Here is a 57,671-nt window from a genome sequence, read left to right on the forward strand (position 1 = left end):
CTGATTTTGTAGTGCGAACCACATACTCGGATATTCCCGACGATGTGATTGAACTAGGTAAAAAATCTTTGCTGGATGGTATCGGCCTGGCCCTGGCCGGGTCCCGCCTTCAAACCAACGAGATTCTGCAGACCTACATGAAATCGTTCGGATTTCCGGCTGGCGGCGCGACCGTAATCGGCACCGCCAGCAAACTCCCAACCCGGTTTGCTGCATTTGTGAATGGCGTTGCGATTCATGTGGAGGACTTCGACGACACCCAACTTGCGGTGGCGAAGGACCGGGTTTACGGTCTGCTTACGCATCCCACCGTGCCTGTATTGCCCGCCGCCTTTGCTATCACAGAGACGGTGGGCCGCAGCGGAAAAGATCTGATGCTTGCGTATCAGCTTGGTATAGAAGTCGAAACCAAAATCGCGGAGGCGATTTCTCCTCGCCATTATGAAGATGGCTTTCACTCCACCGGAACGTGCGGTGTCTTTGGTGGCACTGCCGCTTGCGCTAAGCTGCGCGGCTTTAAGACAGATCAAATCGAGCGCGCATTCGCCATTGCGGCGAGCCAGGCCAGTGGTTTGCGCGAGAATTTCGGCACTATGATGAAGCCGTTCCATGCCGGCCATGCGGCCGAGGTTGGCGTTTTTTCCACTGACCTGGCCGCACTCGGTTGGAGCGGAGCTGACGGAATACTGGAGGCTCCTCGCGGGTTCTTTCACGCCTACGGGGGTACCTATGCTCCTGCGGCCATCATGGACAAATTAGGGAAGCCGTGGACGTTTGCCTCCCCGGGAGTGTCTATTAAACCCTTCCCATCGGGATCGCTGACTCATCCCGGCATGAGTGAGATGTTGCGCTTGATCCGGACGGAGCACATCAGAGCTGCCGACATTGAGCAAGTGGAAGTCGGAACGAATCACAATCTTCCGAATGCCCTAATCCACCATCGCCCCAAAAATGCTCTCCAGGCAAAGTTCAGCATGGAATTCTGTATGGCAATCCTGCTGCTAGACGGCAAGGCCGGCCTTAGGGAATTCACCGACAGTGTGGTGAATCGCCGTGACGTGCAAGAAATGATCGGGCGAGTCCGCTTTTACGTGGATCCGGAGGCCGAGGCAGCCGGTTTCGACAAGATGACAACCATCATCAAAGTTCATTTGAAAAACGGGCGCACACTTTCAGGCCGTGCTGATTTTGCCAAAGGCAGTCCCACGAATCCAATGAGCTACGAAGAAGTGGCGGAGAAATTTTACGGCTGTGCAAATTTTGCCGATTGGCCGGACGCCAAGACGAAGGAAATTGGGGAATTGGTCCGGAAGATTGAATCCGAGCCGGACATGCACAGGCTCACCGCGCTCTGTACCCGTTAGGCGTAACACATTCCTTCCACCATACTGCGAGGCATTTTGAAGCGCTACAAGATTGCAGTCATCGAGGGCGACGGCATCGGCCGCGAAGTAGTTCCAGAAGGTATTCGTGTGCTGGAATCTGTTGGTCGCGGCAGCGACATTAATTTCTCCTGGCAGCACTTTGACTGGAGTTGCGAGCGGTTTCTCAAAACCGGGCGAATGATGCCGGAAGACGGTCTCGATCAGCTCCGCTCTTTCGATGCTATCTATCTGGGAGCGGTGGGTAGCCCACAAGTGCCGGATCATGTATCCCTTTGGGGACTTCTTATTCCCATTCGCCGGGCGTTCCAGCAGTACGTGAACCTGCGGCCGTGCCGTCTGCTCCAGGGGATCTCAACCCCTCTCAGAGATTTCCCTCCTGGCTGCATTGATCTCTGCATCGTTCGCGAAAACAACGAGGGTGAATATTCTGAGATTGGAGGCCGACTGTTCCGCAACACCGACGCGGAGTTTGCAACCCAGGAGACAGTCTTTACCCGCCATGGATGCGATCGTGTAATGCGGTTTGCGTTTCAGCTGGCTGCAAAACGGAAGCGGCATGTCACCTCGGCCACTAAGTCAAATGGCATCGTCTTCACCATGCCGTTCTGGGATGAGCGCTTCGCCGCGATTACCAAGGAATTTCCGGACATCAAAACCGATCAATATCACATCGACATTCTGACGGCGCACTTTGTGCGTCACCCTGACTGGTTTGATGTTGTGGTGGGATCGAACCTGTTCGGCGACATCTTGTCCGACCTGGGGGCAGCCGTCGTAGGCTCCATGGGACTCGCGCCTTCGGCAAATCTCAATCCTGAACGTAAATATCCTTCCATGTTTGAGCCCGTTCATGGGTCTGCGCCCGACATCGCCGGACGCGGAATTGCAAATCCCACCGCGCAAATCTGGTCAGGAGCAATGATGCTACGCCACCTGGAGGAAGACAAGGCGGCTGACAAAATTGAACGGGCCATCGCCGCAGTCCTCGCGACACCTGAGGTTCGAACTCCTGACATTGGCGGGAAGGCTACTACCAGCGATCTAGGAGACGCGATCGCACACGAAGTTGCCGCCTAGGCGGCCTGTTGGACAACCTTCACTGGGCTCACTAAACTCATCCCAAGCAGAAATTTATGCGCCTAGTGACCTTTGAAAATGAATTCCGCCAGAGCCGGATTGGCGCAGTAGGTTCGCAAGGCGAAATTGTTGATCTAAACGTCGCCCGCGCTCTGTACCTCCGAGACGTAGACGGCCAGACCGCATACGCTCGAACGGCCGATTCGATGGTCCCCCCCAACATGCGGCAGTTGTTCGAAGGCGGCGATGCGAGTCTGGAAGCTGCAGGGAAAGCATTTCAGCACGCGCTGGAAGTTAAGCAGACGAAGGAAAGGCCGCTCGGAACGAGTGATGAGCCGCTTTTTTACAAGTTTTCTGAAGTGAAGGTAAAGGCGCCGATCATCCCGAAAAAGTTCTTTCACACCGCCGGTAATTTCCGCGAACACCACGAAGAAGCGCAGCGCGCGAAATTTTCTCATCCCGTGCGGCCATGGATTGTATTTTTCCAGAATGTTGACGCCATTGTGGGCCCGGATGAGCCGGTGATCTATCCCGAGCACCTCACGCAAGAGTTGGACTACGAGCTGGAGCTGGCCGTCGTGCTAAAAAAATCCGGCAAACATTTCACGGCGGCAGAAGCCAGCGATTACATCGGCGGCTACGTGATCTTCAACGACATTACGGCGCGCGACATCCAGCGCGAGGAGATGAAGTCAGGCGTATTCAGTTTTTGCAAAGCTATAGACACCTTCTGTCCGCTCGGGCCGCACATTGTTACGGCCGACGAAATTCCCGACCCGCACAATCTGGCCATGGAGCTGCGAGTGAACGGCGAGCCGCGCCAGCGTTCGCATTCCGGCAAGATGGCTGTGAAGATTCCCGAGATTCTCGCCCACTATTCGCCCATGGGTTACAGCGCCGGCGATGTGCTTTCCACGGGAACGGTTTCGGGGGTGGCGGCGTTCAGCGGAGATCCGAAAGCCTGGTACCTCAAGCCCGGTGACGTGATGGAGTGCGAGATCGAGCGCATCGGCGTGCTGCGCAATCCAGTCATCTCCTGGAAAGAGGCTTACGGCGGCAAACCCGCGCCGGTGCTGGCGGCGCTGGAAACTGATCGCTAGACTGGAAACTGATGGGTAGAGACGTAGCCTGCTACGTCTCCTCAATATTTCATGACATCCGACGGCCTAAAAAACAAAGTTTGGGTGAGCGAAGTCAATGCCCGGCCGGAGATCCGGTCCGCCTTTCGCCGCACCCAGCCGGTTCGCTTTTATGACACTACACTGCGCGATGGCGAGCAAACCGTCGGCGTGGTGCTCTCGCCGGAACAGAAGCTCGAAATCGCGCACAAGCTGGATGAGCTGGGCGTCAGCCGCATTGAAGCGGGATTCCCTCGAGTTTCCGCGGAAGACAGTCATGCTTTCAAACTCGTGCTGGACGCTGGCCTGAAGGCCGAAGTATGGGGCTTTGCTCGCGCCACCCGCGCAGACGTTGAGGAGCTGGTGCGCCTCGGAGCTCGAGCATCTGTGATCGAGGTACCTACCAGCGACATCAAGCTCAAAGCTTATGACATTTCTCGTGAGCAAGCGGTAGCGCGAGTGACCGAAACTATCCGTTTTGCCAAGCAGAACAACATCACGGTTGCGTTCTTCGCAGTGGATGGCACTCGCACTGAGCTCACGTTTCTGAGAGAAATCTATCTGGCTGCCTGCGAAGCCGGCGCCGACGAAGTGGTACTAGTGGACACCATCGGCGCCTGCGGGCCCGAAGCCGTTGAATTCCTTACGCGGCAACTATGCGAATGGGTAGGCCCGACAATTCCGGTGCACTTTCATGGGCACAACGATTTTGGCCTGGCCACCGCGTCAGCCATCGCGGCGGTGCGCGGCGGCGCTACGTGGATCCAGGGCACGATCAATGGAATGGGCGAGCGCGCGGGCAATGCCGATATCGCCGAGATCGCGCTGGCGCTGCGCTGCCTGTACGACGTCCCCGTGGCGCTCGACTTAACGAAAGTGCGTGAGGTATCTGAAGTCGTCCGCAAGGCGGCCGGCTATGATGTGGACGCCTGGAAACCGCTGGTCGGAGAAAACCTGTTCATGCGTGAGAGCGGCGCCGTGGCCAGCCAGTTTCATATCCCCGAGGCAATCGAGCCTTACTCCGCCGATCTTGTCCGAGCCAACCGGCGAATTGTGTTGGGAAAAAAGAGCGGCTTAGACAGCATCGACTTGAAATGCCGCGAGCTGGGAGTGGAAATTCCGGCAGATGCACGAGCAACCATCCTGGCCGAAATAAAACGAAGAGCTATTGCGAAGCGTGGATTGATCAGCGATAAAGAATTCCGCGAGATCGCAGCTCAGCTCGCTCCAACGTCGCGACTCGCCTAGTCGCCTCTTCTTGCTCCCGCAGCTTTGAAATGCGGCAGCACCGCTTCGCCAAACAGCCGCGCTTGCTCTTCGCGATTTTCTCCCCAAATTTCCAGCAGGATGTGAGTGCATCCGGCGGCACGGTATTGTTCGATAGCTGCAATACATTCGTCGGGTGTGCCCGCGATGGGAGAGGTCTTACGCAGGATGTCGTCCGTGACCGCGCCTGCGGCCGCTTTGCGCCCGCCGCGCTCCATAGCGTCCGCAATCGGCTGGATTTCTTCAGAGGTCAGACCGGCATTCTGCAGGATCATGTCGGCGGAGCCGCGGATGTTCTGAACTTTGTTGGCTAAATACATGGCCGCCATCTCGCGAGCGCCCTCTTTTCCGCGCGCAGAATTGCGGTCGATGCTGCCGACCACCACCGAGCCGAGATCGAGGGCGGCAGGATCACGCCCCGCCTTGCGCGCACCTTCTTCCATGTTCGTGCGCGAGTAGCGCACAAATCCGGGCGTGGTGATGCTGGCGGTAAGCAGCCCGTCGGAGTGCGACCCGGAAAGCCGCTGCAGCACCGGACCGGTGGCGCCAACATAAATGGGGGGAACCGAACGCGGCGAATGCGCGTCGCTGCGCAAAGGCGGCAAGAATGCGGAAAAAGCCTTTCCCTGAAATTCCACGGCCTTTCCGGCGAGCGCAGCTTTGACAATCTCTATGCTCTCGCGCATCACCACCGCCGGACTTGCTTCCTTTCCCTTCTCACCCTCGCCAATTTCCTTCATGAAAATTTTCGAGGCGCCCAAGCCGAGCAGAAACCGTCCTTCGCCGGCGGCCTCCTGCATCACTCGAGCCTCCATCGCGATCTGCACCGGATGGCGCGTATAAGGCGAAATAATTCCCCAGCCGATGAGGATGCGTCGCGTCTCACGGCCAATGATGGCGGTAATGGCGGTTGAGGAACGCGCCTCCATGGAATGTTTGCGCCACCACGGGTAGGCCTCGGCCAGCCAGAACGCGTCGAAGCCGGCGCGGTCGCAGGCTTTCGCCATGCGCACCGTTTCTTCCAGCGGCTCCATGCTCAACTGCAATACACCAATGCGAAATGGAACGCTCATAAATTTCGGGTTCGTCCACGGTCGACGGTGTTTACGGCTCCGTCCACGAATGCTCCAGGCCCTTAATCAGCGCCCACATGGCGCGATTCAGCGGAGTGGGTACGCCGGTCTTTTCTCCCCAGTGCACGATAGCACCATTCATGAAGTCCACTTCTGTCTGGCGCTTCGCGATCACGTCCTGAAGCATGCTCGCCTTGTGCTTGCCGGGCGCGTTGGCGCCTTTCTTGACCAGCTCTCTCGGATCGCCGTGCAGCGCGATGCCCAACGCCTTTGCGACCGCTAATCCTTCGTCGATCAAGTCGTCGAAAAGTCGACCAGTGGATGGAAAGAATGTCGCAGCGCCATGGTGAAGTAGCGTGAGGGCGCCCACCGGATTTGTAGAAGCATTGAAGATCAACTTGGTCCATTGCGCGCCGCGGGCATCTTTGAGAGGAATAGTATTCATGCCGGATGCGGTGAGAATCGAAGCTAGCTCCTCTACTTTTTTCACGGGCGTTTTTGTGGGCTCGAACGGACCAATCCACGTGTCGCCTTTGATGTCATATCCGATGTGACCTGGAGCGATGGGATGCCCCGCGGGAAACGTTGTCCCGCGAATGACGTAGCGTACGTGTTCAGCAATAATTTCTTCGTTGCCGACGCCGTTTTGAACCGAGCAAACTGCGCTGCTCTCATCGAAGATGCGTGCCGCTTCGGATATGGCCGACCGCGTGTGCGTACTCTTGGTTGCCACAATGCCATAATCGCAGCGAGGAATTTCCGCCGCGTTGGTGGTGGCGGTGAGCCGTGCAGTGAAGTCGGCCGCGCCTGAAAGGCGCAGCCCACTTTGCTGGATGGCGCGAATGTGGTCCTGCCACACGTCGTAGGCAAAAATTTCATGCTGCCCGCCGCGAGCCAGATGGGCAGCAAACAAGCTGCCGACCGCGCCGCACCCGACAATGCAAATTTTCATGGTTATCGCGCCGCGCTGTATTCGGCTCGCGCTTCCTCGCCGCTGAAGAAGCGCCAGGGCACATCCGCCAGACACTCCCCTTCAGTCTTGCCCACCCGATAAGTGTCTTGCGTGTAGAGGCAGACCGTGCCTTCTTTGTCCACGACCTGCGGATGCAATGAAAAAATCATGTTCTCTTCCAGCGGCACCTGGCTTTTGGCGCCGATGGCGGGATGCTCGATCATCGTGGTGCCAATCGAGTGGCCCGAGAGATGGCCGAGCGCGAATCCATGCCGGGCAAAAATATCGGCCACGGCCCGATGAACGTTACTAGCCAGTTCCCCGGCTCGCATAAGCTTGCGCGCGGCTTCCAGGGCCTCGGGATAGGCGTCCGCCATTTTTTCTGTACGCGCGCTTGGCTTGCCGCCAATCAGCGCCCGTGAAAACTCCACCCAATAGCCGCCGGCGCCGGTGATCTCTAGCGAATAAAGCAGCAGATCGTCCCGCTGTACGGTGCGATGCCCCGGCACTTTGAACGATGCCTCTGCCTCACCGTGCTCACCGGAGAGCAGGATATTCATCATGCGCGGCCCAGCGCCGCGGGCAAAAAACAGTTCGACCGCCGGCGCCATGATTTCTGCCTCGGTCTTACCAGGCTTGTAAGCTTCCACCAGCGCCCAAAAACCATCGAGAATGATGTCCATTCCGTCGCGGACTTCAGCCAGTTCCTCGGCGCTCTTTACCGCGCGCGCCATGTCGAATTGAAAGTCAAATGGCACCAGTTCGAACGACGCTTGCTCAAGCTCGCGGTAGTCGCGCACAGCCATGATGAAATCGCGGCCATAAACGCCAATGCGTTTCCAATTGCTGTCCTGGGCACGCTCCCGAATCCATTGACCAGGCACATCCGGCCACACCTGCTCTTTGACCCACGGCTTGCGCTTGTCGCCGATCCAACGGGCCTCTCGCGGAAACACGAGGGTGGGATCGCCCTTGAGCGGCAGCAACACATACACGTAGCGATGGACGATTTCGAATCCGGAAACGTAGAACACCGCGCCCTCAAAACCGGCGTATTGGTTGCCGCATACAATAAGGGCGTCGAGGCCCTCAGACTTCATTCGCGACCTGATGGCAGCGTAGCGGCGCTCGATCTCTTGGCGACTTGGCAAATCTGTTTTCCTTCTGGGACTAGAGCCCGGTTTTCCCGCTAATCCGAAGACAAATTAATGTGCGCCACAGAGTTCCGCGGCAGTGAGCGCGTAAATTTTGGTGATGTCCACTAGCGTTTTGATCGCAACTTTTTCGCCTTCGGCATCTCGCGGCCCACTAGAGGGACCATAGTTTACAGTCTCAATCCCGAAGCGAGTGAGCACCGAAGCATCCGAGCACCAGAGAACAGTGTCGCGCTTCGGCGCTTTATCCATGACCCGGCGATGGTTGGCCTCGATCGCTTTCACCATGGGGTGATCGGCGGAAATGGAGGCGCCAGGAACAGAGACAAAAGTCTCGAATTCGAGGCCGTACTCAGGAAAACGCTTCTTCAGCTCGGAGAAAAGCGCTTTGGCCTCGCGCCGCGCCTCTTGCAAAGACATGTTCGGCGGTACACGCATATCAAGAAACAAGTCGGCGCGGTCGGGGGTGCGGCTCACGCGCCAGGGGTGTCCTGCCTGAATGCAACCCAGGTTCGCTACTCCCCTATGACCGCCATAGGAAGTTTTCTTCTCCCATTCGGCGCTCCACTTCACAACTGCCTGCAGCACGTCATTCATGCGACGAACCGAAGTTTGCTCCTGGCGTCCTTCGCTGAAAGCGGAGTGCACGTAAATACCTTTGGTGGAGAAGCGCACCCAGAGCGACCCGTAGTGTTCGAGCACAAGCTGCATGTCGGTGGGTTCGCCAAGAATGCACATGTCGGGCAGCACGCCGTGGTTCACCAGGTAATGCGTTCCCACCCCGTAGCCTCGGTACTGCTTGCCTGTATATTCGCCCCATTGGGCTTTCTCAATCTCGCCGACAACTGCGGCCAGCACCACGTCACCTTCGAGCCTCACGCCGGCACGCTGTAGCGCGGCCACGGCCTGGGTGTAGCAGACCAGCGCGCCCTTCATGTTGTAAATGCCGAGACCATAGATCATGCCGTTCTTCACTACCGCATTCGGCTTGTAGCCAATTCCTGTGAGGAACTGTTCCGATCCTGTATTAGACGTATCCATGTGACCGTTGAACATTAGCGATTTGGCGCGGCCGTCTCCGTCGCCTTCCCAGCGTCCAATTACATTAGCGCGGCCCTCTTCCACTTCCTGCCAAGTCACAGTGAGTCCGACTGATTCGAAGGTCCGGCGCATGTACTCGCCCATCTTGCTTTCGTCGCCGGTGGGGCTCGGGATGTTGACCACATCGCAGGCCATGGAGACGATCTGCTGCTCGTCCACCGCCGCGACGATCCGATCGGCGAGTTCGAGTGCTTGCTTTTTTTGCGGGGCAGCCATTCTTTTCAGTCGTCTCTCTCGGACTTCTTTTCGAAGCTTAAACCGCCGCAGTTGACGGCGCTCGCGTCGTAGCCGCCAGGCGAAAATCGTCTGGATACGTGCAGAGTTTTTCGTTGCCATCACCGGTGACAAAAAAATTATCTTCCAGACGCAGACCGCCGCCCTGTGGCCAATAAATGCCCGGTTCGATCGCCAGCACCATACCTTTGCGAATGGTTCCGCCGCCCGCCTGATGCGCATAAGGCGGCTCGTGCGCCCGTGTACCCACGCCGTGACAAATTGGGTGCGAAGGCTGACCGGGGTATCCGCCTTCCGCGATGCGCGCACGGACCAACCGGTCGAGTTCGGGAAAACTGGCGCCGTCACGTGAAAAACGTACCGCCTCGCTGAAAACTTTCAGCAGCAGGTCGAGCAGTTTCTGATATTCGCGGGTGAGCTCGCCCGGACAAGCATTCTTAGTAAGATCGGTCCAATAGCCGTCGGCACATACCCAAATCTCAAACAGTGTAGGTTCATTTTTCTGAATGGGACGGTCGCCGGTCGCGGTAAATGTGCGGATCCCCGGACCCGACCACACCAGCGTAAACGCGCGCGCCATCTCGACCTCGCCTTTGTAGCCGACGCCAATGCGGTGCACGAAGCTCTCATACATGCCGCCAACTTCGCTTTCTTTCATCCCCGGACGCATGTGCTCACGGGTGTAGTCCATGGCGAGCGCGGCCAGCTCATTGGCCAGGCGCATGCGCTCGATCTCCTGAGCGGTCTTAATGGCGCGGGCTTGGCTGAGCAACGGCGTGGAATCGATCACCTGACCTGAAATCTTGCGGAACGCGTCGAAATACATTTGTGTGGGAGTTGTCGGCTCGCCCACCATGCGGTCGGCACTCTGAGTCCCCATGTTCAGCTCGATCGCCACTTTGTCGGTCAGGCCGCGGTCGCGCAGGAGCTGGAGCGCAACATCGAGGGCGCGGTATTGGGGCGGGCGCGGGTCGCGCTCATCGTAGCCTTTGAATAGTCGGATGTCCTTGGTCCAGGCGTTGCGCTGCGCATCCGCAAGCTGCGGCTCAAGCGCAATCAGCGTTGGATCGCCTTCGCGTGGGAAGACCGCGGCGTCGTAGCCCTTCATGCACCAGTAGTTCGTAAGGTAAAGAACATTGTCAGGGGCGCGCACCACCAGCGCGCTCACCTCCTGCTCTTTCATGAGAGCGCGCACGCGGTCGAGCTTCAGAGTGTCAATGGGATACGGCATTTTTTATCTCAAGATAGCGCTGCTCGGCTCGAGGTTGGCCGGTTCTCTTCATTGAACGTCCAGGATGCCTCTTTCGCTTTTATCAGCCGGTACATCGCCGAGTGTAACGGTGCAGGGACTCCGGCGCGCTCGGCCTCGCGCGCAATCGCACCACTGAGAAAATCGACCTCCGTAGGCAGATGGCGGCGAATGTCGTAAAGCATCGAAGGTGGATGATTGGTCTGCGCGCCAATCTTGTTCATCTCCCAAGGATCCTCGTGCAGTTCGATTCCACGCGCCGCCGCAACTGTCTTTCCCTCTTCGATCAGCGCATGCAGCAAATGGCCGAGATCGGAAAATTGGCGCTCGGCGGCAAAGTGCGGCGAGTGCGGCAATTCGGACAGTGCCGACACCGAGTTCACCGACGCGTTGAAGATGAGCTTCGACCATTGTGCTGGGCGCGCGTCTTCCAGCGGCTCCGCTTTCAGTCCTCCGGCAACGATCAACTCAGCCGCCTCCTTCACCACGTCAAATGGCGTGCCACTCGGCTCGAATGGCCCTAGCCAGGTGGCGGTATCAAGCTCGTATTGCACATGGTTGTCGCTGTGACGCGTGCCGCTCATAAAAGTGGTGCCGCGAATTACGTATCCGCGAGTATGCTGCGCGATTATCTCTTCGCTGCCCAGGCCATTTTGCGCCGAGATGATTGCGCCTTTGTTGAATCGCTCACCCACCGGCGCGATCGCCTCAGCCGTCTGGGTCGCCTTTGTGGCGACGATTCCCAGGTCGCACTCGGGCAATTGCCTGGAATCGGTAGTCGCCTGCAGCTTCACTGAGAACTGGTGCGTCCCCGAAACTCGCAATCCGTGCTGGTTGAGAGCGCGTGCTTGTTCCTCACGCCTGACCAGCACGTGTACCTCGGCAACCTGCGCCAGATGCGCGGCGTACAGGCTGCCAATCGCGCCGCAACCGACAATGCCGACGCGCTTCATGCGATTCTCGGATACGCACCAAAATTCGTTGCCACAAAGCTACACGGATTTCACAGATCAAATAAGATACTTCATGCCCGCACTCCCCGATTCTCAACCCGAACGCCCTTCCGCGTCTTTCCCGTCGGCTGTGCCTGCATCAGCTGAAATATCCGGTCACCATTGTTGAAGGAGTCGTCGATGATGATGCCGCGCTCGAAGAGCGCGTCCTGTAGTGCCGCCGAGATGGTGTGAATCGGAGCGGCGCCACCTTCCCCCATGCCCTTCGCGCCGCTGTAGCTGTGCGGCGACGGCGTTTGAATGTCGCCAAACTTCACAGTGGGCATGTTCACCGCAGTAATGGGCGTGTAATCGCTGAAGGTGCTGGTGAGCATGTTGCCGACGTCATCGTACGCGCAAGTTTCCATGAGCGCTGCGCCGATTCCGTGTGCCGTCGCGCCGTAAACTTGGCCTTCGACAATCGGCGGATTGATCACCGTGCCGCAATCGTCCACTGCAGCGTAGTCGAGGATCCTCGGAACATAAGTGTCGGGATCGACCTCGATGACCGCTATGTGCAGTTGCGACGCGTACGTCAGCGTGAGATTGCCGTACTTCCGAACTTTATCCGGAACTTTGAACGGCGCGCGCCAGATGTAACGGCAGTTCAAGGTTACATCGTTCAATTCCTCCGGGAGGACCGCACTGTTGACGTTGACGATGTTAGACAATCCCCAATAATTGATTGCGCGCTCGGTGCCGCGTACGCGAACTTCCGGCCCTTGCGCACCAGTGCCAAACTCGAGCTCGTCTTCTTTGGCATTCAGTGCGAACGCGGCCAGGCGCTGCATTTCTTTCTTTAATTTCTGAGCCGCACCGTGCACAGCTGACAAGCCTGAAACTGCGAACTGACTGGCATATGTACCGGAAAATCCGGTGTGAACGTTGCGATCGGTGTCGAAACCGGTGCGGACTGTCACCGTCTCCGGCTGCACGCCGAGCACGTCCGCCACTACCTGTGCCGCCGTGGTTTCGTGGCCTTGTCCCTGAGGACAGGAGCCGACCGCGACAACGATTTCGCCATAAATATCAAGCTTGACGTTGGCTCCTTGCGAATTCCCTGAAAACGGCGCATGCGGATTCACGATCTGCGACTGACCAAAATTGTTGGTACCAGAATCCAGAGTGGTACCAATTCCAATCCCCATCAGGCGACCTTCCCGGCGTGCCTGCACTTGCTTTTTCTTCCAATCGTCCCAGCCGATCAACTTTTTTGCCAGCGCCAGCATCTTGGGATAGTTGCCGGAGTCGTAGATGCAGCCGTTCGGCGTGGTGTAGGGAAATTCTTCCGGACGGATGTAGTTGCGCAGGCGCATTTCATCGGGAGGAATTCCCAGCTCATGCGCACAAATGTCCACCACACGCTCCAAGAACCAGAGGTGCTGCATGCGGGAATAGCCCCGGTTGGGCCCTACAGGACATTTGTTGGTAACCGCCTGGCTGAAATCAATACGCGCGTTCTTAAATCGGTAAACTCCCGGAAACACCTGCGACCAGATCACGCAGCCCAACGGCTCGTAGCGCGGATAGGCGCCGCAGTCGTCAATGTGGCGCGAGCTGATAGCAGTGATAACGCCGTCTTTATCGAGCGCCACCCGGGTATCGCGGAAAGTCCTCTCGTTGCCGTGCGCGCTCGAAGTCATGTGCTCGGAGCGCGTCTCTACCCATTTGACCGGCCGGCCACCACATTTGCGTGAGGCCAGCGCGCACACTGCCATTTGAGTGTAGTTCGTGATCTTTATTCCAAAGCTGCCGCCGATGTCTTCTGTCTGCACTCGGATCTTGTCAATCGGAATGCCAAGGTGCGGCGAGAGAAACTGAATGGCAAAAGACGGAAACGAATTGTTGCACCAGAAATACAGGCGGTCATCTTTCGCGTCCCAGTGTGCGATCACCACGTTGTTCTCGAGCGGCGTGCTGGAGAATCGGTGGAAGTGAAGGCGGTCGATCTCAACCACGTGCGCCGCGTCGCGAAAGGCGTTCTCAACGTCTCCATATTCGAATACTCCGCGCCACACCAGGTTTGTGCCCGCAAGTTCGTGCAGAATGCTTTTATTGGTGAGCGCCTGCTCGGCATCAACCACGGCGGGGAGCGGCTCGTATTCCACTTGCACCAGTTCGGCAGCGTCTTCGGCGATCTGCGGTGATTCGGCAACAACGGCGGCCACCGGCTCACCCTGATAACGCGCTTTGCCACAAGCCATGGGGTAGTCGGCAATTTTCTGGCAGTGATCGGGCCCGATCTCGATGAATGGCTTGGTCAGCGGCTCGATGTCACTTCCGGTCAGGACGGTAACTACGCCGGGCACGGCTTCGGCAGCTGCGGTATCTATGCTCACGATGCGGGCGTGGGCATACGGCGAGCGGACAAATCGCAGCCAGCACATCTCCCGCAGCTTGATATCGTCGATGAACTTGCCTTTGCCGCGCAGCAGCCTGCCTTCCTCCTTGCGGGGGAGAGGCTGACCTACCCATTTTTTCTGGTGTCCGTTTTTGCCGTCGCTACTCATGTCCAAAGTTTCGGCCGCGATATCTCGGTCGTTATGTAAGCGCCGCCTGAAGCGAATCAATCAACCTCTGCACATTTTTGCGAGCGAGCGGCTCGAGCAGTCCGCCTGCGATTGAGGTCAGCCGGCCGAAAATCTGCGCCTCACCGCTCCACTTTACTTTGGTGCCCGTCGGTGTCGGCGAGAGATCAAATCCTGCGGTAACGCTGGCGCTGCCGCCAGCTACACTACCCTGGCCCACATATTTGGCTCGCTTTGGACGTTCCGCCTCAGCGAGATGCATCTTCACCTCGGCCGTTCCCTTGATGTAGGAGATACCGACGTTGACCTTCACGGTGAAGTGCGTCGGGTCCTGCACGGTCAAGCCCTGAAAATCGGGTAGCAGTGGCGCAAACTTATTCGGATCGGTGAGGAAGTCATACACCTCTTCCGGCTTGCGATTGACTTCGAACTCACCGCCGAACTTAATTGCCATCCTATGCTTTCCTCATCTGACGTGCCGCCGCCTTGATTGCCTTGAAAATATTCTGGTAGCCGGTGCAGCGGCAGGTATTCCCGGCAATGGCCTTGCGAATATCTTTTTCGCTGGGATCGGCATTGCCGTCGAGTAACTGATACGTAGACAGCAGCAACCCCGGCGTGCAATAGCCGCACTGCAGTCCGTAGTTTTCGCCAAAGGCCGCCTGGATGGGATGGAGGTCCCCATTCTTAGCCAGGCCCTCCACCGTGAGTACTTCGCCCTGATCCGCATGAACCGCAAACACCGTGCACGACTTAACCGCTTTACCATTCAGCAGCACAGTGCAAGCGCCGCAATAGCTGGTATCGCAGCCTACATGCGTGCCGGTCAGGTCTAACGTCTCGCGCAACAGTTCCACCAACAGCGTTCGCGGCTCGACCTCGAGCGCGTGCGGCTTCCCATTTACCTTCACGTCAATGGGAACGCGCTCAATCTTTTCAGCAGTAGGCATGAGTAATCTCGACCCGTTCGCCTCGCGCCCGGCGCGCGGCAACTTCAATGGCGCGCTTAACTAGTCCCGCCACTAACACACGCTTGTACTCGGCTGAGCCGCGCATATCTGGTTGCGGATCAGCGGCGGCCCGCGCCGCTTCTGCCGCCTGCGCGGTAGTCTGCGGCGTAATCTTCTGCCCCCGCAGCGCGCCCTCGGCCTCCTGGACGCGAATGGGCATCAGTCCGACAGCCCCGAGGACAATCGCCGCTTCGCGGCAAACGTCACCCTCCAACGTAAGTTGCACCGCCGCACTAGCGCTGGCATACACCGGGGCAGATCGTTTAAAAGCCACGTAAGCGCCGCTGCTTCCCTTAGGCGGCGATTTTACGAGCACCTCGCTGACCAACTCGTTGGGCGCGAGCGCGCTGGTGTAAGCGTCAACAAAGAATTTTGAAATCGGCAGCACACGCTCACCCTTCGGCCCGATGCAACGCACTTCTGCCGCCAACGTGAGCAATACCGGTCCCCAGTCGCCGCTGGGATCAGCCTCTGCCAGCGAGCCGCCGACGGTGCCTCGATTACGCACCTGTACATCGGCAATGCCGGCGGCGCAGTCATGCAGGATGGGAATGCGAGCGGCAATCTCGGAGTCTTCTATTTCGGCGTGGCGGGTGAGGGCGCCGATGCGCAACTGACTATCGCCATTGGTTACATACGAGAGCCCGGGGACGAAATTGAGGTCAACCAGATGCTCCGGATTGGCAAAGCGCAGCTTCATCAGCGGGATCAGGCTCTGGCCGCCGGCCAACACTTTGGCGTCCGCTCCCAATTGCGAGAGCATCGTGGCCGCCTCTTTTAGCGAACCAGCCCGGTGATAGCGGAACGCACGGGGATACATCGTTGTGCTTCGATCAGGGCCCTACCCGAGTACGAAACGGTTCTCAGGTGGGCCGATAAGCTTACCAGAGACAGGATTTGCGCGGAAACAGACCCAGGTTGTCATGCCGCGCTGGTGGGCCTTCTGGCAAAGCCGAGCGCAACCGCAGCCAGCCCAAGAGTCACGAGTGCGGTTCCGGCCACCGCCATTCCGGAGGCCACCCGACCTATGCGCGCGGTCTGCAGGATTACACCCAAGGGAAAAATAGCGGAGCCGATCGCCAAAGACGCTGCGATCCACACTCGAACCCGAGCCGGGAAAGCCACACGATCGAAAACAACACCCAGGGCAATCAGCACCATCGCGAGACCGATCCAGTGGGAGTGAACATCCACTTCGCGGACGTAATTGAATTTCGTGGCTGCGTAGGACGCAATGGCACTATGCGCGTCGCTCATGCGGCGCTCAGCCGCGCTCGTGAAAGCGGTTTGCAGCGAGCCGCCCATCGCCTCCAGCGCCTGGTGCTCAGATAAAACGGCGTATAGGAGGCCGTAGCACATGCCCCAGAGCGCCAATACCAATCCGGAGACGATCAGCAGCCTGCGGGCTCGGCTCACGACTCAGCTCCCGCGCTGGCGTCACTTCGCCCGCTATGGCGGACGACGCCGAAGAGCATTCCGATGAGCGCGCTCACCACCAGCAAGCCGCCGAAATCAGCGATACCGCCGGCCAGCAATCCAATGTGAAGTTCCAGCAAAACAAAAACCGGCAATATCACAGAACCAATCAGCAGTACGACCGCCCAGCGCCGCCGCCAGCGCTCGCTGAGAAAAATGTAAGGCTGGATAAACGAGAGCAGCATTGCCATTAATCCAAATTCGATGATGTGAGAATGCGCCGCAATATGGACCGCCTTCTGGGCTTGCAGGTGTCCGTAATCGCTCACGTCTTGGGTAGCCGCGGCCGGATTGAACTTGGCGGCATTATCCAACATGGAACTGAGAAGTGTCGCTTCCACCGCCTCGTGGCGATATAACTCAAATCCGGCATAAAAAGCTCCATCCAGAAATCCGAGCAGGATGAGCAAAGTGCCGCCGGTGAGAAGCACGCGCCCCGACCAGCTTTGATCGTTCAGCCATTCAGGTTTGGCAATCGAAGCCGCGGAGCCGCGAGACCCTAGCAGTCCAGTGAAATACCAAACTCCGGCGATGATAAGAAGCAGCCCGCCAAAATCGGCTACAACGCTCGCCCATCCGATCGCCGCAAACGGGCTGTAGCTCAGTCCAACGTAGTGGATCAGAAAAACACCGATCGGCAGCAGCACCGCGCCCGCCAGGAATATGCCCGCCAATTGTCGCTTGCGCCGTTCGCTGATCGCCAAATAGGGCTGCACCAATGCCAGCAGCAGGGCGAGATAGCCGAAGCCCGTCAGGTGGACGTGAGTGTCCACCTTCGTTCCTCGGTCTTCCAGTTCGCCGCCAAGACCCTGCAATTGCGCGCGCACTCCGGCGGAATCTTGCGCGGCCACAGCCAGTGTTGCCGCCAGTAATTTCTGGCCGGTACGGCCGGCATTCTGATGCAGAACAAAAACCGCAAAGATTTCGCCGAAGATCATGCCGGCAACGATCAGGGCGATGCCGCCGATCATCAGCAGTCGACTGGCACTCATGGCTGCGAAACCGCGCTCACCGCCGGCGAGAGGGATTGTTACTTTGAGCGTTTGCCGGTTAGCTGCCATGGCAGGTTGGGTACGCGACTTTCTATGAGCCAGCGAGCGACTCGCCCGCCCATCGGCAATTTCCACACTTCGCAGGTCAGACTATCCCGCTCAGAACGTCAACCGTACCGCGAACTGGATCTGCCGGGGATTGAAAACTGCGCGCGGCGTTCCGTAGCCCGGATTCGGCGAGCCACTGAGGAACGTGCCCGGTGTTCCCGCCGGAATAAAATCTGGCGCGCCGTACACGGTATTGAAGAAGCGAATATTGGTGTTGTTCAAAGCATTGAAGGCTTCGGCCATAGCCTGCAGGCTGGTCCGCTCCGTTACCTTAAAGGTGCGCGAGAGACGCAGGTCAACGGTCTGATAGCTGTCACCTCTGAAGGTATTCCTGGGCTCGACGCCCACACGATCGTTCAGCGGAAATCCATCGCCGTTGACGTCAAAGCCAGTGAACTTGGTGAAATAATGCGGAGACTCCAGCGTCACGATAGTCGACAGTTCAAATCCGTTCACGACCGGATTAATGTTCGTCGGTCCGGCGAGAGTCATGTTCCCTACAAAGCGATGGGCGACGTGGTCGGAGGAGAGGGCCTTTTCCTGGCCAAAGTTGCCGCTGTCTTGAGGAATAAGCACGAAGCTCGGATTCGGGCCATTGTCCAAACTCTTAGCCCATGTGTAGCTGAGGCCATAACTGACGTGGTGTCCCATACGTTTGTTGAGATTGACGAGTAAGCCATCGAACTCTGACCACCAGCGTGAATCAGCCTCGAAAAAAGTAAAGTAAGCTGGATTCGCTGCGCCAGGAATGAGAGGCACCCCGGTGGGGCACGCCGATGGCGATACTCCAGGTATCGCACAAGCAAAGAACGTATTCTTCGCACCCAGATTGCCATGCGAATCGTGTGCAAACACTTGCCCGCTAGGCGGCGGCTGATTGATGTTGAAGAAACTTCCCAAGTGCACGCCATGGGTACGCAGATAACTCACGCCGAGGATAGTGTCCTTGAAGGGTTGAAACTCGATTCCCAAGCTGCTCTGAATCCCGTAGGGCTCCTTATGATTCTGCGTGAAACGCACAATGGTGGCCGGCAGCAGAACACCCGGCGTGGCGGCGCTGTTTGGGTCGGGATAGGTGCCGCTGGCAATTAATTGGTTGAAAGCGTTCTTGAACGCACCAGGAAAGAATCCGGCATAGCCAAAAAGTTGAGAGGTAGAGTTCAGATTGTCCTCTCCGGGCCGGAATTTACCGAATGCCGCAGTGCCGCCGCAGCTCGGCTCCTGGCACATGAGCAGCGGCGAAGGAATAATTCCGTGAAAGAGTCCAAAGCCGCCGCGCACCACGACATTGCGGCTGGTTCCCAAGCTGTACGCAAACCCGACTCGGGGATCGAAATTGTTCATCGGATTGTCCAGAACCCTACTTGGCCAAGTCTCAAAGTCCCAACGCAGACCGAGGCTCAAGTTCAGGTTTTGGGTGGCCCGCCATTTGTCCTGAACAAACAGGCCGTTGTAGGTGTGGTTGAGCGTGCCTTTGGCCTGATTGCGGATATTGGAGGGATAGCCAGCCGATCGGAAAACTGCCGGATCAAAAGAAGGTTCTGTGAAATTCGGCGCCTGAAAGCGCTCCATCCAGAGAACCACTGGCGTATGGTCTTGCAGGTTAGAGCCATTGCACGGTGAGTTGGGGTTAGTGGGATCGGGAGCGATGCACACAAAAGTCGCCTCGAAGGGATAGAACAGCGGGAACGATTCAGTTGTGCGGACAAAATTAAAGTCGCCGCCGAAGCTCAGCGTGTGGCGACCGGCGATTTTGGTCGCATTGTCCACCACCTCAAACCGCGATTCATTGTAGAAGTCGGGATTGCCGCGGTTCACCCCGATAGCAAACTGGTTCGCCACCTCCATGTGCGGCTGCGCCGTCACGGTGGGGAAATCAAATGAGCGCCGCGCATACTGCATGCGCAGCTCGTTGGTCATCGTGTTAGAAAAAGTGGAGGTCAAGCTTCCCACCAACGACTGATCGCGTGAGTAGTTGTTCTTGAACCCGGAGGGCAGGTCCGACCCATCATTCAGCGGAGAGTAGTTTTGTAAGCGGCTGTCATCCAGAAAATATCTTAAATAGACGTACTGCTTCTGATTTATGGAATGGTCCAGCTTCAACAGGGCATTGTCATAGTTGGTGGTGCGGGTGACGTTAAGGTTCTCCGCGGGAAAACCAATGCTCGATTTGAAGGCGTTGATGGCGTCGAGCCGATTAAGGATGATTGAGTTGTAATAAGGGGACTCGCTGCGCCGCTGGCCCTCATAGTTCGCGAAGAAGAAAGTTTTATCCTTGATAATCGGGCCGCCAAAGGTGGCGCCGAACTGGTTTTGCCGCAGCTTATTCAGAAAACGACAACCACCCGAACTGAGAACGCCAGGGGTGCGACAGCTGGACGGGTCCTGTGAGGCGAGGAGGCTTTTCGCATCCAGAGCATCGTTGCGAAAGTACTCATACACCGACCCGTGAAACTGGTTGGTCCCGCTCTTGGTGATTATGTTAACGATGCCGCCTACTGCGCGGCCGAATTCCGTGCTGTAATCGCTGTTGATCACACGGAATTCGCGAACTGCTTCTTGCGAAGGCGTGTATTTCTGCACTCCTGACGCCGTGGAGATATTGTCCGCCCCATCAATGGCGACAAAGTTGTAGTGAATGTTCTGACCCGCGAAGGAAAGCTTGGTGACCGGCTCAATGATGACGTCAGTGCTGCCCGAGGTCGTGTCCCCTATAGTGACGCCCGGTGCGAGCAAAGCAAAATCGATGAATTGACGGCCGTTGACGGGAAGGTTCTCGATCTTCTGCTCATCAATGACCGAACTGATCATGGTTCGCGTGGGCTCAGCAGCAACCCCCACGTCCTCTACCTTGACTTCTTCCGTCACCTTGCCAATAGCCAGGTTGAAGTCCAGGGCTGCAGTCTGCCCGATATCAAGGCTCACTTTCTTTCCCAGAGATTGAAAGCCAGACTTGCCTGCAGTTACCACGTAATCGCCCACTGGCAGCAACCCTATCTGATAGTCGCCGGTTGGGCTGGTAGTTGCACTGCGCGAGATCCTGGTTGCGGTGTTGACGGCGGTGACGTTGGCATCGGGAACGACCGCGCCGGTGCTGTCAAATACTCGACCTTGCACCGTCACCGTGACTTGGGATTGAAGCGGAGGAGCAAACAGGGCTGCGAAGGCCAGGAAGAGAGCAAAGCCGGCCGCAAGGCTACGTTTCATTTTTCACCTCAGCACAACTTACGATCGCGACAGCGTGGAGGAGAGCGATAGATTCGCTGCTTGGTGGTACTGGAAAAGACGTAGTGCTGTCAAGCACATTCGCATAGTCGGTCTAAGTTGCAGTGACGATTTGTTCTGGCGCTGAAAAGCTGCGGTCCTCTGCGCCAAACAATTGTTATTTTCGCCTTGCTGCTGGTTGTGCGCTCCCGCTGCCTTCTTCAATGGTGATGTAACGATCAATCGGCAGAGCCGTGAATCGCTCGACCAGTCCGCTGGGCTGCGGCCACTTGACCTCCACCCAATCGAGTTTCGGACGCTGGCCGATACCCAGCACCATACGCGGATCATGAGAAGCCAGGTAGCTCCCACCACCAGCCTTGAATTGATGGCGCTTTAGATCTCCTGCCTGCCAGGTCACGAGCGCTCCTACAGCGTCGCGGTTTGCCTTTTTTCCTACCAGACGAATTCCCAGCCAGTGGCTCCCTTTGGCGGCGACATTACGTAGAAGCAAGGGGGCGCCGTCGTTAACAGCAACCAACACGTCCACCGCGCCGTCGTTGTCGAAGTCTCCAATGGCCATACCACGTGCCGCGAAGCGCTCGTTGAAAATCGGGCCTGCCTGCGCACTTACATTCTTGAACGTTCGCCTGGACCCGGCACCGCTGTTCCAGTAGAGCAGCATCGGCTCAGAATACTTGACGGTATTGTCGCGAGTTTCAACTTTGTCGTCAGGGTGGCCATTCGCCAGAAAAAGGTCCGGGTTCCCGTCGTTGTCGAAGTCGAAAAACTTCAACCCCCACCCGCTCATCAGCAATGTCGTTTTGCCAATATCATTCCCGATGGATTCGTCGTCGAAAGTCTGGTCATGGTTGTTGTGGTAGAGGGAGTACATCTCCCGATCAACGTTGGAGACGAAAAGATCCGGCCAACCATCGCCATCGTAGTCAGCCGCGTCAACCCCCATTCCGGAACGCGGATTGCCCTCGGCGCTGTAAGCGACGCCGGCTTCAACTCCGATTTCCGTGAATTTTCCATTTCCCTGGTTTGCGAAAAGAAAATTCTGTACCGTATCGTTGGCGACGAAAAGGTCAAGAAATCCGTCGTTGTTAATGTCCGAAGCGACTACTCCCCACGCTTTTCCCAAGGACTGGGCTATCCCAGATTCGCGGCTCACGTCGGTAAACGTCCCGTCTCCATTGTTGTGAAACAGCCAGCTGGGCATAGGATCGTAAACTCGGGGAACGCAGTAGTAGCGTTCTTTGGTTGCCGTGTTGCCGCAGAACTTGTTCTTCGATTTATCGAAATCCACGAATCGGCAGACGAAGAGATCAAGTTTTCCATCATTGTCATAATCGAACCAAACGGCGCTGGACGCCCACCCGGGCGCGCTTACCCCGGCTTTCTCAGTCACATCTGTGAAGGTTCCGTTCCCGTTATTGTGGTAAAGAATGCTGCGGCCGTACTGGGTTACATACAGATCCGGAAATCCATCGCCATCGTAATCGCCAACTGCAACGCCCATCCCATAGCCGCCGCCGGCAACACCCGCCTTCTCCGTAACCTCCGTAAACGAGCCGTCGCGATTATTTCGATAGAGGGCATTACGAAGTGGCGGCTGGGGATCGTAAAAATCACATTTCCCACTATTCACCAGATAGATGTCCATCCAGCCGTCATTGTCGTAATCAATAAAGGCGCAGCCTGCCCCCGTGGTTTCTGGAAGATAGTATTGAGGAGACCTGCCATTCACGTGTCGCCACGTGATTCCACTGGCCGCCGGCGGGACTACGACAAAATAAGGTCCCGGCCCCGGTTGCGTCCCGGGCGCAACCGCGAACCGGTTTGCGCCAAAGCCGCCGGAAAATAGGTCCCTGCCAGCCAAACATGCCAGCCCGAATGTTTTAAGAAAATGACGTCTGGGGAAGAAAAGGGAGTCGGCCTGATCTCTGCGCAAACCCAGTACCTCAAGACTTGGGAGTTTGCTTGATTTTCGCACATTTGGCGACCGCGCATGGCGGGCAACGTCCCGGGGACGGGATGCCGAATACTGCTGAACCGCTAGCGCGTGGCTGCCAATAGAATGGGCGATGCCATCATGAGCGCGGCTGATCCCACGGGAATCAGCACTCCACGTGAAACGCCGCGACGGTCAGCGACGAATCCCACAGCGGGCGGAATCACAATCGCTCCCAGCCAGCCCCCAGTCGTGACCAGGCTAATAGCCGTTCCAACCATCGAAGGGAAGTACCTTCCCGCCAGCCCCAAGGCTGTGGGAAAGATAGGCGCCATAAACCAGCCCGCCGCCAACGCAGAGGCCACAATCAACACTCGCTTGCGAGCGCGGAACATTGCTGCCAGGAAGACAACCGAGCCGGCCGCGCTTATCAGTAATAACCGCTCCGGCCCGAAGACCCCAAGTGTCCACTGCGTCGCCCATCGTCCAGCGATCATGGCCAGGGCGAAAGCGGAAATTATTCTTGACGCTGATTTTTGGTCGTAGCCGCGGTCCGTCGTTAGCAAAGTAACCGTCCAACTCCAGACTGAAAATTCAGTACCCACATACATGAAAATTAAGAAAACAAGCAACAGCAATCGTGGCTCGGTGACCAGGCCGCCGGCACGAGCCAGAGGGAAGCTTTGTGCCGCGATCGCAGGGAACGAAAGACCCAAATGCAGCAACAGGACCGCGCCGGCCAAAACACCTGAAGCTTTAAGCACTCCCGAGAATCCGTAGCGCTTGAGGACGGGTATCACAATAAAGGGAGCTACGAAAGCGCCAACTCCGAAGAAGAGGTTCAATAGGTTGGCAGCAACCTCGCGCTGGCTGGTGTTGACCAGCGACATGGTGGTGTTCTCGCCCGCGACCACCATCGCTCCTCCCAGCCCCAAAACGAATGCCAAGGCATACAGCAGCCTGGAGGAATTAATCATCCCCAGTCCCCAAAATGCGATCGCGACCAACAGGAGGCCGAGGCATACCACTAATTTTGTGCCCAGGAAATCCATGGTTAAGCCAGACGGTACTGAGGCAACGATCAGGCCAATGGAAACTGCCATGAAGAAACTGCCTGCCTGGGTTTTGTCCAGCTTGAGCTTCTCCATCAGGTTCGGCAGCACAATCCCCAGCATGGCGTTGAGGTAGCCGTATATAAAAATTCCCAACCACGCTGCCACGATTAGTGAGTGAGAGCCGCTCATCTACCTTCCTCCACGGCACAGAAACGCTGCGTTAAATTTCTCGTCAATGCTAAGTCGCGATTAAGAGCGCTTGCCGCTACGCCAAGCGCCACCGCTCCACTGCTTCTTGATGTATTCGGAGGCCCAAAACGCCAGCGCCTGAATGGTCAGCGAAGGATTAAATCCGGCGTCGGTCACGAGGACGCTGCCATCAGTTACAAAGAGGTTGTCCACGTCATGGCTCTGGCAGTAGCGGCTGACGACCGAAGTCTTAGCGTCGTTGCCCATACGGCAAGTGCCGTTCTGGTGGTCGCCCACGCCACCTTTCCCGTTTCTGCCACGCCAGGTCTTTATTGCGCCTGCTTCTTTCAGCAGCAGTTCCTCTTTGTCCATGACGAAGTCAGCAATGTCATAGTCAACCTTCATCAATGAATGCGTGATACGAGCGACCGGCATTCCCCATGCGTCGCGCACCTTCGGGTCGAGGTCCACGTAGTTTTTTTCCTGCGGCATCGCCTGGCAGTTGCTGCCCAGGTGAATGTAACGACGAAAATACTTTCGCTGAAATTCTTTGTGAGCTTTGCCCCACATAGGTTCGCCAGGCGGCCGATTATCGGCGAATTCAATAGGGAGGGTGCAGTAGTAGTTGTAGATGTAGCCGCCACCGGGAATCCCGGGTGCGTGCGAGTGGTTCCAATCATTGAACGCAATGGACGGGCCGGGGCCGCGGCCATGAGGAATTTCTCGTTCAAAAAGACCAAAGGCGTCAGCGCCGGTGTGATCGTTGAGATTGCGCCCCACTTGTCCCGAAGAATTTCCCAACCCGCTAGAATGAAACTTGCTACCGGAGTTAAGAAGCAGCCTCGCGGACTCAGTCGCCGAGCAAGCTACTATAACTAGGTCGGCATTCTGTTGATGCCCTTTTTTCTGGGCGTCAAAATACTCAACCCCATTCGGCCGCCCCTTGGCGTCGGTTGTGATTCGAGTTACGAAACTGTTGGCGCGTAGTTCACATTTCCCCGTCTTAATCGCCCGCGGCAGCATGGTGATCTGGGTTCCTGATTTCGCGCCCACTTCGCACGCATGAGCCAGACACCACGGGCATTGCACGCACGCGCTTCGACCGTGGTATGCCTCGGTCAGAATGGCAAACGGCGGCGGGAATGGATGCCATCCGATCCGTTTTCCGGCATCGCGGAGGATTTCGCCTTGCGGGTTAATAGGCAGCGGACCAACGGGATAAGGCTTTTTTCGCGGCTCGGCGAAGGGGTCGGCGCCAGCTAGTCCGGAAACTCCGAGCTCGTACTCTGCTTTTTCATAGTACGGCTCAAGGTCGTCGTAGCTGATCGGCCAATCCTCTAACGTGGTGCCTGGAATCGCTCCGTAGGTTGACTTCATGCGGAAGTCTTCACGTTTGAAGCGCCATGCCGCCGCCCCATACGCGAGCGTCCCCCCGCCCACAGCCGCTGCGGTCTTGCCGTAATGCTCATCAACTCCCGGATAGACGATCTGGGCAGGCTCCCGGTCTGTAAATCGAAAAGTCCTGGGATTGGGGTGCACGCTTGGCCCGTATGCCGGCGGAACTGAATACTGCGAGTTCAGCTCATCGTGATTGAAATCAGCCAGGCTATATTTTTTACCGCGCTCGAACACCACCACCGACAATCCTGCCTCGGCAAGTTCCTTGGCGACGATGCCGCCGCCGGCTCCCGATCCCACAACCACAACGTCAACCTTGGAGTTCGGCATGTTCTAGCCTTCGAATCCAATCATCTTCCAGCTGGCTCCGTCACGATTGCCGCCGTGTTCAGGATCGCCGTAGTAGCCTTCCATGGTGTGTTCCAAAATCAGCGCAAAGAACTGCCGCCCGGCATTGCCCGCCGCCTGGCCTGATTCCAGATCTTTGAGAAACGTAGTCTGCTGCGCCGATGTAAGAGAAGCAAATTTGGCGCCGAGCTGTTTTTGGCTGACCTCGTCTATCGTGCGCAAGCCTCTCTCGTAATGGTCTCTGTAAAATTTCCCGAATGGACCGGCGAGGACTCCATCGATGTAAAAGACAACGCCAGCGCCTTTGCCGCCTGGAAAGTCGTCGCTGGGTACGATCTGCTCTGCGATGGCCTCAACCAACGCTGCCTGTGGAGGAGTGAAGACTTTGCAGCCGCGGGCGAGGGTACCCTCTGTGGTGAGCGCTTCCGAGACCGTCCATGAGGTCAATGCAACCGTTCCACCGGCTGCGATGGACTTCAGAAAATGTCGGCGATCAATTTCGTGCGACACTCATTCCTCCAAAGACTGCACAGCCGGCGCGTACCCGGTTGTGCGGCCCAGCGTACATTCGTCAATTGCGGAGTAACAGCGTCCGCATGTATACCACAAATTCTCCAAAACGGTTAGGTAAGATCCGCAATTCTGTATAGCGCTCCCATTGTTCACACTTCCCGCGCTTACGCGTGCATTTAAGGCGCGAAACGAGCCTCATCATCGGATGGAACCAGACACTCTAACCGATTAGCTGTCAGGACTTCTTTGGGATTTCAGTGAATCACCTGCTCCAATCTCCTTGTAGGTAGTGGGCGTGAGTCCGTAAAACCAAAAAATGCTTGACAACTCCGCACAAGCCAGTATAAAAGCGCCGATAGTTTGTCGTGTGGGCAGCGCTGCAAAATCCGAGATAAGCGGTTAGTTCCTCCGGCCTGTTTGGAAGATAGGGGTTTTTCGCGGCAGCTGCGATGTTGGCCACCATTCAGGTGAAGAAAGAGGGGCGCGCAATGCGGATTTTCGATTACATACGTCTTCGTAAGTTCCTGGCTGTCGCATTGTCAGTGTTGGTCCTCACCGGTATTTTGATCGCGCAAATTGACACTGCCAGCATCGTGGGTACAGTTAAGGACCCTAGCGGCGCCGTGATTCCCAGTGCCAAAGTTGCCGTCACCAACCAAGCTACCGGAGAGACGCAGACCGTTACCGCGAGTTCCGACGGTAACTATGTATTTCCGTATCTCAGAGTCGGCAGCTATACCATGTCCGTGGATGCTTCCGGGTTCAAGAAATCCAACATCAGCAACATCGTGCTGAATGTGCAGGACCGCAAACAGCTGGATGTGCAAATGCAGCTGGGCGCGGCGGAAGAGAAAATCGAAGTCACTACCGCGGCGCCGCTACTCGATACACAGACGGCGGACGTAGGACACGTGGTGGACGCGCAACAAGTTCGCGATTTGCCGCTGAACGGACGTCGCTACGACCAGCTTTCATTGCTCACCGCCGGAGTGAATATCCCCAGCGCTTCCTTCCAGCAGCGTGCGGAAGGCGTTTTCAGCGTCAACGGGAACAGTTCAACGCAAAATAATTACGTTATTGATGGCGCCGACAATAATTCTTTCACCACGAATCTGCAGGACCAGAGCGCCCAGACCGTCCAGCCGGCAGTTGATTCGCTGGCCGAATTCAAATTGCAAACCCGCGACTACGACGTGGAATACGGGCGCAGCGCCGGTGGTGTTATTAATGCGTCGCTGAAGTCGGGCACAAACAAGATTCATGGCGATGTTTATGAGTTTCTCCGCAACGACAAACTCGATGCCAACGACTACTTTTTGAACCGCGCCAACCAGCCCAGAGCTTCCTTCCAGCAGAATCAGTTTGGCGTCACAATTGGCGGTCCCATTCGAAAGGACAAGACTTTCTTTTTTGGCAACTGGGAGGGAACCCGAATCCGGCAGGGAACCACTCTGGTCGGCACGGTTCCCACTCCTCTGATGCGCCAGGGAAACTTCAACGAACTCGGGCCAGCTCCCACCTCGCCTTCAATCGCGCCATTGGCAGCGTTTTCCGGGTGTATCAATGCGGGCATTGTCCAGCCGAGCTGCATTGACCCCGTCGCACTCAAGCTCTTCAATCTCTACCCCCTGCCCAATACGAATCGCGCGCAAGAAGGGGTGGTGGGAGGATTCTCTGGGAACAATTATGTCGCCAGCCCGAAGGTATCGCGCAACTCTGATGAGGTCGGTGGGCGTATAGACCATCGCATCAGCAATTCGGACAATGTTTACGGGCATTTCATCCTCTACGACTTGCGCTTGTTCCGGCCCGGCATCTTTACCGAGGTGAACCCCATCGCGGATGGCACCTCGGATTCGACTCAGGGACGAAATCTCGACCGCGGAACCAGCGTAACCGCGGCTTGGGTGCACATACTTAATTCATCGCTCGTCAATGACGCCCACTTTACGTTCAATCGCGCGGCTTCGCACTCGCAGCAAGCTCCTCTTGGCAAAAACGTTTACAGTCAATTCGGGCTGACGGGTATTCCGGATTTCGGCTCATCCATAACTGGCGGCTTGCCGGAATTTGATATCGCTGGGTTCTCGCAGCTGGGAAGCCCTCGCTGGCTGCCGCAGAATCAGTTCGCCCAGATTTGGCAGCTTAGAGACGCGGTTACCTACATCAAGGGCAGTCACACCCTCAAGATGGGAGTTGAGTGGCGGCGGGATTCGGTTAACTTTCTCGATCTGTGCTGCAACCGTGGCGCCTTCAATTTCAGCAGTCAGTACACGGGGCAAGGCATTACCGATTTTCTGCTCGGATTGCCGCAGTATGACGCTCTCGAAAACCTGAATATTGCTCACATCTACAGAAACGGTCTTAACTGGTTTGTGGGAGACAATTGGCGCACCAGTCACCACCTGACTATCAATTACGGCGTCCGCTACGAATATGCAAGCCCGCTGTTCGAACGTGACAACCACGCCACCAACTTCGACCCGAAACTGCGGGGCGGACAGGGAGGACTCTTCACCATCCCATCCAATGCCTCTGGCACATTCGAAAGGACCACAGTTCACCCTCAGCGGCATAATTTCGCACCGCGGGTCGGCCTCTCTTACGCAATTACACCCAAGCTGGTATGGCGCGCAGGAGCCGGGGTTTATTTTGAGAACTATTACCGCTACGGAAGTGAGAGCCAGCTGGCGTTAAACCCGCCATTTCTGGCTGACGTTGAACAGAGCCGCTCGCAAAGCGAAGCTCCGGCCATGTTTCTTAAGAACGGCTTCCCGGCAAATTTCCTGACACCGGTTGATATCAATAACCTCGACCAGGCCAGTCAGCTTTTCATCCGTGCCATTGACCCCAACCTTGTGCCCTCAACCATCTATCAAGGTAGTTTTGGTTTTCAGTATTCTCTAACGAGCAATATGGTCGTTGAGGCGAATTACGTTTTCAATCAGGGACGCCATATTTGGAGCTTGACTAATGAAAATCAGAGCAACCTGATCACTCCGGGATCGCCGCCAGTCATCCCGTTCCCGGATTTTCGCCAGGATCGAAGTGTTCCGCCCTCTGCCACCGGCCCGACCTATATTGAGTGGCTGGAAAGCGCCTCCAATTCGAACTACAACGCCCTTCAGCTTAGCGCTGACAAAAAGATGTCGCGGGGCCTCGCCCTCCACATGGCATACACCTGGAGCAAAGCTCGGACCCAGGTCAGTGATTTTGAAGCTGGTACCCGTGGAATCCAGGACCGCTATCGCCGCAACTTGGAGTGGGGGCTGTGGGACAACGATACGCCGCATCGCTTCGTGACCAGCTTTACCTACGAACTCCCAGTTGGGGCCGGGCACAGCTTCAACCCCTCCGGTGTTGCTGGCAAAATTCTTGGGCAATGGCAGCTGAATGGCATCGTCACTTACGCCAGCGGTCAGCCGGTTACGATCGGCATTCCGTTTGACACCAGCGGAACTGGATCAGGAAACCGTCCCAATTGCGTGGCCAGCCCCCACGTCCATCAGACAATCGATTCCTGGCTCGATCCCAACGCTTACGCCATGCCGGCGCAATACTTTTTTGGAAACTGCAGTCCTACACCCGGCCCGCGCACGCCTGGAGTCTCGCTGTGGGATATGTCGCTCTTCCGGCAGTTCCCCATAACGGAGAGCAAATCCTTCCAATTCCGGGTAGAGGCTTTCAATCTTTGGAACAAGCCGCAATTTGGACCTCCAAGCTCAACCATAACCAGTCCAAGCTTCGGCCACATTTCCAGCCTTGCCAGCCCACCGCGGCAAATCCAGTTCGCTCTGAAGTTTTACTTCTGAGCGCATGGGACGCGCCTTGGAGCGGCGGGAATTTCTCAGGGTAGGTGCCCTAGGAGCACTGGCCCTCGGGGTTCCGTCTTCAATTGCCTTCGCAGCCCCCAAGCCGCAGAAGTTTAAAATCGGCATGGCGGCCACAACCTGGCTTACGGAGACTGCGTCAACCGATTCTTATTGGAACGCCGCGCAAGCGATAGCCGCTCTAAATATCGGCGCAACCGAGGCCGATAATGGTGAAGCGCGCCTCGATTCCGCTTACCACAACAATGTATCCGCCTTCCGCAAGCGTTCGCATGCGGTTGGCGTGCGTCTACCGGGCGTCTTTCAGGCGTTGCCTTTGCACGACTCCCAGAAACTGCCGGAAATGCAATCGAAGGTGCGCTCGGTCGCGGGCTTTCTGCAGACGGCGGGTGCCGAATACATCGCTTTGGGGTGGGATGTACCCTCCTCTGCGCCCGGAAAACTCTACCAGCGGACCCCGGAAGACGTTCGCAACGCCATCAGCGTGATGGACAACATAGGTCGGCTCGCGCTGGAGGACTTCGGCATCGTGATCGCCTTCCACGCCGAAAGGGACATTCCTAAGCAAATCGTGTTGCAGGTGCTGGACCAGACAAACCCGAAGTACATACGGTTCTGCGCGGATGTCGGCCACCTCACGGGAATGGGGCTTAATGCGGTCGAGACTGTCAAGACCTATGCTTCCAAGCTGGCTGTGAGCCACTGGAAAGATTTCGATCCCAAGCTGCCAGGTCCCAGCTACTTAGGGGAATCGGGGACTGGGGACTTTGTTGAACTGGGCAAGGGCGTCGTGAACTTCCCTGCATTGGCTGATCTGTATCGCGATATCGGCTTCAATGGATGGGTAATGTTGGAACTGGACCGCACTCGTGAGCCTAGCATTGAAGCCAGCGCGCAAGAGATGAAGGCCTACGTGACTGACCGCCTCAAGCTTCGCATGTACCCACGCAAGGCTAAGTAATTGTCTGGTAGAGTCGAGGCGGAACCTCTTTATCCGCCCTCATGGCCCATCCCCGTCCAATCCTCCAGCGTTTTTCGAACCTCTGGATCGGGCTGGCGTTCTTGTTGCTGGGCTTGGTGAGTATTTGCAGTGCGCAACAGCCGAATATATTGCGTTCCGCGCAGCAGGCACTCGAGTCAGGTGACATTCCCGGAGCGATTCGTATGCTCGAGGACTACCGGGGCACCCATTCTCGCAATCCGGACGTTTACAACCTTCTTGGCATAGCTTATGGCCGCGGCGGGAATGGCGAAAAGTCGCTTGCCATGTTTCAGAAATATGCGCGTCTGCGGCCCGGCCGGCCCGAGGCATACAACAATTTAGGCGCGGCTTACCTTCATCAAGGCGATGCCAAGCATGCCGAGGCTGCGTTTCGTCAAGCGCTTGCTCTTAACACGGCTGACGTGAATGCCCTCTACAATTTGGGAGCACTACTCAATAGCGCCCACCGATATGCGGATTCTCGGGCTCTGCTTGGGCGGGCATACCGGCGTGACCATTCCGCGGCCATCACCTACGAGCTTGCTGTGGCAACCGCCGGAATCGGTGATCGCAAAGGCGCTCTGCGCCTTCTCAGCTCGGCCGCACTTCCAGCCGGAGAAGATGGAGTGCCGTGGTTAAGGCTGATGGGAACGCTCAGCTTCGATGAGGGTGATATTCCTGCCGCGTCCACAGTGCTGGAAAAGGCCGTCGCTCTCGTGCCCGATGACCGTCAGTCCCTGTACGCATTGGCGTTGGTACGCCTGAAACAAGGCCGAACTGATGATGCCGTCACATTGATGGACAAGAGCATGCAAGATCTAAGCCCAGATGTCCGCCATGTGCGGGAGGGAACAGTGCTGGCGTCTTACCGTGCGTACACGCAGGCACTAGATGTTTTCCAGAAAGCCACGCTTGAAGACCCCGGCTCTTACGACGCTTTTTACAATCTGGCTGTTTTGCGGCTGGAGCAAACCAAAGACCTCGCTGCAAGCCTTCAAGCGGCGCAACGCGCCCTCGCTATCAAGGACACAGGTGAAGTCCATGATCTTTTGGGTGACATTTACGAGGCCAGGCGCGAATACAAAGACGCTCTTGCCCACTATCAGGAAGCTGTCCGCCTTACTCCCGCAAGCGACAAGTTTGCATTTGACCTCGGAGCTGAGCTTCTTCTCCATGAGAATTTCGCTCCCGCAGAAAGCGTCTTTCATGCTGCAGAGGCGCGGTTCCCCAAGTCAGCGAAAGTTTTGGTAGGGCTGGGAACATCTCAGTTCCTTGGTGGCAAGACGGCAGAGGCGGTCAATTCATTTCTTAAAGCAGTGGACCTGGATCCTACGTTCGAACCGGCATACATTTTTCTCGGCGAGGCGTTCAGTTTTTCAGGTGCTCGAGCCGGTGATGTCGCTGCGAAATTGGCCTATTTTGCTGGCAAGAGGCCTGACAGCTTCAGCGTCCAGTATTATTACGGCTCCGCATTAGTGAAGCAGATGGATGACGATAAGAATACAACTCATGCGCAACGAGCAAAGACGGCGCTGGATCGTGCCGCGGTTTTGCACCCAGGTGACGCGCGAGTCTATTACCAGATGGGAGAATTGTCCCGATTGGAAAAACGATTGCCTGATGCCGTGGCTCGCTATGAAAAGGCTATAGCGATGGACCCCAACTTTCCGGAGCCGCTATACAGAGCTGGGCAGGCATATGTCCGTCTTGGTCGCCAAAAAGAAGCCAAAGAAATGTTTGCCCGACACCGCGAAGTTCTCGCCAAGGCGCAAGCGAACCTGGAACATCGCACCTCAGAGATCCAAAGTTTCGTCCTCAAGATGAAAGGCGCGGAGTAGATTCCATGACGCTTGAAGGTGCAACTCAACCACTAGAACCCGGCCAGCGCCCAGTTAGTGCTGATTCGGGAATCATTATCAAAACGCTTTCGCATTTCAGGCAGAAGTGGTTTGTCTGCTCCTTTCTGGCGGTGCTGTTGTGGGGAGCATGGGCGTTGTGCTCAAAACTCGGCTCCAATTATTTATCAGCCAGTGCCATGCAGTTTTTCTTCGCGGTGGGCGCTGCTCCGGTCGCCATCGCACTCCTGATCAAGCGTCGCGGTCAAATGGAAAAAGATTCGCTTGGAATTTTCTATGGCGTGGCGAACGGTCTGCTTTCCAGTGTGGGAAATCTGGCATTGGTCGCTGCCTATCGCAGTGGCGGGAACACGGCGGTGATTACCACCGCGACGTCGCTGTATCCGATGATTACAGTGCTGTTGGCGATCACCGTCCTGCGCGAGCGGCTAACCCGTAAACAGATATTGGGACTGGGCTTTGCGGTCGCGGCAATGGTGATCTTCTCTCTTTAGATGGAGTGCGTATGCACGTAGCTCCGTGGTTCTGGTTCTCGGTGGCGGTGCTGCTTTCATGGGGCGTCGTAGGCCTGCTGCAAAAGCTGTCCACCAACCGTCTGTCTGGCGAATCGGCTACCATCTGGTTGATCGTCGGCTTCCTCCTGTTTCAACCCTTGATTTTTCCGGGAAAGGCGGCGCTCGAAGTTTCCTTTTATGCTGCCGTTCTCGGCGTGCTGGGTGGGCTACTGAATTCCCTGGGCGCGTGGGCGCTGCTGGAGGCGATGCATAGTGGCGGGAAAGCTTCGGTAGTAGCGCCTTTCACGGCAATGTATCCCATCGTAGTTGTCCTGGTCGCCCCCTTGCTGCTGCACGAAACAGTGACCTTACTGCAAGGCCTCGGTGTCCTCTGCGGGTTAGCGGCAGTGGCTCTCCTTTCATCATAAAAACCGCCACAGGGCCAAAGAGTAATCAACACTAGAAACGGTATCTCACAGATAGCTGCACTGTTCTCCCCGGCAGTGCCGTAGATGGAAGTCCGAAAAAGGGAGAACTCTGTACCCCGATGAAGTTGCTGAAATTGGCATGATTAATTGCATTGAAAAAGTCCGCGTTTAATTCACAATTGTCCGCATGTCCCTCGCGGCTCAGCGCTCGAGGAACGCGAAATAATTTTGTGAAGCGCAGATCAAGCTGCACAGTTCCGGTCCCTTGCCCTTGATTACGCGTAATTCCCCACGGGCGGTCATTTGCCACCGTGTCGCCGTTCGTATCGAAGCCGGTGGTGATGTCAAATGGAGCGCCACTAGAAAGAGCAAGCACCGTTCCTACTCTTGTAGAGCCCGGCAAATTCACCACGCCGGTCAAGCTGAAACGATGCCGGCGATCAAAATCGGCACGGCCTCGTTCCGCCCGCAAATCGTAATTGTTTGCCGGCAGGCTGAAGATCCCGCTGGTGTCGTTAGTCGTGTGGGATAGATTGTATTGTGCCATCAGGTAAGCACGTCTTCCTACCCGCCCCCGAAAACTCACGCTCAGGCCTGCGCTTCGCATCATCGCGGTTGATTCGATCTGGTCCAGGTTAAGAAAATTCGCCATCGGGCGCACGCCGGTTTGGGGCAGCGGTGCGTTAATGTCGAGTGTTCTGAAGAGATGGACTCCGCGAAGAAAGTGGCCTTCTACGGTCAGCACCATTTGTTTTCCCAGTTGGCGCTCAATCCCGAGGCTGCTCTGTAAGACGTAAGGCGCCGTCAAATCGGGCGCCAGTCGGAAGATACTGGGCGGAGCGGTACCAGAGACCGGCAAACCATGGAAAGAGGGATTCGGGATCACCAACTGGCTTTGTCGAAGACCTTCGAAAAGCGCTGTGCGCCAGACAGCTATTTGCGGTAGGTACTCGTAAAAAATTCCTGCTCCGGCGCGGAAAACTGTCTTCTGATCGCCCGGAGCGTATGCGACGGAAATACGTGGCGCAAACTCACTTCGGCGATCGAGGTTCGATTGCCAGTCATAACGCAGGCCGAGAGCCACGTTGAGGTTGGGCCGCAGCTTAATCTCATCCTGCAAAAATCCGCTGACTATCTGTACGCGGAAGGAAAGCTGCGGCTCGCCCTGATTAATGATGAAAACATAAGGTAGTCCCTGAGCAAAATGGTTCAGGTCTGCAAACTGAAAGGTCCCCCCAAAATTTGACCAGTCGCTGCCATGCACCATCCGCGTCCAGTCGGTTGCACCGAAGCGAAATGTGTGACGGCCGTGACTGTAAGCCGCAACATCCTCGACTTGCAGGATATTTTCATGGGCAAGAGTCGCCGTCTGCGCAGACCCTCCGATAAATGCGCCGTTCACAACAATTTTTGCCGCATCCGGTGGAGACCCGCTTTGATCCATTTCCTTGCGTGCCATGAATCGAACCGTGTTCAAGAAATTCGGTGACAACGCCTGCTGATACGTGGCTTGAATACGATTTGAGCGCAATCGTGTAGCGATGCCTTGCGACGGAAGACTGAGCCCGCCGATCCCGTGATTCATTTCATGTTTGTCGTTGAAGCCATACAAGAACGACAAAGTGCGGCCTGGATTAGAGTAAAAATCAACTCGTCCCAATAGAGTTGTCCATTTTTGGCTTGTCGGTACGTTTGCCACAATTGGACCGGCGAGCGTGCGGGCATTTACCACCGCGGTCTCCTGATCTCCGAAATGCTGGCCGGAAACGAAAAACGAAGAGTGCCTCACAGCGAAAGGCCCGCTGAAGCTGGCTTCCCACAGACGCCGGTTCAGATCAGGCTTGATTCGGGCCAATGCGTTTCGGGAGTCAAATATTGAATTTCGCCCAAACAGGGCAAGATTCCCGTGAAACAGCTTCTGTGAGCCCGTCTTGGTTGTGATCTCAACCCGGGCCGTGCCCGGACGGCGGTATTCGGCCGAATAGGGATTCCTGTCAATGATCATGCGCTTGATTGCGTATGCCGGAACGTCGTCCAGTTGATCTGCCTCCAGACCGTCTACAACGATCGAGGGTCCAGCCGTGGCTGTTGCGGCCGGTACGATGAAGTTGTTCAGCAGCGGCAGCAGGTTCTGACTGTCGGTCGGAAGCGCGCGCAGAAAATTATCGTTTACCGTCACCGCACTTGCGTTGCCTTCGGGTGAGACACGATCAATTGCACTGCTGGATACTGTGATTTGCTCTCCCGTCGTAATTCGCGCGGTGATTTTCAGTTCGACGGAAGTGTTACGGACGATCACAGCCAGATCTGGACTCTGAAGGCCTTCGCCTGTGGCTTTGATTGAATAGGGCCCCGCTTCCACATTTCTAAATAAAAAACGCCCTTCCTCGTCTGTAAGGGTATGAAGCGATCGTTGTGTCATCCTGCTTGTCAGGGTCACCTTCGAGGAGGGAATCACAGCCCCGCTTTGGTCCTCTACAGTTCCCGCGACCTCAGCAATATTTTGTGCTGGACACACGCAAGCCGTGGTCGAGATAAGGACCAGAGCGATGTAACGGCCAATCTGGTTCATTGTTTTCCTTTCTCATCCGCTCCTGGGTAGAGTTAACCGCGAGCGGCGAAGGAACTTCCGAACAAACAACGCGAAAGAAAATCGAGTGCCGCCCGTTCAGCCCGACTCGGCCAAGGGGACGGCACTCGACTTGTCCTAAGTTACGGGACGTGAGAGTGGATGACGCGAAGGTCTAACCTTCGACGTTGCCGTCGCCATCGGGCCCCTGCTCCACGGTGTCAGGATCAACACCGGGCGTGTCGGAGCTGCCACCCTCATCGTCGGCTACCTGGACAATGGATGAAGTAGTTCCAGCGTGTGAGGACAGTTGATGCAGCGGCTTCTTCCATGCTCCGGAAAAGAGCGTTACCGCGAACAACAAGCCCAAAGTAAGTAGTGGTAGTCTCAACATTGTTAAACCTCCTGTGTTTGAAATAGCTGCTGTATGGTTGAAGTCTTAATTGATTAAGACGAAGTGTCAAGAAGAAACCAGAGTACCCAGTAATTTTGTGGCCCTGCATTTGCTCTTAATTGGCTAAGACTAAGAATCGACACAACTTGGTTTGTTGCACGTAAGCAGAATGCCGTAGGGAGGCTGCGCCCGAAAGGTTCGGCGAGTCCAGTTGTTCAACTTAGATTGGCGAATTTCGAGAAAAAGTCTGGGAGATAGGCGGTTGCGTTATTTTCCGTCTTTGGTTTCCGGTCCTTCGCCGGAGCCTGGACCGGCGCCACTCTGGGCCAACCCAATTCCGGTTATGACGGCCCGGATTGCGACGCTTTCCCAACTCGGCGCAGTTGCAGCACGGGGCAGCGAACTCGGAGACTCGTCCCATCCACCATGCCGGTTGGTGCCTTCCGAAGTTGTATCCGCCGCGGCGTGTGTAGCGCTTTCTTCGCTATCCTCAACCCGCCGCTCCCCACTCGCTGAGAGAGAATCCTCGGGAGGGGCAGGCAAATAATGTGTGGAGGGCCACTTTAAATCGCTTGTGTTAAGTGATGGTGACCCTTTTATGGCCATTCCTATTGACGGAGCTGTCGCTGACGAATGTGCGATGTGCCGGATCTTGCCGCGATGTGCAACACTCGACGCTCGCAGTCGTGTCGTGGAATTCTTTGGCCTGCTTTCCCCTCCCATGGGCCAGCCGAGACTGATACCGATACTGGGCAGCATCCATAGACCACAGGCGAACACCGACAGCGTACACATCGCGGTTATAGCCGATCGCATCCTTGAATACCTTACCGGTTCGTGTAACAGCGCCCGCACTCGAGTTGCAATCAAGGAAGCTGAAGAAGCGAAATCAATCGCCTTGGCGTCCTGGCTACCCAGAAACCACCAGCGAGCCAACTTGGCCAGGCAATCGGCGTAATCAAGACGGCGCTCTTTCCGCGCCTCCACTACCCCCTGGTCACACAGGAGCTCTCGTTCCCAGCAAAGACGGCGGTACGCAATCCAAACCGCGGGGTTAAAGAACATGATCTGACAGCTCAGAGAAGCAAGTCTGTCCCACAAATAGTCCCGCCTGCGAACGTGAATGAGTTCGTGCCGCAAAATGTCCGACAGCTCGTCAACTGCAATTTGGGGAAGGAGTTCTTCCGGAAGCAGCACTCGCGGCCTCCACCAGCCCGCCGTTGCGGGAGACCGCAGGCCAGGAAGGATTCCTAAAGCGCAAGATTTGACGCCGGCCTCGGCGCTCATCCGCTGAAACACGGCCTCCACATCGGGCGATGCCGGGCGGGCGCGGGCAATAAGGCGCTTCAGTCGAACCGATCGCGCACCGGTTTGCAACAACAACCCTGCGACTACCAGGAAGTAAACCCGAGTCAACCAGAAAGCAATGGAGTTAAGAAGAGGCGCAGAAAAGGGCGGAATCTCCCACGACTGCTGCATGGGGGTGTCGGCTGGGAGCATGGCAGAGCTTGCGTGGAGAGGGAACACGCTGTCAGTTAGAGCCGTAATAGTGGCTAAAACACGCAGGTGGAAAAGAGGCTCGAGCCATAAGAGAACCGTCACTCCGAGGAATGCCGCCCACAGCCGGAACCGGAGATGCGCGCTTGAAGAGAACCAGCACAACGTGCGTACCAGCACATATAAGCCAAGCACCTGCAGGAGATACGTCAGGCTGGCGCTGCCTGACCACACGGTGAAGTGGGTATGCATAAGACCTCGCTTCCGCTTTCAGCTCTGCTCTGAGGTATCGCCCAGCCACTCACTGGGCACTCCACCTCTACGTCCTACCTCTGCGTCGCCTCCGGATCAATTGTTCCAGCTCCTCCAATTCCGCGGGCCTGATGTGCTCTTCCTCCAGAAGGTTCACCACCAGTTCGGCCCCCGAGCCGCCAAAGAAACGACCCAGTAAATTCCTCACCGAGACCCGAGTGATTTGTTCCCGGCTCACTCGCGCGCGGAATAAAAATGCCCTGCCCTGGGGCCTGTGGTTCACCAGTTTCTTTTGCTCCATGATGCGCAAAAGAGTCTGGGTCGTCTTGTAATTGGGCGGGGGTTTTTCCCCAGAGGCATCAAGCACGTCCTCAATTGTGCCTTCCCCAATACGCCAAAGAATTTCTAAGAGCTTAAGCTCGCCTGCTGTAGGGAGCGCTACTCGGGCTACCGACGATCTGGCCACTCTTAGGATACTAAGATCGATTGGCCTGCTGGTCAAGGAGGCCAAGCCGGGCCACACGGTTCATAATAGGGCGGGCACCTACTTACACCCCGCGAATCAGGTCCACCGGATCGGGTATGGCAGGTTCTTTGTTGTCGGCGCTGGCGTCCTCTTTCTCCGCCAGAAAATCGCCTTCGCCCGGGGCCAGAAACAGATTGGTCTCCAACCCGTGCTGCCGAGTGTATAAATCGTAGTAGCGGCCGCGGGCGGCATATAGTTCCTGGTGCGTTCCGCGTTCAACAATTTCACCGGCCTCGACGACCAGGATCTGGTCCGCACGACGGATAGTACTCAGGCGGTGCGCGATTACAAAAGTCGTGCGCCCAGCCATCAGATAAGACAGTCCCTGCTGAATCAGTGCTTCCGATTCCGAATCCAGGCTTGACGTGGCTTCATCGAGAATCAAAATTCTCGGATCGGCAAGAATCGCACGAGCTATCGAGATGCGTTGCCGCTGTCCGCCTGAGAGCTTCACACCTCTCTCGCCAACGATCGTGTCGTAGCCGGTGGCGAACTTCTCCGCAAACTCATCCACGCGAGCGATGCGGCAGACGCGTCGGATTTCTTCTTCGCGGGCATTCGGACGAGAAAATGCCACGTTCTCCCGGATCGTGCCGTCGAACAGAAACGATTCCTGCAGCACGACCCCTAGAGCCTCTCGGTAAGAATCCAGTCGTACGTGATTGAGGTCAATTCCATCAATCAGTATGCGACCCGCTACTGGCTTGTAGAACGCGGCGATGAGGCCAATGATGGTGGACTTGCCGGAACCCGATGACCCGACTAGCGCCGTCACCGTGCCAGGTTTGGCGTCAAAGCTGACGTCTTTCAACACCGGCTTGTCGGGATCGTAGGCAAAATCCACATTCTCGAAACGGATTGCTCCGTTATTTTCATGAAGCTGAATTTTGCGTTCTGGGTCTTGGTCTTCCGGAGGTTCGGACAGGACTTCGTGAGTGCGCTCCAGGCCGGCAATTGCCTCAGTGATCTGCGTCCCGATATTTACCACCTGAAAAATCGGCGCCACCAGGTATCCCAGAAACATGGTGTACGTGAAAAAGCCGCCAAGGGTCAGCTTGCCGGCGATGATTTGCCGTGCGCCCATATACATGACCACGGCGCCGACGATGCCTATCAGCATTGCTGAAGATAGGCTCATCAATGAAGTGGCGGTGAGTGTCCGCAGAACGTTATTCAACAACCGGTGCACGCCCGCGCTGAACACGCCCTCCTCGCGGGCCTCAGCGTGATACCCCTTCACTACGCGCACGCCACCGAGCGATTCCGTCAGCCTTCCTGTAACCTCCGCATTGATCTTGCTGCGCTCGCGGAAAATGGGCCGAATCGTCGTAAATGCCTTTTTCAGGCCAAAGGAAAACAGTACGAGGCAGGTAAACGCAAAAAGCGTCATGGACGCACTAAGGCGCATCAGCACGACCAGAGCGATTACAGCGGTGAGCAGTCCGCCGGCGAACTCCACCAGCCCGGTACCGATCAGGTTACGCACGCCCTCAACGTCATTCATAATTCGCGCCACCAGCGTGCCCGTCTTGTTGGAATCGTAGTAGGCCACGGGTAAATGGCCAACGTGGACCTGCACCTTCTGCCGTAACTCAGTGATTAAACGTTGCGCCTCTTTGGAGAGCAATTGGGTTAGACCGAACGACGTTGCGCCCTGAATCAGCGTAGCGGCAAGGACCGCTCCCAACAGAGGTAGAAGCAGTTGCGTATGTCGTTTAACAATGATGTCGTCAACCAGGAATTTCGTGGAGGCGGGAAGCACCAATCCGGAAACCCGATTGATTGCCATGAGTATCAGCCCAAGCGCCAGCAAGCCGCGGCGGGGATAAATCAACGCCCACAAGTCCGGCCAGACCGTCTTCAGCTGTTGCATGGGCGCTTTTTTGGCCGAGCCTTTATCGGGGGTCGCTACGGGAGACGACAAGTTGACCTCATATTATGTGGATGAGTTGAGACGCTACTGGGTCGCGGTCATTTTCGCGAACGGCGCAAGGTCCCAGACACGCCAGAAAGCCTGCATCTCATCCGGAGTCCCAAAAGACACGCGCGCGTGGGTTGGGAAGGCAGGGAAGGGGCGCCCGATCCAAACATTGTTGTTGCGGAAATGTTCGATCACCTCCCGGGCTGGGCGGTGTGTCTCCATCATCACAAAGTTTGTATGTGACTCAATAGGTGTCAAGTGTCGCGATGCAGCTTGATTGAAGAACTCCTGGCGGACATTGGCATTCTTCTTCACAGAATCAGCCACCGCCTCGGTGTCATGCATGGCCGCGAGTGCCGCCGGCATCACGATTCCATTCACATTAATCCCGGTAATAAACGGACGCATGCGCTCGATGAGGGTTGGAGAAGCGATCGCGTAACCGAGCCGCATCCCTGCCAGGCCATACACCTTCGAGAATGTCCGCATTATGATCAGGCGCTCGTCACTCACTGGGCGATCGAGAAACGAAACATAGGAGGGCGGCCCTCCGGCGAAATGGTGATACGCCTCGTCTATCAACACGTAGGATGAAGCCGGAAGTTTGGCCACAAAACTCTCGAGGTCGGCGCGCGGCGTGATAGAAGCCGTGGGATTATTTGGATTGCAGATATACACAAACGACGGCATGGCGCCGGCGTGTGCCAGCATTCCATCGAGATCGTGAGCAAAATCTTTGGTTAATGGGACCGAGACCACCTCGGAACCGCTGGAGCGGGCATACTGTTCTATCGTTTCAAACGTGGGCAGTGCCTGGACCAGCTGCTTTCCCTTACCTAAAAAGGCCGCAGCTGCGACCCTGAGAATTTCTGTCGAGCCACATCCAAGTAACACCTGCGCAGGTTTTACACCGTGAAATGTGGCGATCTCCGATGTCAACTTGTCGTACTGCTTAAACGGATAGCGATTCGCGGAATCCAGCGCGATCCGCATCGCGGCCATGGTCTTCGCAGAAGGACCATAAGCATTCTCGTTGCTATCCAGACGAACTGGCCCGCCGGGCTGCGTCGCTCGCGCAGGTTCAACGCGAGCAGCCTGGGATGTTTCCCGCAGCGGCCACTGCATTGCCACCCCAGTGGCGGTCCCAATGCCAACAGTTCTAAGAAAGCTTCTGCGCGAAATGAACATGGCTTTGTGTCCCTCCGCTCCTACCGGCACCGGCCATTTATCTGGCCTTAACCGCGCCTGGAGTATGTGCGGCGTTTGGTGCGCGTATTCTACCCCGAGCGGGCTTCCGCTGGCAGATGGATTCTGAATAGGGTCAGAAAAGGCATTGTCTAATGGTGGGCAAATTTGGGCGGCTAGAATAGCGGGACGAATGAAGCGGATCATGGCCGTGGTAATGCTGGTGGCTGCTACGCTCTACATTGGAGACTATCTTATCGTTCGATCTCGAATTGCCATGAATCGCAGAGCTTTCGGCTCGGTAAGCGTAGAACCGTATTACGCTATCCATCAGAAGAATGGTAAGACTGAATACGTCTTCAAAGAGCCAGAGAAGCAGATCTGTGTTCGTTCATTGTTTCCGCACTTTGGATACGGCCCCTGCTGGTACATCGCCCGGCACAGCGAAAAACGCACCGACATATAGCTGTCCAGGCATTCCCAAGCAGGCGGTGCTTTAGAAGCGGAAGACGGGGCCAGTCGAAAAACGAAAATTATTTTGGGTATCGCTAAATGAGCGCGTCTGCAGCAAATCCACCTGCACGCGCCAGCCGATTACCGGTATCAGCCGGTAGTCGAGGCCGCCGCCAACAGCATCGCTGAATCCGAATTCGCTTACATGAAAAGTGGTAGTGCGCTCGTTAAAGGTCTCACTTATGCGAGAAAAGCCGAGCATAGCATGGGCGAAAGGGGTGAATTTTCCCACAGAAGCCGAGATCCTTGGCCCAAAGAGAAAATTGTGGAAATTCGTATCTGCCGTTCCCCGGGTGCGAATGCAAGGCAAGATGAACCCGCAGCTATGCGTAAAAGTCTGTGAGCCATACTGACCGCTAACATCGGCCACCAAGCCCACGTGTGGCAGGACCTTTCCTTCTAAAGACGCGTGCCAGCCGTTCAGGCCTGTGGGATTGTCAATGGTGATTAGGCCTGCATCTGGATTGGGCTTGGGGGCACCGAGGTCTGTGTGAACATACGAGTACCCCACGAACACATTGCCGCTGGTTGGAACCTGTGCGCTTGCGGCGAGTGCTAGCACAAAGATGATAAGCGCGAGCCCAACAATCCTGAGCGTCAGAATAACCTCCTTCGCCCCCGGGCGATGCTTCACCCAACAGGGTTACTGCAAGTGCAGGCTGTTGAGCATGTGCTTGTATGTCGATTGTAATCTGCCAAAGGTATTCTCCGGCGCCACAAATACTACATAGACAAAACCGCCCTGAGGACCGGGCAGCGTAACCAGCCAATCGTGCTCTGGGAGCGGCTGACCATTCTGCTGAACAGGCGAAATGCCTACAAGATTTACGGAGCGACCCTCCACACCATTGACTTTTATTTTTCTCGCTTGGCCGGACGCGTGCAACCCCTGGTTCGACTGTTGCAGACTCTGAATAAGGTCCTGCGTAGCCTGATCAATTGAGCTGGCATTGGGATCATTGGCTGCATTAATACTCACGCCATAAGCGATTGCGTTCTGTGCTACTCCGGCCGGCGGAGCGATAGTAATCCCTCCCGAGCTTAGGGTTCCGCCCGCCTGCCAATTATCGGGATAGTCGATCGATAGGCCGTCCCCCTGGAATTGCTTAAACTTCCCGCTAGGCTTGACCTGATCAAAGTTCACGCTCGAGATATCTGCCGTTCCGCCTCCGGCACTGCCTTGAGGGCTGGTATGTGCTGGCAAGTTCCCGGGTGTAGCTCCGCTCTGCTTGTTCTGCTTTGCCCAAATGCCCTGTTTCGCGCCATCTGCGACTTCCTGCGCCGTATACGCCTTAACTTTCGCAGCTTCCGGCTTGGCGCTGGCAAATTGAGGACTGTTCGTCATGAAATTTCTTTGCGGCCAGTCTTTGATCTCATTCTCCACTGCCTGGACGCGGTTGCCTGGATTGGGATGATCACTAAGGAACTGCGGCCCAGACCCCCCGCCCATCTTCTCCAGCTTCTCGAAAAAGGCCGCCATGGCGCGCGGATCGTAACCCGCCTTATACATGATGATCGCGCCTACGCTGTCGGCTTGAGCCTCGTCCTCGCGGGAGTACTTCATGCTCAGAATGCCGCCAGCAGTTTGCGCGCCCATGTTCGCCAGTGTCCCAGCTGTGCCCCCCAGCACGGACCCAAGAATGCCACCCACAATGCCGGCAATACCTTGCGCCATGCCCTGCTTCTTCATCGCTTTTACGGAATGTTGCATGTACACGTGCGACATTTCGTGGGCCATCACCCCAGCCAGTTCCGCTTCATTGTCGGCAGCCGTGATGGTGCCCACATTAATGAAGATTGGCCCGCCCGGAATCGCAAACGCGTTGATTTCTTTTTGCTGAATAACGTGGAATTCATAGGGCCAGGAATGCTGCGGTGGAATTACGGTCTCGAGCTTTTTACCCAGCTGCTGGACATACCGCACTACCGGGTGAGAGTCAGGCAGCACCGGCATCTGCTGATAAACATCAGCCTTGGCCTTTTGCCCGAGCTGTATCTGTTGGTCCTTGGTGATCCCACCCACGGAACCGGGATCCGGCAATTCGGGCGCGGAAACCGCGGCAATCATCCCATTCGGAAATACGAGAAGTACACTTAAAACCAGTCCCATCAATCGGATTGCAAGCGTGCGTTCTTTCATATTAAAGAAGATGCAAACTGCAGCACGCGGGGATGGGGCGTGCGCTGTAAAATTGTGCGCTTTCACTGGAGCGCGAGAGGCTTCCATCAGGGGTTCTCACTTTCAATGAGCCAAACCAACGGCCGAGACGAACGAACTCTCACCGCTCTTGTCACTGGACCAAAGCCGTTAACATCTCCAGCCGGATTGCACGCCCCGCGAAAGGCGATGGGCTTTGTTGACCTTGTCCTATTTTACGTGGTTACCGGGATCAGCTTGCGGTGGATTGCGACGGCCGCCACGGCGGGGCCAAGTGCAGTGGTCATCTGGTTTGGCGCGTGGCTGGCCTTCTACGTTCCATTGGCCCTTTCGGTGGTCGAACTATCTTCCCGTTATCCGCAGGAGGGCGGACTTTACGTTTGGAGCAAGCGTGCATTCGGCGACTTCTCTGGATTCATGGCCGCATGGACCTACTGGACCAGCAATCTTCCCTATTTTCCTGCAGTGCTGTACTTCGCTGCCAGCAACGCACTGTACATTCGCGGTGCCCATTGGGAACACCTGTCGGACCGGCCAGGTTTCTTCATAATTTTCTCCATCGTGGCACTGGCAACGGTCACCCTCATGAACATTGTCGGCTTGAATGTCGGCAAGTGGCTGCACAACATCGGTGCATTCGGAATGTGGCTGCCAGTGATGATCATCATTGTTATGGGACTGGTTGCCTGGTACCGCTTCGGCTCCGCCACCCATTTCAGCGTGGCGACCATGATTCCCAGCACTCACTTCAGGGACATCATCTTTTGGGCGACCATCACATTTGCGATGGGCGGCTGTGAAACTGCTTCGTTCATGGGCGAAGAAATCAAGGATGCCCGGCGGACGATTCCATGGGCGCTCTTCCTTGGTGGATTAATCGTGACGTTCTGTTATGTCGTGGGGACGATATCTGTGCTTCTTGCTCTGCCCAAGGAACGTGTCAACGATTTGCAAGGCTTGATACAAGCCCTTACCCAGACCGCGAGCCGAATCGGATTCTTTTGGGTAATTCCCGTCGCAGCAGTGCTCATCGCTCTGAGTAACCTCGGAGCCGCCGGCGCTTATCTGACTGCGGTAGCCCGCCTGCCATTCGTTGCTGGGATTGACCGGTTTCTGCCGCCCGCTTTTGGAAGGCTTCACTCGCGCTGGCGCACCCCTTATGTCGCCCTCTTGGTTCAGGCAATCTGCGGTCTGGTCTTTGTTTTTCTCGGTCAGGCGGGCACCAGCGTTAAGGGTGCTTATGATGTGCTGGTACAACTTGGGATAATTGCCTACTTCATTCCCTATCTTTTTCTTTTCGCGTCTATGTTCAGGCTGCAAAGTGAACCGGCCAGCGCAGAGGTCATTCGCGTGCCCGGTGGTAAGCCCGTTGCATTCTTGATATCGATCGTGGGCTTCACCACTACTTCTTTGACGATCTGCCTTTCTTTTGTGCCCAGCGTCGACGAACCTAACAAGCTTCTAGCTATAGTCAAGGTGGTTGGACTCACAGCGGTGCTGCTCGGTGTCGGCTGGTTGATTTACTGGCGGGGGACGACCAGGAGAAGGTCGGCTGTAATGCCTGTTTAGCGTTCTCTACTTCCTGTGCCATCGCCGCGAAAGACCTGAGAAGGAAAGACAATTCAACGTCCTCCCAGTATTATGGCCGCTGCCTCAAGTGGTCTTGAGTGACACAGGCCCGCACCCATGGCATCCAAGCGCGACAACTACGACGTGATTGTCATCGGCGCAGGTCACAACGGCCTGACTGCTGCTGCCTATCTTGCGGGCGCAGGACTTTCCACCCTGGTGCTGGAGCGCCGCGAAGTTGTTGGCGGGTGCTGCGTGACCGAGGAAATCGCCCCCGGCTGCCGGGCATCAACCACCTCCTATATCGCCAGTATGCTGCGGCCCGAGGTCATCCGTGACCTCGAACTCGCGGCGCACGGCTTGCGAATGGTCCCCTGCGATCCCGCGCTGCAAGTGCCGTTTCCCGACGGCCAGTTGGTGCCCTGGTGGGCCGAGCGCGAGCGCACCGTCGCTGAGCTGCGCAAGTTATCGCCGCACGACGCTGTAACGTTTGTCCGAGTGGATGATCAGCTAAAGAAACTGGCTCGGTACTTGCAGCCCTTTTTCTTGGAGCCGCCGCCCGATTTTCAGACCAACGGTCTGCACGGCTGGCTGGAATTGCTGCGCGTGGGCAAGCGGTTTCGCGGGATCTCCGGCCACGAAATCGCGCAACTGGTTTCGTTCTTGACCGGCAGCCTGGGCGAATTTCTCGACCGTCAGTATGAGTCCGAAAAGGTCAAAACACTTTTCCTCGCCAACAATGTTTATGGCAAGCACGGTGGCCCTTATGATCCCGGCACAGCGCTCGGCCTCCTGTTCCACCTGCTCAGCGGCGGCGACTTTGAACTGCAAGGCTTCTACGGGCACGTGATCGGCGGAATGGGCGCAATTACCCAAGCAATCGCTGCCGCGGCAAAAAAGCGCGGAGCTGAAATCCGCACCTCCGCACCGGTGGCTCGAATTCACGTCTCCAATGGCCGGGTCCGGGGAGTGATTCTGGAAGATGGAACCGAGATCACCGCCAGCACCGTCCTCTCCAACGCTGATCCCAAACGGACATTTCTGGGCATGCTTGAGGCGAGCGATCTGCCACAGGATTTCCGTGACGCAGTTCGCGGCATAAAAATGGATGGCCCATGCGCGAAGGTGAACATGGTGCTGGCAGAGGAGCCGAAGTTTACCGGCACGCCAGTTGACGCCACTCCGGGTCAAAAAGCGCTCTATACTCTGGTTCCGTCGCTGGAGTTCGCTGAGCGCTGTTACGACATTTCTAAGTTCGGCGAGATTCCGGAAGAACTTTGGGTCGATTGCGTCGTAGCCTCGCAGGTGGATGACACATTGGCTCCGGAAGGACGCCACATCATGACCTGTTTCGTGCAGTACGTGCCGTACAAACTGCGGCACGGGACGTGGGACCAAAATCGCGAATTGCTGGGCGACCGGGTGATAAAAAAAATTGCCGAGTACGCGCCCAACGTGCCGAACGCGATTGTTGCGCGGCAAGTTTTAACTCCGCTCGACCTGGAACGAACTTATGGTCTGACCGAAGGCAATATATTCCACGGCGACTTGAACCTGGAACAGCTCTTCTTTATGCGGCCACTTCCAGGGTGGGCGCAATACCGAACGCCCATATCCGGCCTATACTTGTGCGGAGCTGGCGCTCATCCCGGTGGTGGCGTGACTGGCGCTCCCGGCCACAACGCCGCCTTTCAGGTGTTGCGTGACCTGCGCAAGCGGGGATTCCGTGCCGCGAGCGCCTGAATTTACGAATTTGCTTTCGCGTTGAACAGGTGAAGCACAGGAGACCACATGAAAAAGGGAATTCTGCAGAGGTTGAAAGAAGGACCAGTCCTCGGCGATGGCGGTTATCTGCTCGAGTTGGAAAAGCGCGGCTGGGTACGCGCGGGTCCGTTTACCCCGGAGGTTGCGCTGATGCATCCGGAAGCGCTGCGTCAGCTGCACATAGAGTTTCGCGAGGCGGGGGCGGAAGTATTGCAGGCGCTTACGTTTTATGCCAGCCGCGACAAGCTTGCTACTGTCGGTTTGGAGAACCGGCTGGAAGAATTGAACCGCGCCGCCGTCGGCATCGCTCGCGAAGTTGCAGGAGACTACTGTCTGGTCGCCGGCAACCTGAGCCTCACCTGGATGTATGAACCGGATAGCCCAGCGGCCAAAGACCGAGTGCGCGCCACCTTTGACGAGCAGCTCGGAGTCCAGGTAGACGCCGGTGTGGACTTCATCATCGGCGAAACTTTCTCCTGGCTGGGGGAAGCGCTCATTGCTGTGGAGCGCGCCAAAAGAACCGGCCTGCCGACCATGGTGACGATCTGCTTCGAAAACACCGATGCCACCGCGGAAGGTAAATCCGCGGCCGACGCCGCTAAAGCGCTGGTTGATGCCGGTGCGGACATCGTGGGCATGAACTGTCTGCGTCCCCCGGAACACATGCTCGCTTCGCTCGAGGAGATGCGGCGTGCGGTCCCCAATACATACATCGCTGCTCAACCGGTGGCCTATCGAACCCCGGCGGACCATCCCGACTTCACCAGCCTCCCTGAATTTCCCTTCGAACTCGATCATCTGCAACTTAGCCGCAAAGACATGGCGGACTATGCCGAGCGTGCGAAGCGAATCGGGGTGAACTACATCGGTGCCTGCTGCGGCGCCGTGGCGACGCACATCCGGGAGATGGCGCGAGTACTGGGAAAGATGAACGCCGACAAACGGCCATGGAAGCTTGATTACGGCAAGCCTATGTCAGCTTATGAGTACTACAACCATGATCCGGCAGCGGTCGGAGCGGCTCCTGCGCAGGCAAAGGCCAAATAGGCAGAACGGGCGTTACATCTTTTTAGCCGTCAGATTTTCACCACGTGAGAAGCGCGCGGGCGTCCTCCGCGGCTCTTATATAATGCCGGCTCCGACAAGTGGAATGCGCTGGCTGGCGCCCGGAGAGCACGCCGTGGTCCTCAGGATTTTTGACGACAAGGTTGTACTCGGCCAAGCGGCTGCCGAGCAGGCTGCTAACGCCATACGCAAAGCTATAAAGGCCCGTAGGCAGGCTCGGATTATCGCTGCCACTGCCGCTTCGCAGAAGGAATTTCTCCAGGCGCTCACCAAACAGCCACAGATTGACTGGGAGCGCGTGGAAGCTTTTCATCTGGACGAGTACATTGGCCTGCCCATTATTCATCCGGGCAGCTTTCGCAGGATGCTTCTGGAGCAGTTGATCCAAAAAACTGGGATCAAGAAATACCACTTGCTCGATGGCGATGGCGACGCCGGGACAGTTGTCCGCCGGGAAGGTGCCGCGCTCGCGTCGGCCCCGGTTGATATCGCGTTTCTTGGCATCGGCGAGAATGGCCACATTGCCTTTAACGACCCGCCCGCAGATTTCAAAACTGAAGAGCCCTACCTTATCGTCAATCTCGACGAGGCTTGCCGGCGCCAACAGGTAGGCGAGGCTTGGTTCGCGGACATCTCGCAAGTGCCAAAACAGGCAATTTCCATGTCTGTTCAGCAGATCCTGAAATCGGAAGAGATCATTGCGGTCGTCCCGGACTCGCGCAAAGCGCAAGCCGTCAAGGCCTGCTTCGAAGGCGAGGTCAGTCCCATGGCGCCAGCCTCGATATTGCGCACGCACCCCAATACGACAATTTATCTCGATAAGAATTCCGCTGCGCTGTTGAGTCCGGCGTTGCGCTCCGCTGCCGGCTCGATCGCAAGTAAGTAATGGCTGTTGCTCAGTGACTCCGGTAGCATTACCCGCGATGGCGACGGCCGGACAAATCACATCCACCAGGCCCCGCGCGATTCCCGCCCTGCGCTGGTGGATCGGTGGTCTGCTGTTTGCCTCAACGGTTATCAACTACATTGACCGGCAGACGTTGTCGTTATTAGCCCCTTACCTCAAGCGGGACTATCACTGGACGAACACCGATTACGCCAACATCATTGTCGCCTTTCGGGTGGCGTATTCGATCGGACAGACTCTGTGCGGCCGCATGATGGACCGCATTGGCACCCGGCGTGGGTTGAGCATCGCGGTGGTCTGGTACTCCATCGTATCCATGTTCACTGCCTTTGCCCGTGGCTTCTACAGCTTCGCTGGATTCCGCTTCCTGCTGGGGGCCGGCGAATCGGCGAACTGGCCAGCTGCCACCAAAGCCGTTTCCGAATGGTTTCCCAAACGTGAGCGTGCCCTTGCCACTGCTCTGTTCGATAGCGGGTCTTCTATCGGCGGCGCCATCGCGCCCTTCATTGTCCTGGGGATTTTCTTTCGTTGGGGATGGCGGCCGGCATTCATGATTCCGGGCGTGCTTGGTTTCATCTGGCTGATTGCCTGGCGGTGGCTCTACTACCCTCCCGAACGCCACCCGCGAATCAACGAATCTGAGCGCCAGATGATTTTGGCTGATCGAAGTGAGTCCGAGCACCCGAACGGCGCGCGGCCGCGATGGCGCGATCTTCTGAAACTGCCGCAGACCTGGGGAGTGATCATCGCCAAAGCGCTGCCCGATCCGGTGTTCTTTTTCATCGCTGACTGGTTTCCCATTTATCTGGTTGCAAAAGGTATTGAACTCCGGGGCAGTCTGGTCGCCATTTGGATTCCATTCATTGCAGCCGATGTCGGCAGTTTTTTCAGCGGCGCCTTATCGGGCTATTTGATCAAACGCGGATGGTCGTTGGGCGCGGCCCGCAAGTCGCTGATCATTTTCGGCGGCATCGGCGTAACGCTATTGATCCCCACGATATTTACAACCAACCTGTATTTGATCGCCCTGCTATTCGGCATGGCAACCTTCTCATACGCATGTTTCACCACGATGGCGAATGTATTGCCCGCTGATCTCTACAACAGCGATTCCGTTGCGTCGGTAAGCGGACTTAGCGGAACAGGCGCGGGGATCGGCACCATCATCGCCTTTGAACTCGTCGGGCATTTTTCCGATGCGCGCCAAGCCATGGGCACGCATTCCTTTGATCCGATCATGGTCGCTGCGGGCTTGGTGCCGCTGGTGGGAATGGTTCTGGTATTGTTGCTCGTCCGTAATACGCGAGCCACGGAACAAGGTTTGGTGCGCAGAATTTGAACCTTGGAAACAGCCCTGTGATTTGATTGAGGAGCACGCTTGAAGATCACTGAAGCCAAGGTGTTGATCACCAGCCCGGGAAGAAATTTCGTCACGCTAAAAATTTCGACCGATGAAGGTATTTATGGTTTGGGCGATGCTACTCTGAACGGCAGGGAACTCTCAGTAGCCTCATATCTCTCCGACCACCTTGCACCGACGCTCATTGGACGCGATCCCTTTCAAACAGAAGACATCTGGCAGTACCTTTACCGCGGCGCTTATTGGCGTGGTGGCCCGGTCACCATGGGCGCGATTGGCGCAGTGGACATGGCGTTGTGGGACATTAAAGGCAAAGCCCTGAACACTCCGGTTTATAACCTGCTCGGCGGCAAGAGCCGCACCGGGGTGCTGGTTTACGGCCATGCCAACGGCCGCGACATTAATGAAACGGTGGATGAGGTTGGCAAATACATCGCCATGGGATACAAAGCAGTTCGCGCCCAGACCGGTATTCCGGGGTTGCCCTCGACCTATGGCGTCGCCAAGGACAAACTGTTTTACGAGCCAGCGGAAAAGGGACTGCCACCCGAGAACGCCTGGTCAACCGAGAAATATCTAGTCCATGTCCCCAAGCTTTTCGAATCCCTACGAATGAAGTATGGCGACGACATTCATCTGCTGCACGATGCTCACCATCGACTCACACCCATTGAGGCCGCCAGATTGGGGAAAAGTCTAGAGCCTTATCATCTCTTCTGGCTGGAAGACGCGGTCACAGCTGAGCTGCAGGAGGGCTTCCGCATTGTCCGGCAGCACACTACCACTCCGCTGGCCTTGGGCGAAGTGTTCACCTCCATCTGGGATGCACGCATCGTCATCAGTGAGCAACTGATCGATTACATTCGCATGACTGTGGCGCATAGCGGCGGGCTTACTCATCTGAAAAAAGTTGCCGCATTTGCCGAGCTCTACCACGTTCAGACTGGGTGCCACGGCGCCACTGACCTCTCCCCAGTCTCCATGGCAGCGGCATTGCACTTTGATATTGCAGTGAACAACTTCGGAATTCAGGAATACATGCGGCACACCAAAGAAACCGACGAGGTATTTCCGCACCACTATTCCTTCAAAGACGGCTATCTGCACCCCGGCGACGCTCCCGGCTTGGGCGTGGACTACAACGAGAAGCTTGCAGCTAAATTTCCCTATGACCGCGCCTACCTGCCGGTGAACCGCAAATTGGATGGGACCATGTGGAACTGGTAAGCTCCGCCTTCAGCCGGCGCGCATCAGCGTGCGTTTATAATTAACCAAGCACTCCTTGCGAGAAACCCATTGAGTATCCAGCTTCGTAACATTGCCATCATTGCCCACGTAGATCACGGGAAAACTACCCTGGTCGATGCCATGCTCCGCCAGAGCGGGGTCTTCCGCGCCAACCAGGAAATGATCGAACGTGTGATGGACTCGAATGAACTGGAGCGCGAACGTGGAATCACCATTCTGGCCAAGAACACGGCGATTCAGTATGGCGACATCAAGATCAACATCGTGGATACGCCCGGCCACAGCGACTTTGGCGGGGAGGTCGAGCGGGCCCTGAAGATGGTTGACGGTGTGATGCTGCTGGTGGATGCCAGTGAAGGCCCGCTCCCGCAGACACGATACGTGCTGAGTAAAGCCCTCGAAGCCAAGTTGCCGCCGGTGGTAGTGATCAACAAAATTGATCGCGCTGACGCGCGGCCTCAGGAAGTCCTGAACGAGATTTACGATCTCTTCATTGATCTTGATGCCGCTGAAGATCAGCTCGATTTTCCTGTGCTCTACACCAATGCCAAGCTAGGAACGGCGACCACCGATCCGAAGAAGGCTGGCGAAGATCTGCAGCCGCTCTTTGAAGCTATCGTAAACACGATTCCTTCTCCTTCCGGAGACGCCGACGCCACCCTGCAAGTGTTGGTGGCGAACCTCGACTACAGCGACTACCTCGGCCGGCTAGCGATTGCACGGGTTTTCAATGGCACGCTGCGGACCGGGCAAGAAGTTGGGATCTCCAAGCTCGATGGATCTCTGGAAAAGGTAAAGATCACAAAGCTGTTCACCTTTGACGGCCTGAAGCGCGTTGACGTGACTGAAACCAATCTGGGCGATATTGTCGCGGTCGCCGGCGTAACCGGCATCACTATCGGTGAGACCATCACATCGGTAGATACTCCCGCGCCTTTGCCTAACGTCGCCATTGATGAGCCGACTATCGCCATGCAGTTCACCGTGAATACGTCACCATTCTCCGGAAGGGAAGGACAGTACGTCACTTCGCGCCACCTGCGCGAGCGGCTGGAAAAAGAACTGCTCACCAATGTTTCCATCAAAGTTGAGGATACCGACAGCAAAGACACGTTTACCGTGATGGGGCGGGGCGAGCTGCAGCTCTCAATTTTGATTGAGATGATGCGTCGGGAAGGCTATGAGCTGATGGTTGGCAAGCCGCAAATCGTAACTAAAAAAATCAGCGGCAAACTAATGGAGCCGGTGGAGCGGCTTACCACTGACATCCCAGAGGAATTCGTCGGTGTAGTCATGGAAAAGCTGGGCATGCGTAAAGGCGAAATGCAGAAAATGCATAATCACGGCTATGGTCGCGTGCGCATGGAATTTCGCGTCCCTAGCCGCGGGCTGATTGGCCTGCGGAGCGAGTTGCTCACGGATACGCGCGGCACGGTAGTTATGAATTCTCTATTTGATGGCCACATCGAGTGGCAGGGCGAAATTCCGCATCGCGTTACCGGGGCGCTGGTCGCCGATCGTAACGGTCCCACCACCGCATATGCGCTGTGGAATCTTCAGGAGCGCGGCGAGCTGTTTGTCGGTCCCGGAGTGGAAGTTTACGAGGGTATGATTATCGGTGAGAACTCGCGCGATAACGACCTCGACGTCAATGCCGTTCGCGAGAAGAAACTTACCAACATGCGCTCTTCTACCGCGGATGAGGCAATCCGATTGGTACCATTTCGTACTCTGAATCTGGAGCAGGCGATTGAATTTATTGCCGACGATGAATATGTCGAAGTAACGCCCAAGTCTCTCCGCTTGCGTAAGAAAATCCTTCAATCAAATCGCCGGCCGAGGAAGAACGCCGTGCCTGCCGAAATTTCTGCCACCGAGTAGCTGTGCGTTAATGATAGGGGATGTAGCCGTGAGTCTTAGTCCGTAGCTTATAAATGGACGTGGTCGCGGTGATGTAAAGAGTGCGGTAATCTTTGTCGCCCCACGCCAGATTGGCCGGCTGCTCGGGCATCACGATTGTTCCTAAGTGGTTTCCATCCTTGTCCCACACCCATATCCCCTTAGGCCCGGTGACGAACAGGTTTCCCTCGCGGTCAACCTTCATGCCGTCCGGCACGCCTTCATGGTGTCCGCCCGGTTCCTCGCCAAAGACGCGGCCATTCGTTAGCCCACCGTTCTTGGCCACGTCATAAACTCTGATGTTTCGCTGCTCACTGTCGTCCACGTAGAACCGCTTGCCGTCTGGCGAAAATGCCAGGCCGTTGGGCTGCGACAGGTCTTTGGTCAGCAGCGTGACGCGCCCATTGGCTCCCAGGCGGTACACGCCCTGGAACGGGATTTCCTGCTTCTCGCCTTTCGGTAAATCCAGTGTGGGATCGGTGAAGTAGATGGCTCTGTCCGGGCCGATGATCACATCGTTGGGGCTGTTGAAACGCTTCCCTTGATAGCGGTCCGCAAGGATCGAATTGTGGGAACCGTTCACCCAAATAATTGCACGCATCACACTCGCGCAGTCAATCAGCCGATGACGCGAATCGAAGGTATTGCCGTCAGGGTCACCCAGCTCGATAAGGGTTTCTTTTCTCCCATCCGTCTTGTTGGTATAGACACGGAAAATCTTGTTCGCGATTTCGTCACTCACATACAAGAAGCCGGCCGGGTCCCACACCGGCCCCTCGGTAAACCCGAAGCCGCTGGCGACAACGCTGGGCTTCGCCTTGGGGTCCACCAGTTTCCAGAACGCTGGTGATTGCGCCTGCAACTGGAAGCTGCGCGGATGGGATTCCTCCTGTGCCCTTGAACCGCTTGGCAGAAGAATGCCCAGCAAAGCTAGCGCCGCTACAGACCTAAGAGTTCTCATAATTTATTTCTGAGCGGTTTAACGATCGTTCTCTTTGTTCCGCTCGCTGGCGCTTGAGGCTCCCTCTTCGGCCTCCTTCGGTGCTGCAACGCTGATTAGATAACTAACAATGTCGTCCAATTCCTGTCGGCTAAGTCTGGAAGAATAGTCAGAGGGCATAAGGGATTCTGACGGGTACTCTACCTTGGCGAGTTCATTCTTCATGAAAAGATGAAAGGCGCCATCCAGCGTTTGTAGCTGCAATGAGAAGTTGTCTTCATTCCGTGCAATGCCCGTAAAAGTCCGGCCCTCACGGGTTAATATCACCACATGGCGATCGTGCGGCCCCAAATTTTTTGCCGGTTTAGTAATCGCATCGCGTACGTCGTCCACTGATTCTGAGGCGCCATACGCCGTCAGGTCCGAGCCAATGAAGCCGCCTTCCCCTCTTACCATGTGGCAGCGGGAGCAACCGGCCTTCCCGAAGAAAAGTTTCTTGCCGCCCTCCGCGTTTCCCGGCAAGGTGGCATGTTGAAACTTGCCTTGCAGGATGCGCAAATAACTGACCACGGCATGAATGCCGGAGTTGCCAATGGAGTGAAATGATGGCATCCCTCCCCCGGGTCGGCCGCTATCAACAATGCCGAAGAGCTCATCTTCGGATAGGCGTTGCACCTCGCGGCGAGTGGCTATGTCAGGAGCTCGTTCGCTGCCGTGCCCATCCAAGCCATGACATGAGGCGCAGCTGGAATTAAAAACCCGCTGCCCCTCAAGTGTCGCTGCCGTGTTGGTGCCATTGGGGGAAGGTGTCGGCTTTGAGCCCGGCGGTTCTTGCGACTGGGCAGTGGACAGCATGGCCGCACACAAAAGGAGCGCGACTACGCCTCTCGACCAACTAAGCTTATAAAATTCTTTTTCACACAATGAAATGTCACCGCAGTTCTTTTTTTGAAGAGCCAAAGCGCAGATTCCGTGGCCTATTTCTGCTTCACCGCAATCGCAGAAATCTCCACTCGGGCATCGTTCACCATCCCCGACACTTGGACCGTGGCGCGTGTGGGCTTGGGGTCGGGCATGATGCTCTTATACGCCTTGTTCATCTCCGAAAATTCCTTGATGTCGGACAGGTAAACCGTCACAGCGACTATATCTTTCAGCTCAAAGCCGGCCTCTTTGACTACCTTCTCCACATTTCGGAGCGTGGCCTCGGTTTCCGGGCCGATTCCCCCGGGGGCTAATTTGCCGTCTTTGCCGGTGCCCTGCTGTCCCGCAATGTAGAGCGTGTTGCCCACCGCAATTCCGTCACTGAACGGCAAGCCCTTAGGTCCGGGGATCACGTGTTTTTCCTGCCCATGGGCGAGCCCGGAACCGATCAACAGAACCGTTGCACAAAATACAACCCTGGCGCTCAGCCGTCTCCATGTGTGCGACTTCATGTCGGTCTCCTTTCCACAATTCGCGGGAAATGTTACAGTCCGCGAACATATATACAACCAGGAGCACGGAATGAACAAATTCCCCAAGTTCGCTACCGGCCACATCAGGACAGTTCTCATCTTCGTCCTTTCATTTTCGGCGGCATTCTATGGTCTGGCCCGGCTCCTTCCAGCGCAGTCCCAGGCGAGCCCGTCTGCAGGCCAGACCGGAAGCACGTCGCTCTTGGAAGGATTTCGCCACGTGGAAGTCGCATCCGTTTCGGACGCGTTGGAGCAGATTGCCGGAAAGAGAATGTACATGACCCATCGCATGCAGCCAATTTTCCCCAGTAAATTTGCCGGGTATGCGCTCACCGTGTCGCTGAAAAAGGCAGAAGCGAACAACGACCCGGCGGCCCTCAGCGGAATGATTGCAGCCATAGACCAGGGCTCTCCCGATTCGGTTTACGTTATGGTGGTTGAAGACGGAGCCGATATAGCCGGGATGGGTGGCCTCATG

45 protein-coding genes (2 of these 45 cut by a window edge) are annotated in these 57,671 nt (G+C 56.5%); 18 read left to right on the forward strand and 27 right to left on the reverse strand.

The annotated features are described in order from the left end of the window. The 4 genes in view from VFA76_06085 to VFA76_06100 are tightly spaced (at most 56 nt apart) and all read left to right on the forward strand, a layout consistent with a single transcriptional unit that may run on beyond the window. Positions 1 to 1,364: the 3' portion of an MmgE/PrpD family protein gene (locus tag VFA76_06085; protein HZR31403.1), read on the forward strand. The gene continues 148 nt to the left of window position 1, outside the view; the window shows 1,364 of its 1,512 coding nt (coding positions 149–1,512); the start codon falls outside the window, past its left edge; the stop codon is at positions 1,362 to 1,364. A 36-nt stretch (positions 1,365 to 1,400) separates the two neighbouring features. Beyond that, positions 1,401 to 2,462 carry a tartrate dehydrogenase gene (locus VFA76_06090; GenBank protein HZR31404.1) on the forward strand — a complete coding sequence of 354 codons (1,062 nt, stop codon included), beginning with the start codon at positions 1,401 to 1,403 and terminating at the stop codon, positions 2,460 to 2,462. 56 nt (positions 2,463 to 2,518) lie between these two features. Beyond that, positions 2,519 to 3,562: a fumarylacetoacetate hydrolase family protein gene (locus VFA76_06095; protein ID HZR31405.1), complete on the forward strand. Its 1,044-nt coding sequence runs from the start codon at positions 2,519 to 2,521 to the stop codon at positions 3,560 to 3,562. A 51-nt stretch (positions 3,563 to 3,613) separates the two neighbouring features. Further along, positions 3,614 to 4,828 carry a hypothetical protein gene (locus VFA76_06100; protein ID HZR31406.1) on the forward strand — a complete coding sequence of 405 codons (1,215 nt, stop codon included), beginning with the start codon at positions 3,614 to 3,616 and terminating at the stop codon, positions 4,826 to 4,828. On the opposite strand, the gene VFA76_06105 is transcribed toward VFA76_06100, so the two are convergent. The 17 genes from VFA76_06105 to VFA76_06185 form a co-directional block, all read right to left on the reverse strand. After that, a complete protein-coding gene (locus VFA76_06105) occupies positions 4,825 to 5,919 on the reverse strand; it encodes an LLM class flavin-dependent oxidoreductase (GenBank protein HZR31407.1) in 1,095 nt (364 codons plus the stop codon). The genes VFA76_06100 and VFA76_06105 overlap by 4 nt on opposite strands. A 31-nt stretch (positions 5,920 to 5,950) precedes the next feature. Then, positions 5,951 to 6,871, reverse strand: coding sequence for a ketopantoate reductase family protein (locus VFA76_06110; protein HZR31408.1), 921 nt, complete (start codon positions 6,869 to 6,871; stop codon positions 5,951 to 5,953). A gap of 2 nt (positions 6,872 to 6,873) precedes the next feature. Next, the gene (locus tag VFA76_06115) at positions 6,874 to 8,022 is read right to left on the reverse strand and encodes a M24 family metallopeptidase (GenBank protein ID HZR31409.1); all 1,149 of its coding nucleotides are present in this window, start codon (positions 8,020 to 8,022) and stop codon (positions 6,874 to 6,876) included. Between the two features lie 54 nt (positions 8,023 to 8,076). Then, entirely contained in the window at positions 8,077 to 9,342 is a 1,266-nt protein-coding gene (locus tag VFA76_06120; protein ID HZR31410.1) for a M20/M25/M40 family metallo-hydrolase, read from the reverse strand. 37 nt (positions 9,343 to 9,379) lie between these two features. Continuing rightward, positions 9,380 to 10,591, reverse strand: a complete 1,212-nt coding sequence (locus VFA76_06125) for a Xaa-Pro peptidase family protein (GenBank protein HZR31411.1) — start codon at positions 10,589 to 10,591, stop codon at positions 9,380 to 9,382. A gap of 8 nt (positions 10,592 to 10,599) precedes the next feature. Next, entirely contained in the window at positions 10,600 to 11,562 is a 963-nt protein-coding gene (locus VFA76_06130) for a 2-dehydropantoate 2-reductase (protein HZR31412.1), read from the reverse strand. A gap of 71 nt (positions 11,563 to 11,633) precedes the next feature. After that, positions 11,634 to 14,111, reverse strand: a complete 2,478-nt coding sequence (locus tag VFA76_06135) for a xanthine dehydrogenase family protein molybdopterin-binding subunit (GenBank protein HZR31413.1) — start codon at positions 14,109 to 14,111, stop codon at positions 11,634 to 11,636. A gap of 31 nt (positions 14,112 to 14,142) precedes the next feature. Then, on the reverse strand, positions 14,143 to 14,583 hold the full coding sequence (locus tag VFA76_06140) for a carbon monoxide dehydrogenase subunit G (protein ID HZR31414.1): 441 nt from the start codon (positions 14,581 to 14,583) through the stop codon (positions 14,143 to 14,145). 1 nt (position 14,584) lies between these two features. Next, positions 14,585 to 15,079: a (2Fe-2S)-binding protein gene (locus VFA76_06145; protein ID HZR31415.1), complete on the reverse strand. Its 495-nt coding sequence runs from the start codon at positions 15,077 to 15,079 to the stop codon at positions 14,585 to 14,587. Continuing rightward, positions 15,066 to 15,959, reverse strand: coding sequence for a xanthine dehydrogenase family protein subunit M (locus tag VFA76_06150; protein HZR31416.1), 894 nt, complete (start codon positions 15,957 to 15,959; stop codon positions 15,066 to 15,068). The genes VFA76_06145 and VFA76_06150 overlap by 14 nt, the downstream gene beginning before the upstream one ends. 101 nt (positions 15,960 to 16,060) lie before the next feature. Continuing rightward, entirely contained in the window at positions 16,061 to 16,555 is a 495-nt protein-coding gene (locus VFA76_06155; protein HZR31417.1) for a hypothetical protein, read from the reverse strand. Continuing rightward, entirely contained in the window at positions 16,552 to 17,607 is a 1,056-nt protein-coding gene (locus tag VFA76_06160; GenBank protein HZR31418.1) for a hypothetical protein, read from the reverse strand. The genes VFA76_06155 and VFA76_06160 overlap by 4 nt, the downstream gene beginning before the upstream one ends. Before the next feature lie 159 nt (positions 17,608 to 17,766). Next, positions 17,767 to 20,922, reverse strand: coding sequence for a carboxypeptidase regulatory-like domain-containing protein (locus VFA76_06165; protein HZR31419.1), 3,156 nt, complete (start codon positions 20,920 to 20,922; stop codon positions 17,767 to 17,769). A gap of 175 nt (positions 20,923 to 21,097) precedes the next feature. Next, positions 21,098 to 22,876, reverse strand: coding sequence for a CRTAC1 family protein (locus tag VFA76_06170; protein HZR31420.1), 1,779 nt, complete (start codon positions 22,874 to 22,876; stop codon positions 21,098 to 21,100). Positions 22,877 to 22,980: 104 nt separating this feature from the next. Then, positions 22,981 to 24,120, reverse strand: a complete 1,140-nt coding sequence (locus tag VFA76_06175) for an MFS transporter (GenBank protein ID HZR31421.1) — start codon at positions 24,118 to 24,120, stop codon at positions 22,981 to 22,983. A gap of 60 nt (positions 24,121 to 24,180) precedes the next feature. Continuing rightward, entirely contained in the window at positions 24,181 to 25,848 is a 1,668-nt protein-coding gene (locus VFA76_06180; GenBank protein HZR31422.1) for a GMC family oxidoreductase, read from the reverse strand. Positions 25,849 to 25,851: 3 nt separating this feature from the next. After that, complete coding sequence (locus tag VFA76_06185; GenBank protein HZR31423.1) at positions 25,852 to 26,376, reverse strand: gluconate 2-dehydrogenase subunit 3 family protein; 525 nt, start codon at positions 26,374 to 26,376, stop codon at positions 25,852 to 25,854. A gap of 452 nt (positions 26,377 to 26,828) precedes the next feature. On the opposite strand from VFA76_06185, the gene VFA76_06190 reads away from it, so the two are divergent. Genes VFA76_06190 through VFA76_06210 form a run of 5 tightly spaced genes read left to right on the forward strand, consistent with a single transcriptional unit; the run spans position 26,829 to position 33,969 of the window. After that, positions 26,829 to 30,191, forward strand: coding sequence for a TonB-dependent receptor (locus VFA76_06190; GenBank protein ID HZR31424.1), 3,363 nt, complete (start codon positions 26,829 to 26,831; stop codon positions 30,189 to 30,191). 4 nt (positions 30,192 to 30,195) lie between these two features. Then, positions 30,196 to 31,170 (forward strand): sugar phosphate isomerase/epimerase, encoded by a 975-nt coding sequence (locus tag VFA76_06195; GenBank protein ID HZR31425.1) that lies wholly within the window; start codon positions 30,196 to 30,198, stop codon positions 31,168 to 31,170. Between the two features lie 41 nt (positions 31,171 to 31,211). After that, on the forward strand, positions 31,212 to 33,029 hold the full coding sequence (locus tag VFA76_06200) for a tetratricopeptide repeat protein (GenBank protein HZR31426.1): 1,818 nt from the start codon (positions 31,212 to 31,214) through the stop codon (positions 33,027 to 33,029). Positions 33,030 to 33,034: 5 nt separating this feature from the next. Next, positions 33,035 to 33,541, forward strand: coding sequence for a DMT family transporter (locus VFA76_06205; GenBank protein ID HZR31427.1), 507 nt, complete (start codon positions 33,035 to 33,037; stop codon positions 33,539 to 33,541). An 11-nt stretch (positions 33,542 to 33,552) separates the two neighbouring features. Further along, positions 33,553 to 33,969 carry an EamA family transporter gene (locus VFA76_06210; GenBank protein ID HZR31428.1) on the forward strand — a complete coding sequence of 139 codons (417 nt, stop codon included), beginning with the start codon at positions 33,553 to 33,555 and terminating at the stop codon, positions 33,967 to 33,969. A gap of 31 nt (positions 33,970 to 34,000) precedes the next feature. Here VFA76_06210 and VFA76_06215 read toward each other — a convergent pair whose 3' ends face one another. From VFA76_06215 to VFA76_06235, 5 genes are all read right to left on the reverse strand, one after another. Continuing rightward, a complete protein-coding gene (locus VFA76_06215; GenBank protein ID HZR31429.1) occupies positions 34,001 to 36,541 on the reverse strand; it encodes a TonB-dependent receptor in 2,541 nt (846 codons plus the stop codon). A gap of 172 nt (positions 36,542 to 36,713) precedes the next feature. Continuing rightward, positions 36,714 to 36,932, reverse strand: a complete 219-nt coding sequence (locus VFA76_06220) for a hypothetical protein (GenBank protein HZR31430.1) — start codon at positions 36,930 to 36,932, stop codon at positions 36,714 to 36,716. 267 nt (positions 36,933 to 37,199) lie between these two features. After that, complete coding sequence (locus VFA76_06225; GenBank protein HZR31431.1) at positions 37,200 to 38,681, reverse strand: M56 family metallopeptidase; 1,482 nt, start codon at positions 38,679 to 38,681, stop codon at positions 37,200 to 37,202. A gap of 548 nt (positions 38,682 to 39,229) precedes the next feature. Further along, complete coding sequence (locus VFA76_06230; GenBank protein HZR31432.1) at positions 39,230 to 41,080, reverse strand: ABC transporter ATP-binding protein; 1,851 nt, start codon at positions 41,078 to 41,080, stop codon at positions 39,230 to 39,232. Positions 41,081 to 41,164: 84 nt separating this feature from the next. Then, positions 41,165 to 42,316, reverse strand: a complete 1,152-nt coding sequence (locus tag VFA76_06235) for an aminotransferase class I/II-fold pyridoxal phosphate-dependent enzyme (GenBank protein HZR31433.1) — start codon at positions 42,314 to 42,316, stop codon at positions 41,165 to 41,167. A gap of 190 nt (positions 42,317 to 42,506) precedes the next feature. On the opposite strand from VFA76_06235, the gene VFA76_06240 reads away from it, so the two are divergent. Continuing rightward, entirely contained in the window at positions 42,507 to 42,779 is a 273-nt protein-coding gene (locus VFA76_06240; protein ID HZR31434.1) for a hypothetical protein, read from the forward strand. Positions 42,780 to 42,809: 30 nt separating this feature from the next. Here the strand turns inward: VFA76_06240 and VFA76_06245 are convergent, their stop codons facing one another. Together VFA76_06245 and VFA76_06250 are read right to left on the reverse strand one after the other, a co-directional pair. Beyond that, positions 42,810 to 43,460: a hypothetical protein gene (locus tag VFA76_06245; protein HZR31435.1), complete on the reverse strand. Its 651-nt coding sequence runs from the start codon at positions 43,458 to 43,460 to the stop codon at positions 42,810 to 42,812. A 9-nt stretch (positions 43,461 to 43,469) separates the two neighbouring features. Beyond that, positions 43,470 to 44,966: a M48 family metallopeptidase gene (locus tag VFA76_06250; protein ID HZR31436.1), complete on the reverse strand. Its 1,497-nt coding sequence runs from the start codon at positions 44,964 to 44,966 to the stop codon at positions 43,470 to 43,472. Between the two features lie 186 nt (positions 44,967 to 45,152). Between VFA76_06250 and VFA76_06255 the strand changes: the two genes are divergently transcribed. The 7 genes from VFA76_06255 to typA all read left to right on the forward strand — a co-directional run bounded on the left by VFA76_06255 (position 45,153) and on the right by typA (position 54,778). Beyond that, a complete protein-coding gene (locus VFA76_06255) occupies positions 45,153 to 46,553 on the forward strand; it encodes an APC family permease (GenBank protein ID HZR31437.1) in 1,401 nt (466 codons plus the stop codon). A gap of 117 nt (positions 46,554 to 46,670) precedes the next feature. Next, positions 46,671 to 48,296: an NAD(P)/FAD-dependent oxidoreductase gene (locus VFA76_06260; protein HZR31438.1), complete on the forward strand. Its 1,626-nt coding sequence runs from the start codon at positions 46,671 to 46,673 to the stop codon at positions 48,294 to 48,296. Positions 48,297 to 48,344: 48 nt separating this feature from the next. Further along, positions 48,345 to 49,364 carry a homocysteine S-methyltransferase family protein gene (locus tag VFA76_06265; protein HZR31439.1) on the forward strand — a complete coding sequence of 340 codons (1,020 nt, stop codon included), beginning with the start codon at positions 48,345 to 48,347 and terminating at the stop codon, positions 49,362 to 49,364. Positions 49,365 to 49,446: 82 nt separating this feature from the next. Next, a complete protein-coding gene (locus VFA76_06270) occupies positions 49,447 to 50,268 on the forward strand; it encodes a glucosamine-6-phosphate deaminase (protein ID HZR31440.1) in 822 nt (273 codons plus the stop codon). A gap of 37 nt (positions 50,269 to 50,305) precedes the next feature. Beyond that, positions 50,306 to 51,628 (forward strand): MFS transporter, encoded by a 1,323-nt coding sequence (locus tag VFA76_06275; protein HZR31441.1) that lies wholly within the window; start codon positions 50,306 to 50,308, stop codon positions 51,626 to 51,628. A 39-nt stretch (positions 51,629 to 51,667) separates the two neighbouring features. Then, on the forward strand, positions 51,668 to 52,876 hold the full coding sequence (gene manD / locus VFA76_06280) for a D-mannonate dehydratase ManD (protein ID HZR31442.1): 1,209 nt from the start codon (positions 51,668 to 51,670) through the stop codon (positions 52,874 to 52,876). Between the two features lie 69 nt (positions 52,877 to 52,945). Beyond that, positions 52,946 to 54,778, forward strand: coding sequence for a translational GTPase TypA (gene typA / locus VFA76_06285; protein ID HZR31443.1), 1,833 nt, complete (start codon positions 52,946 to 52,948; stop codon positions 54,776 to 54,778). A 7-nt stretch (positions 54,779 to 54,785) separates the two neighbouring features. Here the strand turns inward: typA and VFA76_06290 are convergent, their stop codons facing one another. The 3 genes from VFA76_06290 to VFA76_06300 form a co-directional block, all read right to left on the reverse strand. Continuing rightward, on the reverse strand, positions 54,786 to 55,757 hold the full coding sequence (locus VFA76_06290; GenBank protein ID HZR31444.1) for an SMP-30/gluconolactonase/LRE family protein: 972 nt from the start codon (positions 55,755 to 55,757) through the stop codon (positions 54,786 to 54,788). A gap of 18 nt (positions 55,758 to 55,775) precedes the next feature. Continuing rightward, on the reverse strand, positions 55,776 to 56,591 hold the full coding sequence (locus tag VFA76_06295) for a c-type cytochrome (GenBank protein ID HZR31445.1): 816 nt from the start codon (positions 56,589 to 56,591) through the stop codon (positions 55,776 to 55,778). A 122-nt stretch (positions 56,592 to 56,713) separates the two neighbouring features. Continuing rightward, positions 56,714 to 57,172: a RidA family protein gene (locus VFA76_06300; protein ID HZR31446.1), complete on the reverse strand. Its 459-nt coding sequence runs from the start codon at positions 57,170 to 57,172 to the stop codon at positions 56,714 to 56,716. 70 nt (positions 57,173 to 57,242) lie between these two features. On the opposite strand from VFA76_06300, the gene VFA76_06305 reads away from it, so the two are divergent. Continuing rightward, positions 57,243 to 57,671 carry the 5' portion of an RraA family protein gene (locus VFA76_06305; protein HZR31447.1) on the forward strand. The gene runs 360 nt beyond the window's last position, so only the first 429 of its 789 coding nucleotides appear in the window; the start codon lies at positions 57,243 to 57,245; its stop codon lies off the right edge, out of view.

The sequence above is a fragment of the Terriglobales bacterium genome, from assembly GCA_035651655.1.
In the GTDB taxonomy this organism is placed as follows: domain Bacteria; phylum Acidobacteriota; class Terriglobia; order Terriglobales; family Acidobacteriaceae; genus DASRFG01.

What these genes read in the sequence shown, in the direction of transcription:
- VFA76_06125 (HZR31411.1), bottom strand. Translation starts at nt 10,591, where the DNA reads ATGCCGTATCCCATTGACACTCTGAAGCTCGACCGCGTGCGCGCTCTC.
- VFA76_06160 (HZR31418.1), bottom strand. Translation starts at nt 17,607, where the DNA reads ATGAGTGCCAGTCGACTGCTGATGATCGGCGGCATCGCCCTGATCGTT.
- VFA76_06165 (HZR31419.1), bottom strand. Translation starts at nt 20,922, where the DNA reads ATGAAACGTAGCCTTGCGGCCGGCTTTGCTCTCTTCCTGGCCTTCGCA.
- VFA76_06260 (HZR31438.1), top strand. Translation starts at nt 46,671, where the DNA reads ATGGCATCCAAGCGCGACAACTACGACGTGATTGTCATCGGCGCAGGT.
- VFA76_06110 (HZR31408.1), bottom strand. Translation starts at nt 6,871, where the DNA reads ATGAAAATTTGCATTGTCGGGTGCGGCGCGGTCGGCAGCTTGTTTGCT.
- VFA76_06195 (HZR31425.1), top strand. Translation starts at nt 30,196, where the DNA reads ATGGGACGCGCCTTGGAGCGGCGGGAATTTCTCAGGGTAGGTGCCCTA.
- VFA76_06105 (HZR31407.1), bottom strand. Translation starts at nt 5,919, where the DNA reads ATGAGCGTTCCATTTCGCATTGGTGTATTGCAGTTGAGCATGGAGCCG.
- VFA76_06200 (HZR31426.1), top strand. Translation starts at nt 31,212, where the DNA reads ATGGCCCATCCCCGTCCAATCCTCCAGCGTTTTTCGAACCTCTGGATC.
- VFA76_06150 (HZR31416.1), bottom strand. Translation starts at nt 15,959, where the DNA reads ATGTATCCCCGTGCGTTCCGCTATCACCGGGCTGGTTCGCTAAAAGAG.
- VFA76_06145 (HZR31415.1), bottom strand. Translation starts at nt 15,079, where the DNA reads ATGCCTACTGCTGAAAAGATTGAGCGCGTTCCCATTGACGTGAAGGTA.
- VFA76_06215 (HZR31429.1), bottom strand. Translation starts at nt 36,541, where the DNA reads ATGAACCAGATTGGCCGTTACATCGCTCTGGTCCTTATCTCGACCACG.
- VFA76_06175 (HZR31421.1), bottom strand. Translation starts at nt 24,120, where the DNA reads ATGAGCGGCTCTCACTCACTAATCGTGGCAGCGTGGTTGGGAATTTTT.
- VFA76_06205 (HZR31427.1), top strand. Translation starts at nt 33,035, where the DNA reads ATGACGCTTGAAGGTGCAACTCAACCACTAGAACCCGGCCAGCGCCCA.
- VFA76_06250 (HZR31436.1), bottom strand. Translation starts at nt 44,966, where the DNA reads ATGAAAGAACGCACGCTTGCAATCCGATTGATGGGACTGGTTTTAAGT.
- VFA76_06135 (HZR31413.1), bottom strand. Translation starts at nt 14,111, where the DNA reads ATGAGTAGCGACGGCAAAAACGGACACCAGAAAAAATGGGTAGGTCAG.
- VFA76_06120 (HZR31410.1), bottom strand. Translation starts at nt 9,342, where the DNA reads ATGGCTGCCCCGCAAAAAAAGCAAGCACTCGAACTCGCCGATCGGATC.
- VFA76_06295 (HZR31445.1), bottom strand. Translation starts at nt 56,591, where the DNA reads ATGCTGTCCACTGCCCAGTCGCAAGAACCGCCGGGCTCAAAGCCGACA.
- VFA76_06190 (HZR31424.1), top strand. Translation starts at nt 26,829, where the DNA reads ATGTTGGCCACCATTCAGGTGAAGAAAGAGGGGCGCGCAATGCGGATT.
- VFA76_06240 (HZR31434.1), top strand. Translation starts at nt 42,507, where the DNA reads ATGAAGCGGATCATGGCCGTGGTAATGCTGGTGGCTGCTACGCTCTAC.
- VFA76_06275 (HZR31441.1), top strand. Translation starts at nt 50,306, where the DNA reads ATGGCGACGGCCGGACAAATCACATCCACCAGGCCCCGCGCGATTCCC.
- VFA76_06210 (HZR31428.1), top strand. Translation starts at nt 33,553, where the DNA reads ATGCACGTAGCTCCGTGGTTCTGGTTCTCGGTGGCGGTGCTGCTTTCA.
- VFA76_06230 (HZR31432.1), bottom strand. Translation starts at nt 41,080, where the DNA reads ATGCAACAGCTGAAGACGGTCTGGCCGGACTTGTGGGCGTTGATTTAT.
- VFA76_06180 (HZR31422.1), bottom strand. Translation starts at nt 25,848, where the DNA reads ATGCCGAACTCCAAGGTTGACGTTGTGGTTGTGGGATCGGGAGCCGGC.
- VFA76_06290 (HZR31444.1), bottom strand. Translation starts at nt 55,757, where the DNA reads ATGAGAACTCTTAGGTCTGTAGCGGCGCTAGCTTTGCTGGGCATTCTT.
- VFA76_06265 (HZR31439.1), top strand. Translation starts at nt 48,345, where the DNA reads ATGAAAAAGGGAATTCTGCAGAGGTTGAAAGAAGGACCAGTCCTCGGC.
- VFA76_06220 (HZR31430.1), bottom strand. Translation starts at nt 36,932, where the DNA reads ATGTTGAGACTACCACTACTTACTTTGGGCTTGTTGTTCGCGGTAACG.
- VFA76_06300 (HZR31446.1), bottom strand. Translation starts at nt 57,172, where the DNA reads ATGAAGTCGCACACATGGAGACGGCTGAGCGCCAGGGTTGTATTTTGT.
- VFA76_06270 (HZR31440.1), top strand. Translation starts at nt 49,447, where the DNA reads ATGCCGGCTCCGACAAGTGGAATGCGCTGGCTGGCGCCCGGAGAGCAC.
- VFA76_06100 (HZR31406.1), top strand. Translation starts at nt 3,614, where the DNA reads ATGACATCCGACGGCCTAAAAAACAAAGTTTGGGTGAGCGAAGTCAAT.
- VFA76_06235 (HZR31433.1), bottom strand. Translation starts at nt 42,316, where the DNA reads ATGTTCATTTCGCGCAGAAGCTTTCTTAGAACTGTTGGCATTGGGACC.
- VFA76_06130 (HZR31412.1), bottom strand. Translation starts at nt 11,562, where the DNA reads ATGAAGCGCGTCGGCATTGTCGGTTGCGGCGCGATTGGCAGCCTGTAC.
- VFA76_06140 (HZR31414.1), bottom strand. Translation starts at nt 14,583, where the DNA reads ATGGCAATTAAGTTCGGCGGTGAGTTCGAAGTCAATCGCAAGCCGGAA.
- VFA76_06225 (HZR31431.1), bottom strand. Translation starts at nt 38,681, where the DNA reads ATGCATACCCACTTCACCGTGTGGTCAGGCAGCGCCAGCCTGACGTAT.
- VFA76_06095 (HZR31405.1), top strand. Translation starts at nt 2,519, where the DNA reads ATGCGCCTAGTGACCTTTGAAAATGAATTCCGCCAGAGCCGGATTGGC.